This window comes from Mesorhizobium sp. WSM4814 (assembly GCF_055811595.1).
Map to the genome: position 1 here is coordinate 1 of NZ_JBVVQT010000018.1, position 56,785 is coordinate 56,785.

At 63.7% G+C, this 56,785-nt stretch carries 52 protein-coding genes and 1 riboswitch (1 of these 53 cut by a window edge); of the genes, 19 read left to right on the top strand and 33 right to left on the bottom strand.

From position 1 onward, the window contains the following. Window positions 1-288: 288 nt before the first annotated feature. On the bottom strand, window positions 289-1,284 hold the full coding sequence (locus AC0L2V_RS23235; RefSeq protein ID WP_473521324.1) for an aldo/keto reductase: 996 nt from the start codon (window positions 1,282-1,284) through the stop codon (window positions 289-291). 96 nt (window positions 1,285-1,380) lie between these two features. Here AC0L2V_RS23235 and AC0L2V_RS23240 point away from each other — a divergent pair, with 96 nt between their 5' ends. The 3 genes from AC0L2V_RS23240 (at window position 1,381) to AC0L2V_RS23250 (ending at window position 5,190) form a co-directional block, all read left to right on the top strand. Continuing rightward, on the top strand, window positions 1,381-2,301 hold the full coding sequence (locus AC0L2V_RS23240) for a LysR family transcriptional regulator (RefSeq protein WP_473521325.1): 921 nt from the start codon (window positions 1,381-1,383) through the stop codon (window positions 2,299-2,301). 207 nt (window positions 2,302-2,508) lie between these two features. Beyond that, window positions 2,509-3,495, top strand: coding sequence for a Gfo/Idh/MocA family protein (locus AC0L2V_RS23245; RefSeq protein WP_473507850.1), 987 nt, complete (start codon window positions 2,509-2,511; stop codon window positions 3,493-3,495). A gap of 36 nt (window positions 3,496-3,531) precedes the next feature. After that, complete coding sequence (locus AC0L2V_RS23250) at window positions 3,532-5,190, top strand: FAD-binding dehydrogenase (protein WP_473507849.1); 1,659 nt, start codon at window positions 3,532-3,534, stop codon at window positions 5,188-5,190. A 5-nt stretch (window positions 5,191-5,195) separates the two neighbouring features. Here the strand turns inward: AC0L2V_RS23250 and AC0L2V_RS23255 are convergent, their stop codons facing one another. The 7 genes from AC0L2V_RS23255 to bcoG all read right to left on the bottom strand — a co-directional run bounded on the left by AC0L2V_RS23255 (window position 5,196) and on the right by bcoG (window position 13,024). Then, window positions 5,196-6,137 (bottom strand): alpha/beta hydrolase, encoded by a 942-nt coding sequence (locus AC0L2V_RS23255; protein ID WP_473507848.1) that lies wholly within the window; start codon window positions 6,135-6,137, stop codon window positions 5,196-5,198. Window positions 6,138-6,359: 222 nt separating this feature from the next. Then, window positions 6,360-7,142 carry a carnitinyl-CoA dehydratase gene (locus tag AC0L2V_RS23260; RefSeq protein WP_473521326.1) on the bottom strand — a complete coding sequence of 261 codons (783 nt, stop codon included), beginning with the start codon at window positions 7,140-7,142 and terminating at the stop codon, window positions 6,360-6,362. Between the two features lies 1 nt (window position 7,143). Beyond that, window positions 7,144-9,213, bottom strand: a complete 2,070-nt coding sequence (locus AC0L2V_RS23265) for an acetate--CoA ligase family protein (RefSeq protein ID WP_473521327.1) — start codon at window positions 9,211-9,213, stop codon at window positions 7,144-7,146. Between the two features lie 3 nt (window positions 9,214-9,216). Then, on the bottom strand, window positions 9,217-10,380 hold the full coding sequence (locus tag AC0L2V_RS23270) for an acyl-CoA dehydrogenase family protein (RefSeq protein WP_473521328.1): 1,164 nt from the start codon (window positions 10,378-10,380) through the stop codon (window positions 9,217-9,219). 4 nt (window positions 10,381-10,384) lie between these two features. Continuing rightward, on the bottom strand, window positions 10,385-11,458 hold the full coding sequence (locus AC0L2V_RS23275; protein ID WP_473521329.1) for a 3-hydroxyacyl-CoA dehydrogenase NAD-binding domain-containing protein: 1,074 nt from the start codon (window positions 11,456-11,458) through the stop codon (window positions 10,385-10,387). Continuing rightward, window positions 11,455-12,084: an HD domain-containing protein gene (locus tag AC0L2V_RS23280; protein ID WP_287226659.1), complete on the bottom strand. Its 630-nt coding sequence runs from the start codon at window positions 12,082-12,084 to the stop codon at window positions 11,455-11,457. Before AC0L2V_RS23280 ends, AC0L2V_RS23275 begins: the two co-directional genes overlap by 4 nt. A 28-nt stretch (window positions 12,085-12,112) precedes the next feature. Continuing rightward, the gene (bcoG, locus tag AC0L2V_RS23285) at window positions 12,113-13,024 is read right to left on the bottom strand and encodes a 3-dehydrocarnitine:acetyl-CoA trimethylamine transferase BcoG (RefSeq protein ID WP_023796869.1); all 912 of its coding nucleotides are present in this window, start codon (window positions 13,022-13,024) and stop codon (window positions 12,113-12,115) included. Between the two features lie 111 nt (window positions 13,025-13,135). On the opposite strand from bcoG, the gene AC0L2V_RS23290 reads away from it, so the two are divergent. After that, window positions 13,136-14,116, top strand: a complete 981-nt coding sequence (locus AC0L2V_RS23290; protein ID WP_091592622.1) for a GlxA family transcriptional regulator — start codon at window positions 13,136-13,138, stop codon at window positions 14,114-14,116. 6 nt (window positions 14,117-14,122) lie between these two features. Here AC0L2V_RS23290 and AC0L2V_RS23295 read toward each other — a convergent pair whose 3' ends face one another. Continuing rightward, window positions 14,123-14,329, bottom strand: a complete 207-nt coding sequence (locus AC0L2V_RS23295) for a hypothetical protein (RefSeq protein ID WP_023796867.1) — start codon at window positions 14,327-14,329, stop codon at window positions 14,123-14,125. A gap of 185 nt (window positions 14,330-14,514) precedes the next feature. Next, a complete protein-coding gene (xylA, locus tag AC0L2V_RS23300; protein WP_473521330.1) occupies window positions 14,515-15,840 on the bottom strand; it encodes a xylose isomerase in 1,326 nt (441 codons plus the stop codon). A 113-nt stretch (window positions 15,841-15,953) separates the two neighbouring features. Here xylA and AC0L2V_RS23305 point away from each other — a divergent pair, with 113 nt between their 5' ends. Beyond that, window positions 15,954-16,316 (top strand): nuclear transport factor 2 family protein, encoded by a 363-nt coding sequence (locus AC0L2V_RS23305; protein ID WP_473521331.1) that lies wholly within the window; start codon window positions 15,954-15,956, stop codon window positions 16,314-16,316. 35 nt (window positions 16,317-16,351) lie between these two features. Here the strand turns inward: AC0L2V_RS23305 and xylB are convergent, their stop codons facing one another. The 3 genes from xylB to AC0L2V_RS23320 form a co-directional block, all read right to left on the bottom strand. After that, entirely contained in the window at window positions 16,352-17,806 is a 1,455-nt protein-coding gene (gene xylB / locus AC0L2V_RS23310) for a xylulokinase (protein WP_473521332.1), read from the bottom strand. Window positions 17,807-17,887: 81 nt separating this feature from the next. Beyond that, complete coding sequence (locus AC0L2V_RS23315) at window positions 17,888-19,210, bottom strand: tetratricopeptide repeat protein (protein WP_473521333.1); 1,323 nt, start codon at window positions 19,208-19,210, stop codon at window positions 17,888-17,890. Between the two features lie 9 nt (window positions 19,211-19,219). After that, window positions 19,220-19,843, bottom strand: coding sequence for a LysE family translocator (locus AC0L2V_RS23320; RefSeq protein ID WP_077375225.1), 624 nt, complete (start codon window positions 19,841-19,843; stop codon window positions 19,220-19,222). 184 nt (window positions 19,844-20,027) lie between these two features. Between AC0L2V_RS23320 and AC0L2V_RS23325 the strand changes: the two genes are divergently transcribed. From AC0L2V_RS23325 to AC0L2V_RS23345, 5 genes are all read left to right on the top strand, one after another. Beyond that, entirely contained in the window at window positions 20,028-20,795 is a 768-nt protein-coding gene (locus AC0L2V_RS23325) for a L,D-transpeptidase (RefSeq protein ID WP_473521334.1), read from the top strand. A 119-nt stretch (window positions 20,796-20,914) separates the two neighbouring features. Next, on the top strand, window positions 20,915-22,081 hold the full coding sequence (locus AC0L2V_RS23330; RefSeq protein ID WP_473521335.1) for a diphosphate--fructose-6-phosphate 1-phosphotransferase: 1,167 nt from the start codon (window positions 20,915-20,917) through the stop codon (window positions 22,079-22,081). 13 nt (window positions 22,082-22,094) lie between these two features. Further along, window positions 22,095-22,814, top strand: coding sequence for an MBL fold metallo-hydrolase (locus tag AC0L2V_RS23335; protein ID WP_473521336.1), 720 nt, complete (start codon window positions 22,095-22,097; stop codon window positions 22,812-22,814). 84 nt (window positions 22,815-22,898) lie between these two features. Continuing rightward, entirely contained in the window at window positions 22,899-23,510 is a 612-nt protein-coding gene (locus AC0L2V_RS23340) for a molybdopterin-dependent oxidoreductase (RefSeq protein WP_473507835.1), read from the top strand. After that, window positions 23,507-24,253, top strand: a complete 747-nt coding sequence (locus AC0L2V_RS23345) for an FAD-binding oxidoreductase (protein ID WP_473507834.1) — start codon at window positions 23,507-23,509, stop codon at window positions 24,251-24,253. The genes AC0L2V_RS23340 and AC0L2V_RS23345 overlap by 4 nt, the downstream gene beginning before the upstream one ends. A gap of 113 nt (window positions 24,254-24,366) precedes the next feature. Here AC0L2V_RS23345 and AC0L2V_RS23350 read toward each other — a convergent pair whose 3' ends face one another. Beyond that, a complete protein-coding gene (locus AC0L2V_RS23350; RefSeq protein WP_473508066.1) occupies window positions 24,367-25,482 on the bottom strand; it encodes an FAD-binding oxidoreductase in 1,116 nt (371 codons plus the stop codon). A gap of 23 nt (window positions 25,483-25,505) precedes the next feature. After that, entirely contained in the window at window positions 25,506-26,753 is a 1,248-nt protein-coding gene (locus AC0L2V_RS23355; RefSeq protein WP_473507833.1) for an aromatic ring-hydroxylating oxygenase subunit alpha, read from the bottom strand. Between the two features lie 113 nt (window positions 26,754-26,866). Beyond that, window positions 26,867-27,069, bottom strand: a riboswitch (cobalamin riboswitch). A gap of 508 nt (window positions 27,070-27,577) precedes the next feature. Between AC0L2V_RS23355 and AC0L2V_RS23360 the strand changes: the two genes are divergently transcribed. The 3 genes from AC0L2V_RS23360 to AC0L2V_RS23370 all read left to right on the top strand — a co-directional run bounded on the left by AC0L2V_RS23360 (window position 27,578) and on the right by AC0L2V_RS23370 (window position 28,387). Further along, window positions 27,578-27,784 (top strand): DUF680 domain-containing protein, encoded by a 207-nt coding sequence (locus tag AC0L2V_RS23360; RefSeq protein ID WP_473507832.1) that lies wholly within the window; start codon window positions 27,578-27,580, stop codon window positions 27,782-27,784. Window positions 27,785-27,851: 67 nt separating this feature from the next. After that, window positions 27,852-28,076: a DUF680 domain-containing protein gene (locus AC0L2V_RS23365; protein WP_473507831.1), complete on the top strand. Its 225-nt coding sequence runs from the start codon at window positions 27,852-27,854 to the stop codon at window positions 28,074-28,076. A 74-nt stretch (window positions 28,077-28,150) separates the two neighbouring features. Then, entirely contained in the window at window positions 28,151-28,387 is a 237-nt protein-coding gene (locus tag AC0L2V_RS23370) for a DUF680 domain-containing protein (protein WP_023796852.1), read from the top strand. Between the two features lie 190 nt (window positions 28,388-28,577). On the opposite strand, the gene AC0L2V_RS23375 is transcribed toward AC0L2V_RS23370, so the two are convergent. The 5 genes from AC0L2V_RS23375 to AC0L2V_RS23395 all read right to left on the bottom strand — a co-directional run bounded on the left by AC0L2V_RS23375 (window position 28,578) and on the right by AC0L2V_RS23395 (window position 35,140). Further along, complete coding sequence (locus AC0L2V_RS23375; RefSeq protein ID WP_023796851.1) at window positions 28,578-29,690, bottom strand: ABC transporter ATP-binding protein; 1,113 nt, start codon at window positions 29,688-29,690, stop codon at window positions 28,578-28,580. Between the two features lie 25 nt (window positions 29,691-29,715). Continuing rightward, window positions 29,716-31,380, bottom strand: a complete 1,665-nt coding sequence (gene bglA / locus AC0L2V_RS23380; protein WP_473521337.1) for a beta-galactosidase BglA — start codon at window positions 31,378-31,380, stop codon at window positions 29,716-29,718. Window positions 31,381-31,384: 4 nt separating this feature from the next. Then, window positions 31,385-32,539, bottom strand: a complete 1,155-nt coding sequence (locus AC0L2V_RS23385) for a carbohydrate ABC transporter permease (protein WP_473521338.1) — start codon at window positions 32,537-32,539, stop codon at window positions 31,385-31,387. A gap of 1 nt (window position 32,540) precedes the next feature. Beyond that, window positions 32,541-33,554 (bottom strand): carbohydrate ABC transporter permease, encoded by a 1,014-nt coding sequence (locus tag AC0L2V_RS23390; protein ID WP_023796848.1) that lies wholly within the window; start codon window positions 33,552-33,554, stop codon window positions 32,541-32,543. A 230-nt stretch (window positions 33,555-33,784) separates the two neighbouring features. Further along, window positions 33,785-35,140 (bottom strand): ABC transporter substrate-binding protein, encoded by a 1,356-nt coding sequence (locus AC0L2V_RS23395; protein WP_091592647.1) that lies wholly within the window; start codon window positions 35,138-35,140, stop codon window positions 33,785-33,787. Window positions 35,141-35,501: 361 nt separating this feature from the next. On the opposite strand from AC0L2V_RS23395, the gene AC0L2V_RS23400 reads away from it, so the two are divergent. From AC0L2V_RS23400 to AC0L2V_RS23410, 3 genes are all read left to right on the top strand, one after another. Further along, complete coding sequence (locus tag AC0L2V_RS23400; RefSeq protein ID WP_473507828.1) at window positions 35,502-36,524, top strand: substrate-binding domain-containing protein; 1,023 nt, start codon at window positions 35,502-35,504, stop codon at window positions 36,522-36,524. A 351-nt stretch (window positions 36,525-36,875) separates the two neighbouring features. Further along, a complete protein-coding gene (locus AC0L2V_RS23405; RefSeq protein ID WP_031254029.1) occupies window positions 36,876-37,298 on the top strand; it encodes a GFA family protein in 423 nt (140 codons plus the stop codon). Window positions 37,299-37,447: 149 nt separating this feature from the next. Further along, a complete protein-coding gene (locus AC0L2V_RS23410; protein ID WP_473521339.1) occupies window positions 37,448-38,074 on the top strand; it encodes an imm11 family protein in 627 nt (208 codons plus the stop codon). 161 nt (window positions 38,075-38,235) lie between these two features. Here the strand turns inward: AC0L2V_RS23410 and AC0L2V_RS23415 are convergent, their stop codons facing one another. The 13 genes from AC0L2V_RS23415 to puuE all read right to left on the bottom strand — a co-directional run bounded on the left by AC0L2V_RS23415 (window position 38,236) and on the right by puuE (window position 52,815). Then, the gene (locus AC0L2V_RS23415) at window positions 38,236-39,723 is read right to left on the bottom strand and encodes a S8 family serine peptidase (RefSeq protein WP_473507826.1); all 1,488 of its coding nucleotides are present in this window, start codon (window positions 39,721-39,723) and stop codon (window positions 38,236-38,238) included. Then, complete coding sequence (locus tag AC0L2V_RS23420) at window positions 39,713-40,378, bottom strand: hypothetical protein (protein WP_023796841.1); 666 nt, start codon at window positions 40,376-40,378, stop codon at window positions 39,713-39,715. The genes AC0L2V_RS23415 and AC0L2V_RS23420 overlap by 11 nt, the downstream gene beginning before the upstream one ends. Beyond that, window positions 40,375-40,941: a sigma-70 family RNA polymerase sigma factor gene (locus AC0L2V_RS23425; RefSeq protein ID WP_473507825.1), complete on the bottom strand. Its 567-nt coding sequence runs from the start codon at window positions 40,939-40,941 to the stop codon at window positions 40,375-40,377. Before AC0L2V_RS23425 ends, AC0L2V_RS23420 begins: the two co-directional genes overlap by 4 nt. A 326-nt stretch (window positions 40,942-41,267) precedes the next feature. Then, on the bottom strand, window positions 41,268-42,107 hold the full coding sequence (locus AC0L2V_RS23430) for an alkaline phosphatase family protein (protein WP_473507824.1): 840 nt from the start codon (window positions 42,105-42,107) through the stop codon (window positions 41,268-41,270). Window positions 42,108-42,115: 8 nt separating this feature from the next. Further along, window positions 42,116-43,768, bottom strand: a complete 1,653-nt coding sequence (locus AC0L2V_RS23435; RefSeq protein ID WP_473507823.1) for an ABC transporter ATP-binding protein — start codon at window positions 43,766-43,768, stop codon at window positions 42,116-42,118. After that, window positions 43,768-44,592 (bottom strand): ABC transporter permease, encoded by an 825-nt coding sequence (locus tag AC0L2V_RS23440; RefSeq protein ID WP_128244537.1) that lies wholly within the window; start codon window positions 44,590-44,592, stop codon window positions 43,768-43,770. The genes AC0L2V_RS23435 and AC0L2V_RS23440 overlap by 1 nt, the downstream gene beginning before the upstream one ends. Window positions 44,593-44,603: 11 nt before the next feature. After that, entirely contained in the window at window positions 44,604-45,563 is a 960-nt protein-coding gene (locus AC0L2V_RS23445; protein WP_023796836.1) for an ABC transporter permease, read from the bottom strand. Between the two features lie 16 nt (window positions 45,564-45,579). Next, window positions 45,580-47,169 (bottom strand): ABC transporter substrate-binding protein, encoded by a 1,590-nt coding sequence (locus AC0L2V_RS23450; RefSeq protein WP_473507822.1) that lies wholly within the window; start codon window positions 47,167-47,169, stop codon window positions 45,580-45,582. Between the two features lie 156 nt (window positions 47,170-47,325). After that, on the bottom strand, window positions 47,326-49,311 hold the full coding sequence (locus tag AC0L2V_RS23455; protein ID WP_473507821.1) for a CocE/NonD family hydrolase: 1,986 nt from the start codon (window positions 49,309-49,311) through the stop codon (window positions 47,326-47,328). Between the two features lie 84 nt (window positions 49,312-49,395). Beyond that, entirely contained in the window at window positions 49,396-49,989 is a 594-nt protein-coding gene (locus AC0L2V_RS23460; RefSeq protein WP_473507820.1) for a nucleoside deaminase, read from the bottom strand. Continuing rightward, the gene (locus AC0L2V_RS23465) at window positions 49,989-50,492 is read right to left on the bottom strand and encodes an ureidoglycolate lyase (protein WP_023796832.1); all 504 of its coding nucleotides are present in this window, start codon (window positions 50,490-50,492) and stop codon (window positions 49,989-49,991) included. Before AC0L2V_RS23465 ends, AC0L2V_RS23460 begins: the two co-directional genes overlap by 1 nt. Next, window positions 50,489-51,352 carry a bifunctional allantoicase/(S)-ureidoglycine aminohydrolase gene (locus AC0L2V_RS23470; RefSeq protein WP_473507819.1) on the bottom strand — a complete coding sequence of 288 codons (864 nt, stop codon included), beginning with the start codon at window positions 51,350-51,352 and terminating at the stop codon, window positions 50,489-50,491. Before AC0L2V_RS23470 ends, AC0L2V_RS23465 begins: the two co-directional genes overlap by 4 nt. A gap of 29 nt (window positions 51,353-51,381) precedes the next feature. Then, window positions 51,382-52,815, bottom strand: a complete 1,434-nt coding sequence (gene puuE / locus AC0L2V_RS23475; protein WP_473507818.1) for an allantoinase PuuE — start codon at window positions 52,813-52,815, stop codon at window positions 51,382-51,384. Window positions 52,816-53,008: 193 nt separating this feature from the next. Between puuE and uraH the strand changes: the two genes are divergently transcribed. The 3 genes in view from uraH to xdhB are tightly spaced (at most 3 nt apart) and all read left to right on the top strand, a layout consistent with a single transcriptional unit that may run on beyond the window. Beyond that, a complete protein-coding gene (gene uraH / locus AC0L2V_RS23480) occupies window positions 53,009-53,383 on the top strand; it encodes a hydroxyisourate hydrolase (RefSeq protein WP_091592675.1) in 375 nt (124 codons plus the stop codon). 3 nt (window positions 53,384-53,386) lie between these two features. Then, on the top strand, window positions 53,387-54,868 hold the full coding sequence (gene xdhA / locus AC0L2V_RS23485; RefSeq protein ID WP_473507817.1) for a xanthine dehydrogenase small subunit: 1,482 nt from the start codon (window positions 53,387-53,389) through the stop codon (window positions 54,866-54,868). After that, a protein-coding gene (gene xdhB / locus AC0L2V_RS23490) for a xanthine dehydrogenase molybdopterin binding subunit (protein ID WP_473507816.1) crosses the window boundary here: on the top strand, window positions 54,868-56,785 show its 5' portion. The gene runs 431 nt beyond the window's last position; only the first 1,918 of its 2,349 coding nucleotides appear in the window; its start codon is at window positions 54,868-54,870; the stop codon falls past the right edge of the window. The genes xdhA and xdhB overlap by 1 nt, the downstream gene beginning before the upstream one ends.

The window sequence follows — 56,785 nt, forward strand, 5'->3', positions numbered from 1 at the left end:
ACACGATCGACCATCCGAATCATCTCCCTCTCTTCCTTACCCCCGGAATCATCAATCCGATTCTGTGCAAAGGCCTCCTTGTGGGAGAAGGTGGATTGGCCCGTAGCGCCAAGACGGAAGAGGGGTGTTGGACGGAGCGCGGCTTTTGCCAGCTGGAACACCCCTCATCCGTCGCCTTCGGCGACACCTTCTCCCACAAGGGGAGAAGGCAGAGCCGCGCGAGACCTCACGCTGGCGCTCGCCCCCCGGAATGGGCAACTCAAGCCTGAAGGGATTTCATAGCCGCTGTTATCCATTGACCAGCGCCAGCATTTCTTCGGTGTAGCGCTTGCCGACGACCTTCTCCGGCGACAGGGCTTCGCCAATGGCCGCCACTTCCGCCTGGCTCAGCGCAATCTGTGCTGCTGCCGCATTCTGCTCGAGATGGCGGATTTTTCGCGCACCGGGAATCGGCACGATGAAATCGCCCTGATGCAGCACCCAGGCGAGCGCCAGCTGCGCCGGCGTCACGCCCTTGTCCGCCGCGATTGTCTCCAGCGTCGCGACAACGGCCGCATTGGCGGCCATGGCGTCGGCCTGGAAGCGCGGTAGTCCACGCCGCCAGTCATCGGCACCGAGCACCTCTGGCTTGGCGATTGCTCCGGTCAGCAGGCCGCGGCCGAGCGGGCTGTAGGGGACAAAGCCGATGCCGAGCTCGCGGCAGACAGCAAGCACCTCTTCCTCCGGATCGCGGCTCCACAGCGAATATTCGCTCTGCACGGCTGATATCGGATGCACCGCATGCGCCCGGCGGATGGTCGCGGCACTCGCCTCCGACAGGCCGAGCGCGCGCACCTTGCCCTCGCACACCAGCTCGGCCATAGCGCCGACCGTATCCTCGATCGGCACATTGGGATCGACGCGATGCTGGTAGTACAGGTCGATCACCTCGGTGCCCAGCCGCTTCAGCGACGCTTCGGCCACCGCCTTGACGTGTTCGGGGCGACTGTCGACACCCGCCATGCGCTCGACGCCGTTACCTTCTTCAAGAATCCTGAAGCCGAATTTCGTCGCGATCGTCACCTGGCCACGCACCGGCTTCAGCGCCTTGCCGAGCAGGATCTCATTCTCGTACGGGCCATAGACCTCAGCCGTGTCGAAGAAATTGACGCCGATATCGACGGCGCGGCGCAGTGTGGCGATCGCGTCCACCTCTGGCTGGCCGCCATAGCCGAAGCTCATCCCCATGCAGCCGAGGCCGACCGGATAGACGTCAAGTTCATTTCCAAGCTTGCGGGTTTGCATCACGCGTCTCCTTGTTGTGATGCGGCAGAGATAGCGTCTTGCACTGCGTTCGATAATCGGCGCTTACTCGCACGGGCTGTTCTAAAAGATAGATCAATGAATCGAACACATCTCTCGCAACTTGCGGTGCTGGCAACCGTCGCCCAGTGCGGCAGCTTTCGTGGTGCGGCCAAGGATCTCGGCATAGCGCCCTCCGCAGTCAGCCATGCGGTTTCCAGCCTGGAGGCGCGTCTTGGCGTGCGGCTCCTGGCGCGCAGCACGCGCAGCGTCGCCCCGACCGAGGAAGGCGCACAGCTGCTCGAGCGGCTGAGGCCGGCGCTGTCGGAAATCGATCTGGCGCTGGAATCGGCGGTCGAGGCGCGCGACCGGCCGGCTGGCAATCTCCGGCTGACCGTGCCACGCACCGCCGCCCACCTGGCGCTGACGCCGCGGCTCGGTGCCTTTGCATCGGCCTATCCCGACATCGTGCTGGAGATCGTCATCGAAGACCGCTTCACTGATGTGGTCGAAGGCGGCTTCGACGCCGGCGTCCGGCTCGGCGAGAGCCTGCAGCGCGACATGATCGCTGTGCGCATCGGTCCAAACCTTCGCGGCGCCGTCGTCGGCGCGCCATCCTATTTCGCAACCATGCCCAGGCCGCGCCATCCACACGATCTCGTCGGTCACCGTTGCATCCGCTTCCGTTTCTCCAGCGGCATTCTCTACCGCTGGGAATTCGAGAAGGACGGCGAGGAGATCGAGCTGGCGGTGCAAGGGCCGCTGATCCTCGACGAGGACCATCTGATCGCCAATGCGGCGGCCGACGGCGCTGGGCTTGCCTTCCTGTTCGAGGACTATGTCCGCGAGGCGTTGGCCACCGGCCGGCTCATTCGCGTGCTGGAAGACTGGTGCCCGCCCTTCGACGGTTTCTTCGCCTACTACCCGAGCCGCCGCCAGATGCGGCCGGCGCTGCGAGCCTTTGTCGATTTCTTCAAGATAGAAAGCCGGCTTGTGGGAGCGTCGTCGACTTCGACATGACACATACAGGTAGAAGGGGATAGCCTTTGCAGGACCTGGTTTCCTCGCCCCCCCTTTGCGGAGACGAGGAACCCAAGCTCTGCGGAGGGCAGCGCCGGCATCCGAACAAGCCGCAGACGATCGCCTTGCTCGCTGCCATGCTTCGCATTGGCTTTTTTGCCGATTTCAGGCAAACCTCCACGTCTGCAATTGTGAGGGAGAAGCCTGATGTTCCGATGGGGTGTTTTGTCGACGGCCAAAATCGGCCGCGAGCATCTTTTGCCTGCAATGGTCGAGGCGGAGAACGGCGTGCTGTCGGCGATCGCCAGCCGCGACCTGTCGAAAGCCCGTGCCCTGGCCGATCGGTTCGGCGCCCCCCATGCCTTCGGCTCCTATGACGAGCTGCTCGCATCCAGGGATGTCGACGGCGTCTACATCCCGCTGCCGACCGCCCAGCATGTCGAATGGACCGCCAAGGCGATCGAGGCCGGCAAGCATGTTCTGGTCGAAAAGCCGCTGGCGCTCGACGCCAGGGACATTCCGCCGCTGATCAAGCTGCGCGACGCCAAAAACGTGCTGGTCTGCGAAGCCTTCATGGTCGTCTACCACCCGCAATGGGTCAAGGTGCGCGAGCTGATCGCCAGCGGCGCCATCGGCCGGCTGCGCCATGTCCAGGGCGCGTTCTCCTACTACAATGTCGATCCCAAGAACATGCGCAACCAGCTCGACCTCGGTGGCGGCGCGCTGCCCGACATCGGCGTCTACCCGACGGTGTCGACGCGCTTTTCGACGGGTAAGGAGCCGCTGCGCGTCCAGGCGACGATCGAGCGCGACAAGACATTCAGCACCGACATCTACTCCTCGATCCGCGCCGATTTCGGCGACTTCGAATTGTCGTTCTATCTGTCGACGCAGATGGCGGCGCGGCAGGTGATGGTGTTCCACGGCGAGAAAGGCTTCATCGAGGTGCTTTCGCCGTTCAACGCCGGCATCTACGACCACCATCGCATCGAGCTGCACAACCAGAACCACAGCGAGGCGCAAGTGTTCCGCTTCCCCGGCATGCAGCAATACCGGCTGGAGGTCGAGGCCTTCGCGCGGGCGGCACAGGGCGGCACCGACCGCGTCTTCACGCTGGAAGAGTCCGTGCTCAACCAGAAGGTCATCGACGCCATCTTCCGCGCCGGCGAGAAGGAGGGCTGGGAGACGGTCTGACAATCGTCAGCCGGGGAGGAGAGCCGGAGGGAGAAAGTGGCTGACGATGCGGATGTGATCATTGTCGGCGCCGGCCTTGCCGGGCTCGTCGCGGCGGCCGAGCTGGCCGAAGCCGGCAAGAAGACCATCGTTGTCGACCAGGAGCCTGAACAGTCGCTCGGCGGCCAGGCGTTCTGGTCGCTTGGCGGCATCTTCCTCGTCGATTCGCCCGAGCAGCGGCGCATGCGCATCCGCGATTCGCATGATCTGGCGCTCGAGGACTGGCTTGGCACCGCCGCCTTTGACCGTGCGGAAGATTTCTGGCCGCGCCGCTGGGCCGAGGCCTATGTCGGCTTCGCCGCCGGCGAGAAGCGCTCCTGGCTGACGCAGCGCGGCATGAAGTTCTTCCCAATCGTCGGCTGGGCCGAGCGCGGCGGCGGCAACGCCGTCGGCCACGGCAATTCGGTGCCGCGCTTTCACGTCACCTGGGGCACCGGGCCGGGCGTGCTCGACCCGTTCGTACGGCGCGTGCGCGAGGCCGAGAATAGCGGGCTGATCCGCTTCAAATTCCGCCACCGGGTCAACGAACTGACGCGGACAGGCGCCGTCGTGAATGGCGTGCGCGGCGACATGCTTGAGCCGAGCGATGTCGAGCGCGGCCGCAGGAGTTCGCGCGACATCGCCGGCGACTTCGAGCTCAAGGCGCAAGCGGTCATCGTCGCCTCCGGCGGCATCGGCGGCAATCCCGAGCTTGTCCGCAAAAACTGGCCGCAGCGGCTCGGCAAGCCGCCCAGACGCATGATCTCTGGCGTTCCCGATCATGTCGACGGCCGCATGCTGGCGATCACCGAACAGGCCGGCGGCAGCATCATCAACCGCGACCGCATGTGGCACTATGTCGAAGGCATCAGGAACTGGGCGCCGCTCTGGACCGACCATGCAATCCGCATCCTGCCCGGCCCGTCGTCGCTGTGGCTCGACGCCCGCGGCAAGCGCCTGTCGGTGCCGCTCTATCCCGGCTTCGACACGCTGGGCACGCTCAGCCACATCATGAGCACCGGCTTCGATTATTCCTGGTTCATCCTGACCAAAAAGATCATCCAGAAGGAGTTCGCGCTGTCGGGCTCCGAGCAGAACCCCGACCTCACCGGAAAAAGCTGGCGCCAGGTGCTTGGCCGCGCCACATCGGGCGTTCCCGGTCCGGTAAAGGCGTTCATGGAGAAGGGCGAGGATTTCATCGTCGAGCCTGGTTTGCCGGCGCTGGTCGCCCGCATGAACGCGCTTGTCGGCGGCGAGCCGCTGCTCGAACTGGCGCAGGTCGAGCACGAAATCCGCGCCCGTGACCGGCAGCTCGACAATCCGTTCTCCAAGGATATGCAGATCACCGCCTTGCGCGGCGCCCGAGCCTATCTCGGCGACCGGCTGATCCGCACGGCCAAGCCGCACAAGATGCTCGACCCTGCCAATGGGCCGCTGATCGCGGTCAGGCTCAACATCCTGACCCGCAAGACGCTGGGCGGCTTGCAGACCGATCTCGACAGCCGTGTCCTGGGTACCGATGGCCAGCCGGTCGAGGGATTGTACGCGGTCGGCGAAGCCGCCGGTTTCGGCGGCGGCGGCATGCATGGCTATGCGGCGCTGGAAGGGACGTTTCTTGGCGGCTGCATTTTTTCAGGCCGCGGCGCCGGCCGGGCGGCGTCGCGGGCAGTGGGGTAGGACCCTCACCAGATCCATTCGCCGCGTCCCAGAGCCGATACCGCGTCAACGATCCGGGTAAAGCTCGAGCGCGCACGACCGACCGTGTGCCGGCCTCTGAGATAGCCATGCACCAGCCCCGGCTCTTCGAACCAGTAGGCGTGACCCTCCTCCGCGACGAGGCGGTCGCGATAGGCCTCGCCGTCTGACGACAGCGGGTCGCATTGGGCGGTGATCAGCACAGTCGGCGGCAGATTGGCAAAATCGGCATCGGCCAGCGGCGACAGCGTGAGATCGCCGGTGCGGTCTTCGCCGCCGGTCCTGGTATTCGTGTAGAAATCGAGGTCGCGGACCGTCAGCATCGGCGCCTCGGCATGGGTCACGTAAGAGCCTTGCGAGCGGTCGCCGCCAAGGCCGGGATAGATCAGAACCTGGCCGATCGGCCTTCGTGCATGGCCGCGCGTCGCATGGCTGACCGCGGCGGCAAGATTGCCGCCGGCGCTGTCGCCGCAAAGCAGGATCGGGCGCTTGTAGGTCGTCGCCGCCCATTCGAAGGCGCTGATGGCATCGTCGAAGCCGGCCGGATGCAGATGTTCCGGCGCCAGCCGGTAATCGACCGAAACCAGCTCATAGCCGGTGCGGCTGCAAAGCTCGGCGCAGAGGTCGTCATGGCTGTCGAGCCCGCCGAGGATATAACCGCCGCCATGGAAATAAAGCACCATCGCCGCCGCTTCCGGCGCGGGTGTGCGGTAGATGCGGATCGGGATGGGATGCGAAGGCGTGGCAATGGCGGTGGTCTCCGCCGTAACGTTGTCTGGGTGGCCGGCAGAGAATTCACGGCACATGCGGTCGTAGATGTCGCGCTGCTGATCGATGGTGTAGTCGATCGCATCAGGCGGAAAATAGGAATTGGTCCGCTCGATGAAGGCCCAGGTCTCGGCGTTGATGAGTTTTTTGTAGTCGGTCATGGACGCTGGATGGGCTGCCAAGGTTGAGCCTGGGCACCCCCCTCTGGCCTGCCGGCCATCTCCCCCGCAAGGGGGGAGATCGGATATCGTGTCGGCTTTCGCCAATCTTCAACGTCGCAGGATGGGATGTATGGCCGAAGCTGCCAATCTCCCCCCTTGCGGGGGAGATGCCCGGTAGGCCAGAGGGGGGTGGGCCGGATCGCCATCATCTCCGCGATACCTTCACTTCCCCTTCCACACCGGGTCGCGCTTTTCGGCAAAGGCGCGAAAACCCTCGAGATTGTCCTCCGAGCCGTACAGTGCGTCAACCGTCGCCAATTGGCGGCGCGTCACCCGGTTCATCGCGTCCTGGAAGGTGAGTGCTTCGGCGATCCGCGCCGTCTCCTTGATCGCGGCAAAGACCAGCGGCGGACCGCCGGCGAGCAGTCGTGCGATCTCCCAGACGCGATCCTCGAGCTTCTCCTTGGGCAGAACCTCGTTGACCAGACCCCAGCGATGCGCTTCGGCGACATCCATCCAGCGGCCGGTGAACAAAAGGTCCATGGCGACATGATAGGGAATGCGCTTCGGCAGCTTGATCGTCGCTGCATCGGCCAGCGTGCCGGCGCGAATTTCCGGCAGCGCAAAGGAGGAGTGATCCGACGCGTAGATGAGGTCGCAGGACAGCGCCAGCTCGAAGCCGCCGCCGACCGCCATGCCGTTGACGCAGGCGATGACCGGCTTGTTGAGATCGCGCAGCTCCTGCAGCCCGCCGAACCCGCCGACGCCATAGTCGCCGTCGACAGCATCGCCGCTGGCCGCGGCTTTCAGGTCCCAGCCGGCGCAGAAGAACTTGTCGCCGGCGGTCTTGACAATGGCGACCCGCAGATCCGGATCGTCACGGAACGCCTTGAAGGTCTCGCCCATCAGCCGCGAGGTGTTGAGGTCGATAGCGTTGGCCTTGGGCCGATCGAGCGTGACTTCGAGGATGGTGCCCTCGCGGCGGGTGGTGATGACGTCAGACATTCTAGTTTTCTCCAAGCACCAGCAGCGCGTCGGCGATCCAGGCGCCTTTGCCTTGCGCGCAGACGATCAGCGGGTTGATGTCGAGCTCCTCGATCTCGCCGGCATTTTTCTGCACGAAGGCGGCGATGCCTGATATCGCCTCGATGGCCGCCGCGAGATCGGCCTTGGGCCGGCCGCGATAGCCTTCGAGCAGCGGGAACAATTTGAGCCCGCGCAATGCCGCCTCGATGTCGTCGCGGGTCGCCGGCAGCATCAGCGTGACGCTGTCGCGCAGCAGCTCGACCAGCACGCCGCCGGTGCCCAGCGTCATCACCGCGCCGAACATCGGGTCACGGGTGAAGCCGACGAGCAGTTCGGCGACGCCGTCGCGCACCATGCGCTCGACATAGAGGCCGGTGCCGAGCGCATCGAGATCATGGGCGGCCGTGCTGACGGATTCGGCGTCCCTGAGGTTGAGCCGAACCGCGTCAAGCTCGGATTTGTGGGTGACGCCCAAAGCCTTCAGCGCAACCGGAAAACCGAGCGCCATCGAGGAGATGACCGCCTCGACCGCATTGCCGGCGCGTTCACCCCTCGGCACGGGGAGCCCGGCCTCGATCAGCCGCGCTTTCGCCTCGGCCTCATCAGGCGTGACATGGTCGCCGGCCGGCGCCCCGGAAGCGGAGGTGTCGATCGGCTGCGCCTGCGGCTCGCGCCAGGCCCAGCCGATGAAGGCGGCCGCCTGGGCGGCGTCCATGGCCTCGGAAATGCCGAACAACGGCACCATGCCGCGTGCCATCAGCCCGGCGGTGTATTCCTCAGGCAGGTTCTCCGGCAGCGAGGAGACGATCGCGCCCTGCGCCTTGTTGGTCTTCAGCGCCGATTCGAAGGCGCGCAGCGTCGTCCACCAGTCGGTGTCGGAGCAGCGGTCGGGGCGCGGGAAATCGAGCACCAGCATGTTGAGGTCGAAGCCGCCCGACACCATGGCGGTGAAGGTGGCGGTCATCGCCGGCTCGTTGTTCCAGATGAAGGTGTGGTAGTCGAGCGGGTTGGCCACCGCAACCAGCGGCCCGAGCGTCGATTTGACGTGGGCGCGGTGGGTGTCGGTCAGCGCCGGGAAATTGACCCAGCGGCCTTCGGCGCTGTCGGCCATGACAGACGCCTCGCCGCCCGAACAGCTCATCGACGACAGCCGGTAGCCGGGCAGGGGGCCGGTGACGTGCAGCAGCTTGAGCGCCTCGATGAAGGCAGGGATGGAATCGACGCGGGCGATGCCGAGCCGCTTCAGGAAGGCACCCGAGGCAGCGTCCGAGCCGGCCAGCGACGCGGTATGCGACACCGTTGCTTGCCGCGCCTGCTCGGAGCGGCCAACCTTCATGGCGATGATCGGTTTCTTCAGCTCTCGCGCCCGCGCGGCCAGCCTTTCGAAGCCGGCTACCGAATCGAACGCCTCGATATGCAGGCCGAGCGAAGTGACCCGATCGTCCTCGATCAGGCCGAGCGCCATTTCCGAAAGGCCGGTTTGTGCCTGGTTGCCGGCGGTCATCAGAAAGGCGATCGGCAGGCCGCGCTTCTGCATCGTCATGTTGATGGCGATGTTCGACGACTGGGTGATGATGGCGACCCCGCGGCCACCCTCGGCCAGCCTGATGCCGCCATGCTGGTCGGGCCATAAAAGCGCGCCATCGGCATAATTGATCAGGCCGTAGCAGTTCGGCCCGATGATCGGCATCTGGCCCGCCGCAGCGACCAGTTCCGCCTGCAATCGCTCGCCATGCTCGTCATAAGCCTCGGTCTCGAGAAAGCCGGCGGCAAAGCAGACGGCGCCGCCTGCGCCGCGTTCGGCCAGCGCCTTGACCACCTCGATGGTCAAATGCCGGTTGACGCCGACAAAGGCGGCGTCGGGCGCGCCGGGCAGGTCGGCCACCGAGCGGTAGGCCTTGCGGCCAGCGACTTCATCCTTGGTCGGGTGCACCGGCCAGATCTCGCCGGCAAAGCCCATCTTGATCGACTGCGCGACGACGGCGGCGGCCTGCGCGCCGCCGAACACGGCGATCGTTCGCGGGCGCAAGAGGCGCTCAAGTTTGTGCATTTATCAGCCCCCGAACGGGCGCAGCAGCGCCCGTGAAATGATGTGGCGCTGGATTTCCGACGTGCCTTCCCAGATGCGCTCGACGCGGGCGTCGCGCCAGATGCGTTCCAGCGGCAGATCATCCATCAGCCCCATGCCGCCATGGATCTGGATCGCCTCGTCGGCGACGAAGGCAAGCATTTCGGTGGCCTTCAGCTTGGCCATGGCCATGTCCTGATCGGTGACGGTGCCCTGATCGTACTTCCAGCCGGCTTCGAACACCATCAGGTCGGCCGCTTTCAGTTCGGTCGCCATATCGGCAAGCTTGAATGAAACGCCCTGGAACTTGCCGATCTGCTGGCCGAACTGCTGGCGCTGCGCGGCGTATTCGATGGCGTGGCCAAGCGCCCGCTCGGCCCGGCCGAGACAGGTCGCGCCGACCTGCAGGCGGGTTGCGCCAAGCCACGAATTGGCGACGTCGAAACCCTTGTCGACCTCGCCCAGAACCTGGGCTCCGGGTAGCCGGCAATCGTCGAATTCGAGGATGGCGTTGGTGTAGCCGCGGTGCGAGACGTTGCGGTAGCCGTCACGCACCGTAAAACCCTTGGTGCCCTTGTCGACGAAGAAGGCGGTGATCTTCTTGCGTTTTCCACGCGGCGTCTCCTCTTCGCCCGAAGCCATGAAGACGATGGCGAAATCGGCAAGATCGGCATGGCTGATGAAGTGCTTGGTGCCGTTCAGCACCCAGTCGTCGCCGTCCTGCACTGCGGTTGCCTTCATGCCGCGCAGATCGGAGCCGGCACCCGGCTCGGTCATCGCCAGGCAATCCCACTTCTCGCCGCGAATGCAGGGATAGAGATACTTTTCGCGCTGCTCCGGCGTGCCGGCCAAGAGGATGTTGGATGGCCGCGCCACGCAGGTCCAGTGCAGTGCGTAATTGGCGCGGCCGAGCTCCTTCTCGTAAAGCAGCCAGGTCACCGTATCGAGGCCGGCGCCACCGACCTCCGCAGGCATGTTGGCGGCATAGAGCCCGGCTTCGATCGCCTTGGCCTTGATCTCATCGATCAGCTCGCGGCGCAGCACGCCGGTGCGCTCCACCTCGCGCTCATGCGGGTAAAGCTCGTTCTCGACGAAGGCGCGCGTCGTCTCGACGATCAGTTTCTGTTCCTCGGAGAGGCCAAAATCCATGGTCTCAGCCTTTCTTCTTTTTCTTCGGCTTTTCGGCCTTGGCCTTCTCGGCCGCCCTGGAGGCGGTGGGCTTCTTCGCCGCAAGCTTGGCGAGCTGCTTGGTATAGTCCTTGTGCAAGGCGCCGGCGCCCCAGCCCCTGCCTTTGTTCTGCTTCGAGAGCGCATCCATGATGGCGACCAGATTGTCGTCGCGGATCTTTTCGAGCTCGCGGATCGACAGGCCATCCGCCTGATCGTCCGACTGCGTGGCGATCAGGTCGACCAGTTCGTCGTTGAACTCCGGCACATCCATCAGCTTGGTCCACGGCCATTTCAGGCACGGCCCGAACTGCGCCATGAAATGGCGCATGCCGGCCTCGCCGCCGGCGACGCGGTAGACCTGGAACATGCCCATCTGCGCCCAGCGCAGGCCGAAGCCATAGCGCATGATGTCGTCGAGTTCCTCGACCGTGCAGATGCCGTCCTTGATCAGCCACAGCGCCTCGCGCCATGCCGCCTCCAGCAGGCGGTCGCCGACGAACGCCTCGATCTCCTTGCGGATCACCACCGGTTTCATGCCGATCGAGGCGTACATCTCCTTGGCGACCTCGATCGCCTCGGGAAAGGTCTGCTCGCCGCCGACGATCTCGACCAGCGGAAGCAAATAGACCGGGTTGAATGGATGGCCGACGACCAGCCGTTCCGGATGCTTCTTCATCGCCACCTGCATGTCGGTCGGCTTGATGCCGGAGGTCGAGGAGCCGACGATGGCATTGGCCGGGGCATAGAGGTCGATCTCGGCCAGCACGCGGTGTTTCAGGTCGAGCCGTTCCGGCACGCTTTCCTGGATGAAATCGGCATCGGCGACGGCGTCGGCAATGGTCTTGGCAAAGGCCAATTTGCCTTCTTTTGGCAGGCCGTCGGGCAGCATCTGCTTGTAGGCGCGGCGCGCGCCTTTCATCACTTCGCCGACCTTGCGCGCGGCTTCGGGGTCGGGGTCGAAAATCGACACGTCGATGCCGTTCAAGAGCAGCCGCGCCACCCAGCCGGCGCCGATGACGCCGCCGCCGATTGCAGCTGCCTTGGTGATGATGCTCATGCGGAAGCTCCGGTTCTTGTCCTGGCTTTTTCCAGGTCGATGAGAGGCACGCGCTCGCCGGCGCGGATCACGGTGGGGTCATAGGCCCTGCGCGCAAACACCTCGAGCACGAAGGGCCGGAAGAAGTCGATCGGCAACGTCTCGTAGTCGGGGTCGAAGCTCGACTGGTCCCAGCGCTCACAGAACTGGTCGCAATCGTCGAAATAAAGGTGGCCGGCGAAACGGTCGCGCGCATGCGGATTGCCGCCGAGATGGTGGGCGTAATAGAGGCGCTGGAAGTCGCCGTGCTTTTCCACAACCCAGGTGCACTGCTCGCGCACGAAAGGTTTTAGGACCGAAGCTGCATATTCGTCGTGATTGTACGGTGCGTAGACGTCGCCGATGTCGTGCAGCAGGGCGCAGACGATCCAGTCGGTGTCGGCGCCGTCGCGCCATGCGCGCGTCGCCGCCTGCAGCGAATGGCCGAGCCGGGTGATCTTATAGCCGGACAGGCCTTCGTCGAGTTGGACAAGCGCGTCAAGCAGCCGTTCGCCGGTCTTCGCCGCATAGTCGATCTCGTGCTCGGTGAGGAACGCGTAATCGTCGCGGTCGCCATCCTTCATTGCGGTGAATTTCACGGTCTTCATCGGCGGCTCCTCCCTACCGATTGCTTGTTCAAAGCGGCGCGCGCTTTGTCAAATTGAGCTTCTTGCGCACTTCATCGGGGCCGATGACCCTTGCGCCCATGTTCGACACGATGCTGACCGCCCGCTCGACCAGCTGCGCATTGGTTGCCAGCACGCCCTTGTCGAGCCAGAGATTGTCCTCGAGCCCGACGCGGACATTGCCGCCGGCCAGCACCGCGGCGGCGGCATAGGCCATCTGGTTGCGGCCGATGGAGAACGCCGACCAGGTCCAACCTGACGGCACATTGTTGACCATCGCCATAAAAGTGTTGAGATCGTCCGGCGCGCCCCATGGCACGCCCATGCACAATTGCACGAGAGCATCCGGGTCCAGCACCTTTTCCTCGACCAGTTGCTTGGCAAACCACAGATGGCCGGTGTCGAAGGCCTCGATCTCCGGCTTGACGCCAAGCGCCGTCATCATGCCGCCCATGGCGCGCAGCATGCCTGGCGTGTTGGTCATGACATAGTCGGCCTCGGCGAAATTCATGGTGCCGCAGTCGAGCGTGCAGATCTCCGGCAGGCACTGGCGCACATGTTCCACGCGGTTGGTGGCGCCGCCCATATCGGTGGCTTTCTCGTTCAGCGGCAGCGGGTTTTCTGGCGAGCCGAACACCATGTCGCCGCCCATGCCGGCGGTCAGGTTCAGCACCACGTCGACGTCTGCCGCACGGATGCGCTCGGTCACTTCGCGATAAAGCTGCACGTCGCGGCGCGGCCTGCCGGTTTCGGGGTCGCGCACATGGCAGTGGACGATCGCGGCACCCGCCTTTGCCGCGTCGATGGCCGAATCGGCGATCTGCTTGGGCGAGCGCGGCACATGCGGGCTGCGGTCTTGCGAGCTGCCGGACCCGGTTATGGCACAGGTAATGAAGACCTCACGGTTCATCGCAAGCGGCATCGACTTTTCTCCCAATCAGCACAGATGGTCCCGATCAAACATGGACCCAATCGAACAGATGGCAACAATGCCTGACTTGCCGGAAACTGTTTTGCATTTTACGAAGTGCGTATGATGAAAAACGAAAAGTCGTCGATCTTTCGCGCCGAACGGTTGCCGCTCAAGGTGACGCTGCTGGTGTTTTCCGGGTCGTCGATCATGTGTGTGGCCTCGGCCGTCGATCCGCTGCGCGCCGCCAACCGTATTGCCGGCGAGACGCTGTTCGATTTCAGGCTGGTTTCGGTGACCGGCGAAGCGCCGGTCACCACATGCGGCCTGCCGGTTGCGGTCAGCGGCCGCTTCGATGCGGCGGATACGACGGATGTGCTTGTCGTCGTCGCCGGTTTCGGCACGCAGAACTATGCCACGTCGGCCCTGCTTGCCGGCCTGCGCCGAGCGGGGCGCGCCGCACGCGCCTGCGGCGGCGTCGAAGCCGGTACCTGGCTGGTCGCCCGCGCCGGTCTGCTGGAAGGGCGCAGCGCCACCACCCATTGGGAGGACATGGAGGACTTCTCCTCGGCCTTTCCCGAAGTCGACGTTCGCCCCGACCGCTATGTCATCGACGGGCCGGTCTTCACCTCCGGTGGCGCTTCGCCGACCTTCGACCTGATGCTGCATCTGATCCGCACGCGGCTCGGCATGGCGGTCGCGCTCGATGTGGCAAGCGTCTTCATCTACGACCAGGCACGCGCCGCGACCGACGCGCAGCCTTTGGTCTCGCTCGGCCGCCTCGACGGCTACGATCCGCGGCTTGCGCAAGCCATCCGGCTGATGGAAACCCACGTCGACCAGCCCTTGACCATCGCCGCGGTGGCAAAGCGTGCCGGGGTGACGGCACGTACGCTGGAAAGCATCTTTCGCAAGTCGATCGGCGAGACGCCGGGCGCCTATTATCTCAGGCTGCGGCTGGGTGCAGCGCGCCGGCTGGTGGTCGACACGCGCGTGGCCATGGCCGATATTGCCGGGCGAACGGGGTTCTCGTCCGCCGCGGCATTTTCCAGGGCGTTCTCAAGGGCTTTCGGCGAAGCGCCGGTCAGGCTGCGCAGGAGATAGTCGGGATCAGGCAGCGTCCTGGCGGTCGCTTTTGCCGTCGATCTGCGAGCGCATCTGTCTCGCAAGGTGGGTCTCGAAGCGGCTGGCGACCGCGCGGTCCCATTCGTTTGCACCGCGCGCGCCATCCTTCGGATGCGGCAGCGCCATCAGCCGGTCGATGATCGATCCCTCGCCAGATGAGAGCAGGGCGTCGATTTCGCGTTCGTGCTGCATATCGTTTCGCCTCCTTCTTTCTGTTCCCGCCACGAACCACATATACGAGATTCGTGACGGCTGTTTGAAGGCAAGAGCGAGGCGATTGAGGGGCGGTGCGAGGCAAAACCTTGTCGTCGGTTCCGCCCTCGCGCAAAGCTGTTCCGGGCCGGCGGGTCGGTCAACAGACCCGTCGGTGCGGCACCTCAGACGTACCGGTTGACGATATTCTCGAGCAGTTCCTGGCGGCCGGATCTCGGCTGCGGCTCGATCTTCTTCTTGACGACGCGCTCGGTGATCTCCTCCAGCGTCCGCTTGCCGGCAAGCATCGCCTTGGCCTCGGCCGAATTCCAGCCGGCATAGCGCTCGGCCAACGGTCCCGACAGCGCCTTGTCCTCCACCATTTTAGCAGCGGCCTTGAGGCCGCGTGCACAGCAATCCATGCCGCCGATATGGCCAATCAGCAGATCCTGCGGATCGAGCGACTGTCGCCGAAGCTTGGCGTCGAAATTGGTGCCGCCGGTCTTGAAGCCACCGGCCTGCAGGACCTGATAATAGGCCAATGCCATCTCCGGCACGTTGTTGGGGAACTGGTCGGTGTCCCAGCCCGACTGGTAGTCGTTGCGGTTCATGTCGATCGAGCCGAAGATGCCGAGCGCATTGGCCAGCGCCAGTTCATGCTCGAAGGAATGGCCGGCCAGGATCGCATGGCCCTGCTCGATGTTGAGCTTGACCTCCTTCTCCAGCCCGAAGCGCTTCAGGAAGCCGTAGACCGTGGCGACATCATAGTCGTACTGGTGCTTTGTCGGCTCCTGCGGCTTCGGCTCGATCAGGATGGTGCCCTTGAAGCCGATCCGGTGCTTATAGTCAACGACCAGGTTGAGGAAGCGGCCGGCCTGTTCCTGTTCGCGGGCAAGGTCGGTGTTGAGCAGCGTCTCATAGCCTTCCCTGCCACCCCACAGCACATAATTCTCGCCCTTCAGCCGCTTGGTGACGTCGATGCAGTGTTTGACCGTCGCTGCCGCATAGGCAAAGACGTCCGGGTCGGGATTGGTGGCGGCTCCCGCCATGAAGCGGCGATTGGAGAACAGGTTGGCCGTGCCCCAAAGCAGCTTGACCCCGGTCTTTTTCATCTTCGCCGCAAAATAGTCTGATATCTCGTCGAGCCGCGCGACACTTTCAGAAAAGTCTTTTCCCTCCGGCCGCATATCGGCATCGTGGAAGCAGAAATAGGGAACACCCAGCAGCGAAAACATGTCGAAGGCGACATCGGCCTTGAGCTTGGCCAGTTCCATCGTGTCGGTGCCACCGGCCTCGGCGAACCACGGCCGCTCGAAGGTCTGGCCGCCGAACGGATCGCCGCCCGGCCAGGCGAAGGAATGCCAGTAGGCGACGGCAAAGCGCAAATGGTCTTCCAGCCGCTTGCCGGCGACAATTTCATCGGGATTGTAGAACCGGTAGGCCAGCGGATTGGTCGAATCCGGCCCCTCGTATTTGATCTTCTGGATGTCGCCGAAAAAGCCGCTGGTCATGTCTGTCAGTCCTCTCGCAGGGTTCGGTCCTGATTACCTCAGGCGTAATTGGTTTCGCGCTGGCGCTGGATGAAAAAGGTCATGTCAAAGCCAATCAACAACGGAGACAGACCATGACCGACCTCAACACGATCGCCGAAAACTACATCGCCACATGGAACGAGAGCGATGCCGCGCGCCGGCAAGCCTTGCTCAAGGCGGCCTTCACCGATGACATCAGCTACCGCGATCCGATCGTGCAGGGAGACGGCCACAATGGCCTCGCCGCACTGATCGATGGTGTCCAAAAACGTTTTGCCGGGTTCCGGTTTTCGCTGAAGGGCAAGCCGGATGGGTTTGACGACACGATCCGCTTCTCGTGGAATCTCGGGCCGGAAGGCACCGATTCCGTCATCGAAGGCACCGACATCGGCGTCATCGAGAATGGCCGCCTGAAAAGCGTCACCGGCTTTCTCGACAAGGTCCCGGCACAGTGAGGTGATCTCGGGCCGCGGCGGGGGTGGGAAACCACTCACGCCGTGGCCGCCTTGATAGCCGGGTAAAGCAAGCGGTAGCGCTGATAGGCATCCGCATAGGCGTTGCTTAGCGCGGCGACCGGCTCGATTGTGGCATCGGTGGCCGGCGCCGTGCACACTCTGAGCGGATCGGCGCCCGTCGCCGCGATCAGGCCAAGCCTCGCTGCACCGAAGGCGGCGCCGAAATCGCCGTCGGCGGGAATGTCGACGGGCAGGCCGAGCGCGGTAGCGATTGCCTTTAGCCAGTAGTGCGAGCGCGAGCCGCCGCCGATCGCCGTCACCCGCGTCAGCGTCGTGCCGGCTTTGGCCAGGGCTTCGAGACTGTCGCGGAAGGCGAAAGCCACGCCCTCCAGCACGGCCTGGGTCAACACGGCGCGGCTCGATTCATGCGCAAGCCCGGTAAACGAGCCGCGAATGGCCGCATCATTGTGCGGGGTGCGCTCGCCCGAGAGATAGGGCAGGAAGGACACGCCGGTCGGCGCCTTCAGCGTATCGCCGAGCTCGGCGGTCAGCTCGCCGGCGCCTTTGCCTGAAATCTCGGACAGCCAGTTGAGCGAATCGGTTGCCGACAGGATGACGCCCATCTGGTGCCAGGTGTCGGGCAGCGCGTGGCAGAATGTGTGCACCGCGCTTTCCGGGTTGGGCAGATAGGACGCATTGGCGGCAAACAGCACGCCTGACGTACCAAGCGAGACAAAGGCCTGGCCGGCGGCGACCGTGCCCATGCCGCAAGCCGACGCCGCATTGTCGCCGGCGCCACCAGCGATCGGGATGCCCGCCTGCATCCCCCATTTCGAGGCCAGTTCGCTGCGCAACGCGCCGGCCTTCTCAGTGCCTTCGACCAGTGACGGCATCTGCTTCTCATCGAGCGACGTGGCGGAAAGCAAGTCGGATGACCAGCCTCGCTTGCCGACATCGAGCCAGGACGTGCCGGCCGAGTCCGACATCTCCGAAACATGCTCGCCGGTGAGCCAGAGCCGCAGGAAGTCCTTCGGCAGCAAGACCTTTGTCAGCTTGGCGAAAATATCCGGCTCGTTGTTTTTCACCCAGACCAGCTTTGGCGCGGTGAAACCGGGAAAGACGATGTTGCCGGTCAGCTTGCGAAAGCGCGGGTCGGCGTCGAGCTTGGCCGCCTCGGCATGGCTGCGCGTGTCGTTCCACAGGATGCAGGGGCGCAGCACCTGGTCGCCGGCATCGAGCAATGTAGCGCCATGCATCTGGCCGGAGAGGCCGATGCCCTTCACGGCGGCGAGCTGTTCTGGATGAGAAACCTTGAGCTCGGCGATCGCTTCCTCGCAGGCGCGGATCCACTCGGCGGGGTTCTGCTCCGACCAGCCGGGGTGCGGCCGCGACACGTCGAGTGACGCGTGGCCGGAGCCGATGATGCTCTGCCCGGCATCGATCAACAGCGCCTTGACGCCCGACGTGCCCAGATCGAGGCCGAGATACATGGTGTCCTCCCATTGCCATTAATTTTTTCGGATCTCGAAAAAATCTGACTTGGCAGTTTTTAAGACAAGATCCGCCTGCGGTCAATTCTCCGACCAATCGGCAGCGCGCCGCGAAAGCAGCGCCGAGAGCGGGTTGGCGGGCCGCGCCAGCGCGCGTTCCGCGGCAAGTGCCCTAGCCAACGCACGGTCGCCCGACCGCAGCGCCGCCTCGATCAGCGTCAGGTCGATGACGTCGCGCTGCGCATGACTGCCGCCGAAGCGGTGGGCGATCGCCCGGATGGGTCGGATCAGGCGGACCGTCTCGGCAAAATTGCCGTCGCCGAACGCCTTGATGGCGAGCGCCAGGGGGTAGCCGACATCCCGGGTAAAGGCGGCGTTGTCGTCGTTGGCGTGCATGGCCTCGCGCTGTGTTTCGAGCAAGGTGCGAGCCGGCGCTTCCTGGCCGGCGCCGACGAGGGCCATCATTGCGTGGGCATCGTTGAAGGCATAGTTGCCGGCGCTGGCCTTGGCCCAGTTGGCGGCGAGGGCCGCCCAGCGGCCGCCGACATCGACGCCGCCGAGATGCAGCCGCCACAGGATCGCCGAGGCGTCGACCATGTTGAGCGCCAGCGTCGAGTGTTCGCCGTAGATTGGGCCGTCATAGAGCGCCAACGCCTCGTCGGTCTCGCCGAGATCATAGTGGAACAGCGCCAGATGCCACCAATTATGCACTTTCAGGAAGCTTTCACGCGTCCACGCGTCGGGGTTGGCGCGCATCCAAGCGATGCCGTCCCTTTGCCGGGTCTGCATTTCCATGACATGGGCGACGGCGTGCTGCGCCCAGCCGTCGCGCGGCTCGATGTCGACTGCCATGCGGCCAAGCTTTTCGGCGCGCGCATAGTCGCCCATTTCCTCCAGTCCGAACGCCTGCATGCCGAGTACGGCGTGGTAGCCCGGCATCCCGCTTTGCCACGATGGCAGCGCGCGGCCGATGCGGTCGCGCAGCATGCGGGCATTGCCGGTGAAGAAATCGATCTGGTGCCCGGTCTGCAGCGCCAGCGCATCGAGTGGAAACTCGATGGCGATATCCTCGAGCAGACGGGCGGCTTCATGCCAGCGTCCTGCGGCAAGATGGCCAAGTGCTGCGACATGCGCCTGCTCGCGCGGCGTGGCGGCAAGCGGCAGTGCCGCCTCATGGCATGTCTTGGCCACGGCTGTCGCCTCGCGCTCGGTGGCGAGGCCGAAGAGATAGCCCTTGAACACATGCGCCATGACGAAGCCGGGATCCTCGGCGATGGCGCGATCGACCGAGCCGACCGGGTCGCCGATGAAGCATTGCAGTTCGCGCACGGCCTGGCTGTAGGACGAGAACCCGGCCTCCGTCGCGCCCGAAAACGTCAGCCCGAATGCGTCCCTGACTGCCACGTCATGTCCTCAATTGCCCGAGCGCATCGCCACTGTGGCGATGCCGGCGCCGACCAGCAGCGTGCCGCCAGTGCGGTTGAAGATGCGGATCGCCTTCGGGTTGCGAACGACGTTGCGTGCCCTTGCGGCGATCAGCGCGTAACCGAAGGCATTGGCGAAGGCGAGCGCCAGGAAAGTCGTCTCGAAGATCAGCATCTGCGTCCAGAAATCGGCATGCCGGTCGAGGAACTGCGGCAGGAAGGCGACGAAGAAGGTGATGCTTTTCGGATTGAGCGCGGTGACCAGCCAGGCATGCGCCATCATCTTGGCCGAGGACACCGCGTCCAGGCGCGGCTCGGCCTTGAGCGTGCCGCCGGCGCGAAACAGCTTTATGCCGAGATAGATCAGATAGCCGGCGCCGACCACCTTCAGCACCGTGAACACGGTGGCCGACGCCGCCAGCAGCGCGCCGATGCCAAGCATCGACAGCGTCATCGCGGTAAAATCGCCAAACGCCACGCCGACCGCCATCGGCAGCGCGGTGCGCCAGCCCTGGCCGAGCGCATAGGATACGACCAGAAGGATGGTCGGGCCGGGAATGACAAGAAGGATCGTCGAGGCGGCGGCAAAGGCGGCCCAGTTTTCGAAGGACATGTTCGTCTCCTTGAGCTCCAAGAAGAGGATAAATCCTTGGGCTCACAAAGATGTAAAGGGGCAAAAATCGAAAATGCCCCTAACATCAGGCGACGGTTCTTCACGCTTTTTCAACCATGATTGGTGAAAATGCACTCTATCCGGCCGGACCGTGTTTCCCGCCGACAGCGTAGGGTTTGGGTAGATGCGTGAGTTGCCGCAAGGTCTGACGCCGCCGCACGATGGCGACGAAATCGAAATTTCCGAAATCCAGCTTTCCCGCCGCGCAGTGTTGTCCGGCGCCGGTGCGCTGGCGCTGCTCGGCGTCGCCGGCTGCAGCCAGACGCTCGACCTGTCGGCGCTGCAACTCGACGGCGTCACCACCGGCGCGATCACCCCTGTCCGCCCGAGCATCAGCGTCGACAAGAACATCACCAGCCCTGGTGTGATGTATGCCTCCGTCACCGACGGCGGCTTCACGCTGCCGGAAGTACCCTACCTCAAGGTCAAGCCGGAGTTCCGCCGCCAGATCGTCGTCGACCCGACTGGCGAGCAGCCCGGCACCATCGTCGTCCATTCGCAGGAGCGGCTGCTCTACCTGGTGCAGCCCGGCGGTGACGCTATCCGTTACGGCGTCGGCATCGGCAAGGATGGCTTCCGCTGGTCCGGCCGCGCCAACATCCAGTACGGCAAGGAATGGCCGACCTGGAGGCCGCCGGCCGAGATGATCGCCCGCAAGCCGGAACTGGTGAAATGGCAGGCCGGGCAGCCCGGCGGCCTCGACAACCCGCTCGGCGCGCGTGCGCTGTACATCTACCAGAACGGCCAGGACACCGGCTACCGCATCCACGGTTCGCCCGAATGGTGGAGCATCGGCCAAGCGATGTCGTCGGGCTGCGTTCGCCTGATCAACCAGGACATCATCGACCTCTACAGCCGCGTCTCCAGGAAGAACCCGGTCGTCGTCGTCTGACCCTCCCGGTCATCGTCTGAACTCGAGGCGGCTGACGCGGCCGCTCGACTCTCCCGTTGCGCGATCTCGCAAGACAGGCGAATGTGCCCTGCAAAGTCACTGCTCGGGAGACGTGAAGCATGTCCGGAACTTTTGTCATCGCGCAAGGCGGCGGCCCGACCGCCGTCATCAACCAGACGGTGGTGGGCGCCACACTCGAGATCCGCAGGCGGCATCCCGGCGCCAAGGTCCTGGGCTCCATCCATGGCGTGCGCGGCATCCGCGACGGCAACTATGTCGATCTTTCGGCTATCCCTGAGGACCGGTTGCGGCTGATTGCGGCGACGCCGAGCGCCGCGCTTGGCTCGACGCGCGACAAGCCTGACGAGGCCTATTGCGAGATCATCCTCAACGGCCTGAAGAAGGCTGGCGCCGATGCCTTCATCTATATCGGCGGCAACGACACGTCCGGCACGCAGCAGATCCTGACCGACGCCGCCGGCGGCAAGATGGCTTTCGTCCATGCGCCGAAAACCATCGACAACGATCTCGAGGAGAACGACCACACGCCCGGCTTCATTTCGGCAGCCGAGTTCGTCGCCGGCGCCTTTCTCTCGGTCGACCTCGATTTCCGTGCTCTGCCCGGCATCTATGTCGGCATCGTCATGGGGCGGCATGCCGGTTTCCTCACCGCCGCCGCCGCCGCATGGCAGCTTGATCCCGACAGCGGCCCGCATCTCGTCTATGTGCCGGAGCGTCCGTTCTCGGCTGCGGCCTTCATCGACGATGTTCGCGCCACGCTTGATCGCCACAAGCGCTGCATCGTCGCAGTCTCCGAAGGCGTCAGCACCGCCGACGGCAAGGCGCTGGTCGAAAGTCTTGTCCCGCCGGACAAACTGGAGCGCGATGCGCATGGCAACGTCAAGCTGTCGGGCAGCGACCTGCCGGCCGCCCTCGAGCGCGCGCTGGCCGAAGGATTGCCGGGCAAGCGGGCCCGCGTCGATGCGCTCGGCTACATGCCGCGCGGCTATGTCGGCGCCATCAACGCCGTCGATGCGCAGGAAGCCTTCGATGCCGGCGTCTTTGCGGTCGCTGTCGCCGAACAGGGCGGCGGCTCGGTGGCACTGCAATATGACGGCGAGAAAACCGTGCTGAACAAGGTGCCGCTGAAAAACGTCGCCGGCAAGACCCGTCACATGCCCGACGATTTCATGCTGCCTGAGGTCAATCAGCTCTCCGATGCAGGAATGGCCTATCTGAAGCGACTGGTTCCCGAAAAATACAAGGTTGGAGAACCGTTCGTCTGATGCCGGCCCTCTGATGGATGATTGGTTCAGCAAGACGAAGGTCGACGCCGTTACAACCATGCTGACCGAGCCGTTCGTGCATGATTTCGTGCGCGCCAACATCTGGCATCTGCGCGGCCGCGACGTCGACCTGCTTGTCGACACCGGCATGGGGATTTGCCCGCTGGCGCCGGAGATCGACACGCCTGATGGCAAGCCGCTGCTCGTCGTCGCCACCCATATCCACCTCGACCATGTCGGCTCGCTGCACGAATTCCCGCTGCGAGCCGGGCCGAGGATGAGTGCTGCGCAATTCGACAGCATGGATGACGCCGTCACCTACGCCCACATGTTTCATCATCTCGACGGCGCCGTCTCGAAGCTGCCGGCACCGGCCTGGAGAGCGGCCGAATACAGAATCCAGCCGGCGCCGCTGACGCGGACGCTTGACGAGGGCGATCTGGTCGACCTTGGCGACCGGCAATTCCGGGTGCTGCATCTGCCCGGCCATTCGCCGGATTCGATCGCGCTGTTCGATGAGGCCGACGGCCTGTTCTTCGCCGGCGACGCCATCTACGACGCCTTGCTGATCGACGACCTGCCGGATTCCGACCGATCAGCCTATCGCCGAACCATGCAGCGGCTGCTCGATCTGCCTGTCAGCATCGGCCATGGCGGCCATGGACCAAGCTTCGACGCCAAACGGATGCGCGAGATCGCCACCGGTTATCTCAGGCGAACAGACGGCGCATAAGCCAAGAATCTGGTTGCCCGCCAGAGTATCTTTGACAACATTGGTGAAGGCCGACAGGCGGCCTGATGCAAACGGATTGTCTCGATGGTCACCCGCGGCTTCTCTTCAGGACGAAAGCCCCCGACGGATGCGGATGCGCGTATCCCGCCGGGGCAGTATCTCGAGCAAGGGTTTCCGGTGCTGTCGGCCGGGCCGACGCCGCCTGTGCGCACCGAGGACTGGTCGTTCACGCTCAAGCACGGACCGCGGCCGATCAAGACGTGGAACTGGACAGAGTTCAACGCGCTGCCTTTGACCAAGATGACGCGCGACATCCATTGTGTCACCGCGTGGACCAAGTTCGACACGGCGTGGCAGGGTGTGATGGTCGACGATATTCTGGCGGATGCCGGCATCGAGCCACCGACCGCCTTCACGCTGGCGCTGTCCTTCGACGGCTATACAACCAACGTGCCGACGCAGGATCTCACTGCCGGCAAGGCAATGGTGGCGCTGCTTTACGAAGGCAAGCCGATCACGCCGGACCATGGCGGCCCGGCGCGGCTGCTGGTTCCGCATCTCTATTTCTGGAAGTCGGCCAAATGGCTGAACGGCCTGCAGTTCACCGAGCGCGACGAGCCCGGCTTCTGGGAGCTGCGCGGCTATCACATCTATGGCGACCCGTGGCGCGAGCAGCGCTATACGGGCGATCCATGAGCGACGCGCCGGCGGCGCAGTCGCCCTGGCAGACGGTGACCATCGCCCGCATCGAAAAGCGCACGCCGCGCGTCACCAGCTTTTTCCTCCAGCCGTCGCGGCCCTTCGCCTATCGTGCCGGGCAGCATGTCGATGTCAGGCTGACGGCGCCGGACGGCTATCAGGCGCGCCGCTCCTACTCAATCGCCTCGGCGCCGGAAGCCGGCGAGACGATCGAACTGGCGATCGAAAGGCTCGATGATGGCGAGGTCTCACCCTTCTTCCACGATATCGCGGCGGTCGGCGACGAGGTCGAGTTGCGCGGCCCGCTCGGCGGCCACTTCGTCTGGTCCGACAGCGACGGCGGCCCGCTTCTGCTGGTCGGCGGCGGGTCCGGCGTGGTACCGCTGATGGCGATGATCCGCCATCGCGGCGCGCGCAGATCGGCGGTGCCCGTGGCATTGGTATTTTCCGCACGGGTCTGGGACGAGGTGATCTTTCGCGACGAGCTGATCGACGTCCACGATCGCCGGGACGGCTTCGATCTGGTGTTGGCGCTGACCCGCGAGGCCGCCCCGCGCCCGTCAGACTATTCGCGGCGGGTCGATGCCGCGATGATGGAGCAATCGATGCTGCGGCTGCCCGCGCCGCCAAGGTTCGCCTTTGTCTGCGGCTCGAATGCGTTCGTGTCGGCCGCCGCCCAGGCGCTGATCGATGCCGGCGTTCCGGCAAGCCTCATCCGCACCGAGCGCTACGGGGTTTAATGCATGTCACGCAAAAGTGTGCAGCGGTTTTGCGATGACGACATGCATAAAAACAATAACTTAAAGCGCGTCGCATGAATCCATTCAGCCGCGACGCGCTTTAAGCTCCCCGGTCAGGCGTCGATCTCGAGCGCCGTCAGCGGCTTCGAACAGCAGGCAAGGATGAAGCCGTCGTCGATCTCGTGATCGAGGATGCCGCCATTGTGGCTCATCTCGACTGTGCCCGAGACCTTTTTCACCTTGCAGGTTCCGCACAGGCCGAACTCGCAGGCTGCGGGAATTCGTACGCCCGAAGCGCGCGCCGTCTGCAGCACGGTCTGGCCGGCAACGCATTCGGCATCGATATCCGAAAGCGAAAAGCGGATCGGTGTTGCGGCCTCGGCAGGTACCTCGACCCCACTCTCTGCCGGTCCACCTTCCGCCGGCGAACCGAACGGGGCCGGTATTTCCTCCACCGCCGGGGCCGCAAAGCTCTCCTGATGGTAGTTGGCCATGTCGAAGCCGGCCGCCTCCAGCATCTGCCGCACGGCGCGCATGAACGGGTCGGGGCCGCAGCAGAAAATTTCGCGCTCGCGAAAATCGGGGGCCAGCAGCGGCAGCCGTATCGCGTCGATCCGGCCCATATGGCCGAACCAGCCCTCACGGCTGGACCGCTCCTCGATCATGAAGCCGAGCGTCAGGCCCGGCATGCGGCTGCCGAGCAGCTCGAGCTCCTTGCGGAAGATGATCTCCTCGGGCTTTCGCGCGCAGTTGACGAAGCCGACATCTGTCCATGGCGCGCAGTCGTTCAGCCAGCGCAGCATCGACATCATCGGCGTCACGCCTGAGCCGGCCGAAATGAACAGATACTTGGCCGCTGGATGGCTGTGCAGCGAAAAGTCGCCCGCCGGCCCATAGGCCTTCACGTGAACGCCGGGCTTCAGATTGTCGAACATCCAGCGGGTGCCGAGGCTGCCGGCCTGCGCTTTCACCGTCACCGCGATCGAGAACGGCCTCGACGGCGAGGACGACAGCGTATAGGTCCGCATCATCGGGCCCTCGGTGGTCGGCAGTTCCAGCGTCACGAACTGCCCCGGTCTGTAGCGGAACCAGGTCTGGTTGTCAGAGCGGAAGGTGAAGGTCTTCACGTCAGGCGCCTCGTCGCTGACGCCGATGACTTCCAGCACCTGGAGCCGGTCGTTCCAGGGCGCCATCTCGTCGAGATGGCGGTAGAGGCCAAGGTCCGTCATCGCATTCATCCCCTTGACCTCGTTCAGGCGACGCTGCGCAGCGCCGGCCGCCCGGCCTCGGCAAGGCGCGGCCCGATGAAGGAGGCGTACCATTCGACGAACTGGATGACGCCGCCCTCATGCAGTTCCGAATAGGGGCCGGGCTCATAGGCCGGCGACAGGATGCCGAAGGCGTTTTCCTCGACAATGCGACGGTCCTGGTCGTTGGTCTCGGTCCAGACATGGGTGAGTTCGGCGAGGTCGTAATCGACGCCTTCGACCGCGTCCTTGTGGACAAGCCATTTGGTGGTGACGGCCGTTTCCGTGGCACTGATCGGCAGCACGCGGAAGGTGACGGCATGATCGCCGAGGATATGGTTCCAACTCGTCGGATAGTGATAGAGCAGCAGCGAGCCGATACGGTCGGTCGAAACGCTGTCGGAAAGGTTCTTCTTCACCGCGCGTCTTCCCGTCATCGTGTAGCTGACGGCGTCGTGCAGCAGCGGCGCGCGGGTGGCGCGATACTGCCCGGCCGGATCGATGCGGAACTTGCTCGGCAAGCCCGCCGCCTCGCATTTCGCCCAGTGCGCGAGCATCTCTGGATCGCTGTCGGCGCCCTGCACGCCGGTCACGGTCGGCGCTTCCGGGAATGTCTTGCAGAGTTCCGGATGGTTGCCGGCGCAATGGTAGCACTCGCGGTTGTTCTCCCAGACGAGCTTCCAGTTGCCCTTCTCGACGATGGTCGATTCGAAGGCGATTTTTGCCTCGCGCAGCCGGTGCGGCAGGAGGTAAGGCTCGATCATGGCGCGCATCGGCGCGAAATCGGCCGGCTCGTTGGCCAGGCAGATAAAGATGTAGCCGCCAACGCTTTCGCAAGCCACCGGCTTCAGGCTGAACTGGCTCTTGTCGAAGCCGTCTGCCATCTGGCGAGCAAACAACAGCCGGCCGTCCAGCTCGTAGGTCCACTGGTGATAGGGGCAGACCAGCTTCGCCGCAGTGCCCTTGTCGGCATTGCAGACACGGCTGCCGCGATGCCGGCAGGAATTGTGGAAGGCATTGATCTTGCCTTGCTGGTCGCGGACCAGCACGACCGGATAGTCGCCGATCTGGGCGGTGATATAGCTGCCAGCTTTCGGCAACTCGCAATCGTGGCCGATGAACAGCCAGTCGCGATACCAGATCAGCTCCATGTCGAGCTTGAAGAAATCTGGATCGGTGTAGAAGGGCTGCTCGAGCGAATAGCCTTGCCTGCGGCCGTGCAAGAGCCTCAGCATGTCGTTGCGCGCGTCCATGTCCTGTCCTCGTGTAAGGACTGAACTGGTGGTGATGGAGGGAGGACCGTTTGCACGCCGGCGACAGGGCCGGACGTGCATCATCCACCTCTTGACCGCCCACCGCGATCAGTCGAGTCTGAAAATCTCGGGCTGGTTTCCGGGCTCTGGAGTGTCCTTGCGGACTCGTCGCGACACCTTCCCAGGCTTGTGGCCCAGTGGTCTCCCGTTGCGACTTGAACTCCACCACCGTTGCGGGGGCAGCGCCGGGTTCTGACTGGCTTCCCAATTCTCCGCTTCGTCGTCACCAAGCGGCACCTGAGATGGCGTGATCTAATCATGCCGGCCGGCTGACTGCCGGCATGAAAGCGACATCGTATCCATGCGGCGCGACACCGCCGGCGAAACCTGCAGGTTTATATCTGCAGGGCTGAAGCCCCACTTTGTCGGCGGCCACTGTCGGCTGCCGTGACATAGAATCCGACCCGCGGCGGAGATCAGGAAGGTTAACAGTTTACAAAAGTGACTATTAGCCGCTTCTAAAATCGAACCGAACGGTTCGTTTCTGTTGACAATGCGTGCAACACGCTGTGAACGCAAATTCGCCAATCCGTCAAATCATGAATTGCTAATTTTGAATAAGATATTGAAAACAAACCATAAAAACCATAGTGCTAGATGCCTCTGGTACAATTTCAAGGTGTAGATTCTTGGTCCACACGGAACAACTTCGTGATTGGAATCCGCCGAATGGCCTTCCCACATCGGGGCTGTCCGAACGACGCGCGCATCCTCCCAAGACACGCCGCTAGACGGACTGAAGACCAAGATACTGGAGTACTAAAATGAAAAAGATCGCTCTTGCTGCCGTCGCCGCTCTGGCCATCACCGGCAGCGCCTTTGCCGGCAGCGACCATTATGGGTCCAACGCCGCCAACCAGCCGGCCGTCGCGGTCGACAGCTCGTATACGGCCTCTGTCCAGACGCCGGCTCACGCTGAAAAGCAGGCCGTTGGCCAGGGCGCCGACCGCAACCTTTTCGGCAACAATTAACAGCTGGTCCCAAACAGCAAAGTGGCGGTCCGCCGCTCGGGATCTGAGGAACTCAGGAGTATTTGAAATGAAGAAGCTCATTCTTGCCACCGCCGCCATTATGGCCATCTCCGGCAGTGCTTTTGCCGGCAGCGACAACTTTGGATCGAACGGCGCCAACCAGCCGGCCGCTGCGGTCGACAGCAACTCGTACACGGCTTCGATTCGGAATTCGGCGTCGGCGCAGAATCCGGTTCCGGCTGACGAGAAACCCGTCAACGGCAGCGACCGTAAGCTGTTCGGCAACAACTAACAGTTCGTTCCAACAGCGGCGGCGGCATTTGCCCGCCGGGCTGGCGGAACCAAGAAAATCCAGGAGTTTTGAAAATGAAGAAGATCGTTCTTACCGCCGCCGCGCTTTTGATTGCTGCGGGCGGCGCTTTTGCCGGTAGCGACAACTTTGGCAGAACCGACATCAACAAGCAGGCGACCATCAACGTCGACAACACGCAGACTTCTTCGGTACGCAATACCGGTTCGCCGGTCTACAAGCTGCTCAACTCGTCGGGCGACGTACAGAAGTCCGCCCCGCAGGGCAGCGACCGGAACCTGTTCGGCCGCTAGCGCATCGGCCCGAAAATCGGTTCCGATTTTCGGAAAGCACGATGCGCAGGGTTAAAGTGTCGGAGCGTACCTTTGTGCGTCCACTTGGACGCACGTCGCTCTAACAGCGACCGGAACGGACAAGAGTGGCGGCTTTGCCCGCCGCTCTCGTTTTTGGGTCACCAAACATCCATCAGTTCGGCTGCTGCTCTCAGGCTGCCTTTGCTTCCGCTTTGTGGAGCGTGAATGAATGTCCGTCGGCATCGAAAATATGCAGGTCGCCGGCATCGGCATTCAAGCGCAGCGCAGCGCCGCGCTTGACCCCGACATTGCCTGGCAGCTTGGTGACCAGCGGCAGGTCGGCGCGGCCGATGTCGACATAGACGAGTTGGACCTCGCCGAGTTGCTCGACATAATCCACCGTTCCCTCGAAAAGATAATCCGCACCGGTGGCGATCGTCAGATCTTCCGGCCGCACGCCGAAGCTCACCGAAGCGCCCTTCACCGACGCCGGCGTGGCGATCGGCACCGTCGCCTTGCGCCCGCCGACATGACTGACGATGGTCGGGTCGCCTGATTTGTCGATCGTCGCCGGCAGGATGTTCATGGCCGGCGAGCCGATGAACTGGGCGACGAACAGATTGCCGGGTCTCTTGTAGAGCTCCATCGGCGTGCCGACCTGCTCGATATGGCCCTCCTTGAGCACCACGATGCGGTCGGCCAGCGTCATCGCCTCGACCTGGTCGTGGGTGACGTAGATCATCGTTGTAGCAGGCATCGATTCCTTGAGCTTGGCGATCTCGATGCGGGTGGCGACGCGCAGCGCCGCGTCGAGGTTCGACAGCGGCTCGTCGAACAGGAAGACCTTGGGGTTGCGCACGATGGCGCGGCCGATGGCGACGCGCTGGCGCTGGCCGCCCGACATCGCCTTGGGCAGGCGGTCGAGATATTTGGTCAGCTGCAGGATTTCCGCCGCCTGGCGCACCCGCTTGTCGATCTCGGCCTTGCTCTCCTTGCCGATCTTCATCGAGAACGCCATGTTGTCGTAGACAGTCATGTGCGGATAGAGCGCATAGGACTGGAACACCATGGCGATGCCGCGCTTCGACGGCGGCACGTCGTTCACCACCTCGCCGTCGATCTTGAGCTCGCCGGAGGTGATTTCCTCAAGCCCGGCGATCGACCGCAGCAAGGTCGACTTGCCACAGCCCGAAGGGCCGACGAAGACGATGAACTCGCCCGACTTTATGTCGAGGTCGATGCCATGGAGAATGTTGAGATTGCCGTATGATTTCTTCACTTGCCTTAGCGTGACATCGGCCATGGGTTCCCTCCAGTGAATTGCAAATTCAGTCGACACGCCCGAACCAGGCGCCGTAGCCGTCGAGGCGGATAAAGCCGGCGTCAGTCTGTCCCGAAAACCCGTGCCCCGGCAAGGGCTGCAGCGAGCGTCCGCCGAGATTGACTTCGGCCGGTCGGCTGCCGAGATTGAAGGCGCAGACGATCTGCTCATTGCCCTCGCGGCGCGTGAAGGCGACCGTATTGCCCTGGCTTTCGATGAACTCGATCTCGCCCTTGGCCAGCGCCGGATACAGGCGGCGGAAAGCGAGAAAGCGCCGGTAGTGTTCGAGCAGCGAGTTGTCGTCGCCCTGCTGCACATCGACCGCCTGCGAAAGGTGCTTGGCAGGCACGGGCAGCCAGGGCTTTGCCGTGGAGAAGCCGCCATTGCCGTCGGCGCCATTCCAGACCATCGGCGTGCGGCAGCCGTCGCGGCCCTTGAATTCCGGCCAGAACCGGATGCCGTAGGGGTCCTGCAGATCCTCGAATTGCAATTCCGCTTCGCCAAGACCGAGTTCCTCGCCCTGGTAGATGCAGACCGAGCCGCGCAGCGACATCAGCAGCGCCGAGATCACCTTGAGATAAGCGGTCTGGTCGGCCTCGCCGGCCGCCCAGCGCGAGGCAGTGCGCATCACGTCGTGGTTGGAGAAGGCCCAACACGACCAGCCGTCGCTGGCGACCTCGCCAAAGGCTTCCAGCACCGAACGCACTTTTGCCGCGCTGATCTTTTCGGGCGCCAGGAAGTCGAATGAATAGCACATGTGCACGCGCTTGCTGCCGGCGGTATAGGCCGCCACCACCTCCAGTCCGCGCTGCGAATCGCCGACTTCGCCAACCGCCGCCGTCGCCGGATATTCGTCGAGCAGGGCGCGGAAGCGTTCGAGGAAGCCAAGGTTTTCGGGGCGGCTCTTGTCGTAGAGATGGTCCTGGTAGTTGTAGGGGTTGACGGAAGGAGCGGTCTGGTCGTTGCGCTGTTCGGGCGGCAGCGGCGGATTGTCCTCGAGGCCCTGGCTGTGGAAGTAGAAATTGATGGTGTCGAGGCGGAAACCGTCGACGCCGCGCTCCAGCCAGAAGCGGGTGACATCGAGCAGCGCGTCCTGGACTGCGCGGCTGTGGAAGTTGAGATCGGGCTGCTCGGCCAGGAAATTATGCAGGTAATATTGCTGGCGGCTGGTGTCCCACTGCCAGGCCGAACCGCCGAAGATCGACAGCCAGTTGTTGGGTGGCGTGCCGTCGGGCCTGGCGTCGGCCCAGACATACCAGTCGGCCTTCGGGTTGGTGCGGCTCGAGCGGCTTTCCTTGAACCATGGATGGATGTCGGCGGTATGCGACAGCACCTCGTCGATCATCACCTTGAGCCCGAGCCTGTGCGCCTCGGCGGTCAGGGCGTCGAAATCGGCCAACGTGCCGAACATCGGATCGACGTCGCAATAGTCGGACACGTCGTAGCCGAAATCCTTCATCGGCGACTTGAAGAACGGCGAGATCCAGATGGCATCGACGCCGAGCGCCGCGATATAGGGCAGCCTGCCGATGATGCCCCTGAGGTCGCCGATGCCGTCGCCGTTCGAGTCCTGAAAACTGCGCGGATAGATCTGGTAGATCACCGCACCTCGCCACCAGTCGCGGTCGACGGCGAGGTCGGGGCTCAACGTCGCTTTCACAGCGGATTGCATGATCTCAACCTCCCTTCACCGAGCCGGCGAGCAGCCCGCGGACGAAATAGCGCTGCAGCGAGAAGAACACGATCAGCGGCACGACAATGGTGATGAAGGCCGATGTCGTCAGGATCTCCCAGTCGCCGCCGCGCGAGCCAAGCAGCGCGTTGAGCTTGGCGGTCAGCACGATCTGGTCGCCCTCGGTGCCGAGGAAAACCATCGCGACCAGCAGATCGTTCCACACCCACAGGAACTGAAAGATGGCGAAGGAGGCCAGCACCGGGAACGACAGCGGCAGCACGATCTTGACGAAGATCTCGAAATCGCTGGCGCCGTCGATGCGCGCCGATTCCATGATTTCGCGCGGCAGGCCGGCAATGTAGCTTCTCAAGAGATAGATGGCGAAGGGCAGGCCGAAGCCGGTATGCGCCAGCCAGATGCCGAGATAGGTTTTCGACGGCACGCCGAAGAAGCTGCCGACGCCGTTGTAAAGTTTCAGCAGCGGGATCAGCGACATCTGCAGCGGCACGACCAGGAGCCCGATGATCACCGCGATGAGCAACGCCCGGCCGGGAAAGCGCATCCAGGCCAGCGCATAGGCCGCGAACGCCGCGATCAGGATCGGGATGACCGTCGCCGGAATGGTGACGGTCAGCGAATTCATGAAGGAGCGGCCGATGCCCTCCGAAAACAGCACCGTATTGTAATTGTCGGTGGTGAATTTCGGTGGCGCCGACGAGGCGTAGTAGACGCGCTGGCCACGCTCGCCCTCGAACGGCTTGGTCGAGGTCATGACGAAACTGCCGTCGGGGTTGAGCTGCAAGGTCTCGCCGTCGCCGAGATCGGCTGTCGTGCCGGCGGGATATTGCGTCGGCGCCGACGACTTGACGCCAAAGGCGCTGATGTCGCGGGCCGGATCATAGCCGAAGATGTTGCCCTCGAGGACGAACTTGCCGTCCTTCTCGACTTGCGCCGAGGCGGGTGGCAGCCGCCCCGCTTCCGTCTGCGTGGAACTGGCGAACGAGTTCCACCAGCCCGAGGCGATGATCTGGTCCTTGTCGCGCAGCGACGAGACAAGAATGCCGAGCGTCGGGATCGTCCAGATCGCGACGAAGAGGAAGACCGCGATATGGACGCCGAAACGGCTGGCAAAGGGCTTTCCGGTCGAGACGGCCATCTCAATGTCCTCCCGTCTCTTTGTTGGCCTGGCGGATGTTCCAGATCATGATCGGAATGACCGCGATCATGATGATGATGGCGATGGTGGCGCCACGGCCGAAATCGCCGCCGCCGCGGAACATCCAGTCGAACATCAGATTGGCCAGCACCTGGCTGTTCCATTGGCCGTTGGTCATCGTCAGCACGATGTCGAAAACCTTCAGCACCAGGATGGTGATGGTGGTCCAGACGACGGCGATCGTTCCCCAGATCTGCGGCACCATGATCTTCCAGAAGATCTGGAACGGATTGGCGCCGTCGATGACGGCCGCCTCCAGCGTCTCCTCGGGAATGCCCCGCAAGGCAGAGGACAGGATGACCATGGCAAAGCCGGTCTGGATCCAGATCAGGATGATCATCAGGAAGAAATTGTTCCAGAACGGCAGCGATATCCAGACCTGCGGCTGGCCGCCGAAATATTGGATGATGGCGTTGAGCAGGCCGATCTGCGTCTGGCCAGCACCACGATACTCGTAGATGAACTTCCAGATGACGCTGGCGCCGACGAACGAGATGGCCAGCGGCAGGAAGATGAGGCTCTTGGCGATGGTGCCCCACCAGATCTTGTCGGTGAGGACGGCGATGATCAGCCCGAGGAAGGTGCAGGCGGCAGGCACGACCGCCAGCCAGATGATGTTGTTGAGGATGGAGGTGCGGAATTCGCGGTCGCCGAACGCCCATTCATAATTGGCGAAGCCGACGAAATTGGCGCCACCGCGATCGAGGAACGACAGCCTCAGCGTCTCCACGACCGGGTAGATCAGGTAGATGGTGAGGATGATCATGGCCGGGCCGACGAACAGCCACGGCCGGATCATCCCCTGCCGGCGCAGATTGTCGATGGCCGCCGCACCTGCAACGCCGCGTGACGGGAAGATGATGTCCACCAGTTTGTTGGCGCCCCAGAAATAGGCGACGCAGCCGCCGACGCCGACGACGATGACGAATATGGCCGAGAAAATCTGAGCCGCCACGGGTCCCTCCCTCTGCGCATGATCCGCCAGTCGGGAATGACTTTGGCGATGCGATCACAGGCCGATTCAGTTATTTGGAACGCGACCGGATGCAAGGCAGGGTTTTGCACTTGCTGGTCGCGCGTCATGCCGGAATGTGCTCATAAAAATTGCTGCTGTGCGGGCCGCCGTTCGGAACCGGGCCATCGAGGCCCGGATCCATGCAGGATCGGACGTCCAGCCGGGACCGCCTACTTGATCGCGTCCCAGCTCTTCTGGATATCGGTGGCGACATCCTGGGCGGACTTGCCGCCGACGAGATCGATCATGCCGGTCCAGAAGGCGCCGGCGCCGATCTTGCCCGGCATCAGGTCGGACCCGTCGAAGCGGAAGGTCGAGGCTTCGGCGAGGATTTCGCCCTGCTTCTTCAGCGCGTCGCTGGCATAGGCGTCCTTGTTGACCGACTTGAACGGCGTCACAAAGCCGCCCTGGGCCATCCAGATCTCATGGGCGAGCGGCATCTTCAGGAATTCGATGAACGCGCGGGCACTCTTGCTATCCTTGGTGATCATGGCCAGCGTGCCGGCGCCGAGCACCGGGGTACCGAGGTCGGGCTTGGCAGCGTAAGCTGGAAAGTAGAAGAAGTCGGCGTCCTGGCCGATCTCGGTGCCTTCCGGGAAGAAGGTCGGGATGAACGACGCCTGGTGGTGCAGATAGCATTTCGGCGGCACCGAGAACAGGCCTTTCGGGCTATCGCGAAAATCGGTCGCCGCCACCGCCTTGGCGCCGCCGTCGACCATCTTGTCGTCGGTCGCGATCTTGCCGAAAATGTCGATGGCGTTGACCACCGCGGGGTCGTTGAACGGAATCTCGTTCTTCACCCACTTGTCGTAGGTCTCGGGCGTCTGGGTGCGCAGCATGATGTCCTCGACCCAGTCGGTCGCCGGCCAGCCGGTGGCGCCGCCAGAACCGAGCCCGATGCACCATGGCGTGCCGCCGTCGGCGATGATCTGCTTTTCGAGCTCGGCGAGCTCTTCCTGCGTCTTCGGCACCTCGTAGTCGGCTTCCTCGAAATTGTCCGGCGAGTACCAGACCAGCGATTTCACGTCGGCTTTGTAGGGAAAGGCGAAAAAGCCCGGCTTGCCATCTTTGTCCTTGAAGGTGCCGAGATCGACCCATGACTGGCCGGCGCCGTAATTGTCCTTGATCCAGTTGGCGGTGTCGTCGCCGAGCGGCGTCAGCAGGCCCTTGGACGCCAGGTCCTGGATCAGGCCCGGCTGGGGCAGCACGGCGATGTTGGGCGGGCTGCCGGCCTGCGTGTCGATGACGATCTGCTGTTCGTAATTTTCCGACGAGGAGTATTTGACCTCGGCGCCGGTGGCTTCCGAGAAATAGTCGAGAACGGTGCGGATGAGGCCCTCGTCCTCGCCGCGCCATGGCCCGAAGATCGACAGCGTCTCGCCCTTGAGGTCGACTTTCTTGAGCTCTTCGTAATTCGCCCAGTTGAAGCGGGGGTCTTCGCCCGGCTTGAACTTCAGTTCGGCTTGCGCCGGTGCGCCCAGGGCGAGCGCGACAAAGGCGGCGCTCAGCAGAAGCATTTTCCTCATTGGTATTCCCTCCCAGTGGTGACAGACACCGGACGGAACCTCCATTCCGTCCGCCGACGCAGCAGGACTGTGACTCACTCGGAAGGGAACCGCAACCTTTCGAAGAGTCTTCCAAAGCGCTTTGGTCTTTGCAATCACGCCACTGAATTAATCAGAAGTCAAGAGGTTGGTAAACTAATCGATTTAATTTCACGGCCGCAAGAGCAAACAAAGTGCGTTGCAGCACCATTTTGGGCGCTGCAACAGCAAATTTTGCTTCAAACCGGTTAGAAAGGGTGCTTATGATCTTCGCATCGGAAGCGCTTGCCGCCGTGGCGCGAGCGACCCATAGTTAAAGCGCTTTGAGGTTTGGAGGCCTCCGGTGAACCTCAAACAGCTTTCCCACATGCTGGCGCTTTCGCAGACCACGGTAAGCCGCGCGCTGAACGGCTACCCGGAAGTCAACGAGGAAACGCGCCGGCGGGTGATCGACGCCGCCAAGCGCCACGGCTATCGCCCCAACCCGAGCGCGCGTCGGCTGGCTACCGGCAAGACCGGGATGATCGGTTATGTCTTGCCGACCGGGGCGGCCGTCGACATCGACCCGCATTTCGTCGAATTCCTCTCCGGTCTCGGCGACTACGCCCGTTCGCACGAACTCGACCTGGTGCTGTCCCCCGCCGATGCCGACGATCAGGAGACGACCTATCGGCGCATCGTCGCCAACCGGCAGGTCGACGCCGTCTACATCTCCTCGCCGAGGCCGGCCGACCGGCGGGTGGCGCTGGTCAGCACGCTCGGCATCCCCTTTATCGTCCATGGCCGCAGTGAAGGGCTCGATTTCGATTACCCTTTCACCGACATCGACAATGAGGGCGCCTTCCACGAGGCGGCACGGTTGCTCGTCCAGCTCGGTCACCGGCGGCTGGCGCTGATCAACGGCGACGGCCGCGAGACCTTCGCCATTCACCGCGAGCGTGGTGCGCGCCGAGCGCTGGCGGCAAGCGGTCTGGCGCTTGGCGAAGGCGATGTCTGTTCCCTCGCCATGACCGAGGAGAACGGCTACCGCGCCGCCAGACGGTTGCTCGAGCGCAGCGATGCGCCGACCGCGATCGCCTGCTCCAGCCTGATCATGGCGCTCGGCGTCGTGCGCGCGGTGCGCGATCTCGGCCTGACCATTCCGGGCGACCTGTCGCTGATCGCCCACGACGACGTCTTCCCCTGGCTGAAGCCGGAGAATTTTTCGGTGCCGTTGTCGACGACGCGTTCGTCGATCCGCCTGGCCGGCGCTCGTATCGCCGAGCGGCTGGCGGCGCGGATTTCCGGATCGGAGGAGGGCGCCCGCGGCGAAGTCTGGCCGGTCGACCTGGTCATCAGGGGATCGGTCGCCGGCGCACCTGGCTAAGGATCACTCGATCGACTGAGTTCGACCCTTTGGGACCTGCGCGGTCTTGCGGGAGTATGACAAGGTCGCTCGCGAATGCGCGCGACGGCGTCGATCTTCCCGCTATCTGCCTCGCCTGGTCGAACTGGAACTGATCGACCGCGATCGCCGTGTAGTCGAGAGACGCATCAGAAAGGCCCGGGAAATGCGCTGCGGTTGACAGCTTCCGTGAGCCGCATCATTGTTGGCGTTGCGCATCCCGATCCTCGATAGGGTCACGTCCTACGCGTTGCCTGTCTGCAACAGCGGTTCGAACTGCGCCTCACCCCTACACCGCAAAGTTGTTTCACCGAGAAAGACGGAGGATTCTTCGTGGCCGATGCCCAATGCGTATGCGGCGCACTCAGACTTATGATGCGAGAGCCAACAAAATTGGTTGCCGCGTGTCATTGTTTAGCTTGCCAACGGCGAACCGGTACATCATTCAGCGTCAACGCGTTCTATGCGACTGATACCGTCGCGATTTCGGGAGCTGCAAGGGAGTTCATTCGCGTTGCCGATAGCGGCCGCAATGTACGCATGTATTTTTGCCCGACCTGTGGTTCGACAGTCTATTGGAAGCCTGATGCTCTGCCTACGATGATCGGCGTAGCCGTTGGCGCATTGGCCGATCCAAACTTCCCGGCCCCAACCGTGTCGATCTTCGAGCGATATCAACATCATTGGGTAACTCTTGCGGAAGAGGTCGAGCGCTTCCAGGCAAGTCTGATACAAGAGTACTCGCCTGATATCTGACGCCCGCGGCGAAGCCTGGCCGGTCGATCTGGTGGTCAGGGGATCGGTCGCCGGCGCACCGGCCTAGTGGTCAAACTCAATCACTCTGAGCGACCGAGTTCGACCCGGTTGCGGACCTTCCGACGATTACCAGCAGTTGCTAACCTTGCTTGCCAGCAATTACTAACTATTCCGAAATCGCCGGCGCCGACCAGGGCGCGGACTTCGGACGTCGCGGCGATCCAGTCGATGGCGATCGCCGGAAGGTGTTCCCGGCCGGGTTAGAATTCCATCCGGTCACGAATTCGGCGAGGCTGGAAGATGAAACGTGGGTGGACAAATCGGCCACCTACCAGGGCGTCCCGATCGATCCCACCCACCTGCCCACGAAGATAAAGGTGGGAGGGGGGAAGATCATGCCGGCGGACTTGATGATGCACAACTCCTTCTTCGTCAGTGGCAAATTCCGTGAGGTGGTCGAGAAACTGGAGCCCGTCCTGCATCAATTCGTTCCAGTCGAGCTGCTGTGGAAGGACGGCAGCCATGCCGCCCCCTATTTCTGGTTTTACCCATGCAACCGCATCGACGGCATGGATAGAGAGCAACCGACGCATGAGTTCCGCGAAAAGTCGGGACTCTGGATGAACAGACCCGGTGGTTCCTATGTCGTCAATCTGCAGCGGGTCGGCGGGCGCAACGTCTGGATCGACCCGCGCATGAGCGGGTTTGATCTTCCTTTCGTGTCAGAAACCTTCAAGCTGGCAATGTCAGAGGCCGGTGTCAGAGGCATCGGCTAACACGCGATGGAGACGACATAGCGCAAGGCCGCACTCCACCCATCTCGGTCATTTGCGGCAACCGGCTGATTGAGTTTTGACCCCAATATCTGTTGCCGAAAATCATGCAGCGGCTTCCGGAGAACGGCATACACAAAAGCAGAAGCGTTTAAGCTTTGGACCTATTCTTTCGCCGCCTCGGCCGCCTCTGCGGCCTCGATATCCAGCAGACCATAGCCGAAATCATTGTCTCGTCCCTTGGGGCCGAGATCCCTTGCCGTGGCGGCCAGCGCTTTCTCGACCCAGTCGGCGGAACGGTCGGGTGCGGTATGCAGCAGATTGGCGATCGCGCCGGTGACGATCGCTGCGGCAAACGAGGTGCCGGTGACGACATCCGAACCGGCACCGCTCGGCGCCACCATCTCGACGCCGGGAGCGGAGAGGAAGACGTAGGCGCCGCGATTGGCCTGCTGCATCAGCCCGTCCTTGGCATCGGTGGCGGTCACCGCGATGACGCCGTCGAAGGCGGCCGGATAGCCGTAGGGCGCCTTCGGTCCGTTGTTGCCGGCGGCGGCGACCAGCACGATGCCCAAGGCGCGAGCATTGCGGCAGGCGACGCCGAGCAGGTCGTTCTTCGGGCCGACGAAGCTCATATTGATGATGCGGACGTCCTGCTCCGCCGCCCAGTCGAGCGCCGCAAGGATGACGTCCATCGTCGATTTGCCGCCCTCGAAGGCGCGGGCGTGGTAGATCCTGGCGCCCGGCGCCATGCCTTTGAGCGCGCCGACGCCGGCGATCAGGCCGTCGATCGAGGTGCCGTGATCGCGCGCCTCGATCGGCACGTCGGGCATGGCGTCGAACTGATCGGCGATGACGCCGCTTAGAGCCGGGTTGGTGTCGTCGATGGCGGTGTCGACGACGGCAATCCGCACGTTCTCGCCGCTCGCCCCTTTCGCATCGAGCGCAATGCGCTCGAAGGCATAGTTGACGATGGTGGCTGCCTGCTGCAGCGAGTAGATATGGTTGGGCTCGCGCCGCAAAGTACGGCCGTCGGCGGCAAGCTGCGCCAGCACGACGCCGAGCGGGCGGCCATCGGGAATGCCGAAGCGCACCAGCGTGGAGCCGAGCAACTGAGACTGGCGCTGCGAGCGCACCTCGAGGCGAAAGGAGGCGGCGATCTGCTGGACGGCATCGCCCTCCACCGTCACCAGCACCTCGTCCGGCACGAAATCACCGACGACGGCGCGCGGCGGCTCGGCCGCGACGAGATCGCTGGGCGAAACGATCGGGCCGCCCGCCGCAGCGGCTTGTATCGCTGTCGCACCGGCAGGCGGGACCGGCGGCGGCAACGCACCGCTGGCCGGATCGCGGCGCGGATCGGGCGTCGGCAGCGGCGCTTGGCCGCCGCCGATCGGATTGGGGAACAGGTCGACGATCAGCGCGGGAAGAAGCACCGCATTTGTCGCGGCAGGACCTGCGCCGGGCCTTTCGCCGCTGCCATCCTTTGTGTCGCGCTTGATGCAGTCGGCCGCCGTCGCCCCTCGGTTGAGGCAGTCGATTTCAGTCTGCGTAAGGTTCGGATCATTGGTCTGCGCCAAGGCCGGCACAGCGCCGATTATCATCGCCGCCACGAGCAGCGCCGCAAATCGGATGACCGCCCTAGCCGCCATCGACCGGTTTCCTTCCCTCGACCACAGCCTCCGCGAAAGGCTGGGCGGCAATCAGGCCGAGCACTTTTTCATAGTCGGCTGCGGTCGCGGCCGGGATGCCAAGACGGAAGACACCTTCGGCGGTTGGGCCGGCGGCAATCTTCAGCTGGTGCTCGCCAAGAAAAGCGACAATGTCGGCCATCTTCGCATCCGGCTTGAACGTGACCAGCGCGAACGGCATTTTCGCAAGATCGCCTTGCTGGCCGGCAATTTCGAAATCGCTGTCGATGCCGCCAGGCTGCTCAAACGACTGCACCACAACAAGCGCCAGCAGAGCCGCGGCCGCAGCCCAGGCGACGCCGGCGGGAACTGCCGTGAAGCGGCCCCACGCTTGCGCCAGCCAGGACGCCGCCGGCGCGCGGGCTGGACCGGCCTCGGCGTCGAGCGCCCGGGCGAAGCGGCTGAGCGCATCGGCCGGCGGACGGATCGCTTCATTGGATGCAGCGGTGCCGGAGAATTCGGCTTCGGCCTCGCCGAGTGCGGCAAGCGCTGCCGGGTCGGTCGCCAGCCATTCCTCGACGGCTTCGAGCTCCGCACCTTCAAGCGAGCCGTTCAGATAGAACGGCAGCAGCGTTTCCATTTCATCGCGACGCGACATCTTTTCAGCGGCGCTCATGGCCACCCCCTGTCGTAACCGGCGGCCTTGAGGGCCTCGCCGAGTTTCTTGCGGGCGTAGAACATCCTGGTCTTGACGGTGGCGACCGGGATGCCGAGCACCTCGCCGATCTCGGTCACCGACTGTCCGTGGTAATAGGCAAGGTCGATCACCGTTCGGTGTTCTTCCGGCAAGGCATCGATGAAGCGCCGCAACGCGGCGCCCTTGTCTTCCTTCATGGTGACGACTTCCGGCGTATCGGCGCCGTCGGCGATCTGGGCGGCGTCATCGTCGTCGATCCAGTCTTCCTTTTTCTTGCGCAACGACGACAGCGCCTTGAAGCGGGCGATGCCGAGCAGCCATGTCGAGACTTCCGAGCGCCCCTCGAAGCCGGGCGCCTGGCGCCAGAGTTCGAGAAACACCTCGTTGGCGATATCGTCGGCCATCATTTCCGATCCCGTCTGGCGCACCACGAAACGGTAGACCCGCGCGTGGTGGCGCATGAACAGGAGCCGCACGGCGGCGCGGTCGCCCTTCGCGACCCGGCCGACAAGCGCACGATCGGTTTCCGTCGCTGCCGTCATGGCCGATCGAGCCGCCTGGCTCCTGTCTGCTCTGTCGCTGATCGGCCCAAAAAGGTTCACCGCTTTCCGCCCAGAATTCCCTGAAAGCTAGCCGAAGAGCGGCAGTGTTGCCAGAGGGAGGTTCTTCCCTTCTCCCCCTGTGGGAGAAGGTGGCCGAGCGAAGCTCGGTCGGATGAGGGGTGCTGGACGGATCGCTACACCGAAGAAATAAGCGCTTCAAATCCCTCAATATTTTCACGCCGAGTTTCTTCCAACACCCCTCATCCGTCTTGCCGCTTCGCGACAATCCACCTTCTCCCACAAGGGGGAGAAGGGAAGACGCGCGCTCAGTCGAGGAACGGCCTGGCCTTCATTGTCGCGGGCACCGGGACGCCAAGGCGCGCAAGCACCGTCGGCGCAAGCTGCAGCTGGTCTAGCAGCGTGTCGGCCTCCGGCCCGTTGCCCTGTCCGAAATAATACAGAGCAAAATCCTGCATCTCGTCGTCATGGCCGCCATGATGGCCGCGATCGGTCTGGCCGTGATCGGCGGTCACGATGACCTCGTAGCCGGCTTTCCGCCAGCGCGGCAGGAAGGCGGCGAGCATGCCGTCCATCGCATAGACGGCATGGTCCATCTCATGGCAGTCATGGCCGAAGCGGTGGCCCATCGAGTCCAGCGTGCAGGTGTGCAGGATGCCGTAGTCGATGCCGTGGCGTCTGGTCAGCATGGTCAGCGTCGCGAACAGGTCGACGTCGCTCGGCGTCATCTGGTTGCGGGCATTGTAGCCGGTCATGGTGTGGAACCGGCCATGGGTGATCGGCCCGCCCGGCTCGTCGAACTCCATGTCCTCGACCAGATCGAACGGATAGGCCCGGAAGAATTCGGACCAGTAGGAATGGGTGACCGCACCTGTCTTGCCGCCGGCCCTGCTGACCTCGGAGAAGATATCCGGCTGCTCGACGCGGAAGCGGTTCTCGTTGGTCAAGATGCCATGCACCTGCGGCGCTACGCCGGTGTGGATCGAGGCATAGCAGCAGGCAGAGGTCGACGGCAGCACGGAACGCATCTTCCAGACGCGCGCTTCGCCCGATTGCACCCAGCCTTCGAGGTTGCCCATCAGCCGGCGCCAGTTGCGGTAAGGCACGCCGTCGAGGATGATCAGCAGAAGTTTTGTCTTCAGCGCCACCGGTGTGTCTAATTGCCCGCGCTGGCCATGCGCCGTCCCTTGATCGCCTTTTCCAGCCAGCCGATCTCCATTTCGGGGACTGAGGACAAGAGAAGGTCGGTATAGGCATCGAACGGCGGCGCCAGCACCTGGCTCTTGGCGCCATAGCGCACCACCTCGCCGCGATACATCACCGCGATCGAATCGGCGATCGACTTCACCGTCGCGAGGTCGTGGGTGATGAACAAATAGGCGACGTTTTCCTCCTTCTGCAGCTCGAGCAGCAGCTTCAGGATGCCGTTGGCGACCAGCGGGTCGAGCGCCGAGGTCACCTCGTCGCAGATGATCAGCTTCGGCTTGGCGGCAAGCGAACGGGCGATGCAGACACGCTGCTTCTGGCCGCCGGAAAGCTCGGCCGGGTAGCGGTCGATGAAACCCTTGCCCATCTCGATCTTGTCGAGCAGCTCGGCGACGCGCTTGTCGCGCTCGCGGCCGCGCAAACCAAAATAGAATTCGAGCGGCCGGCCGATGATGGTGCCGACGGTCTGGCGCGGGTTCATCGCCACGTCGGCCATCTGGTAGATCATCTGCAACTGGCGCAGATCCTCCTTGGGCCGATCGGCAAGCCGGTTGGCGAGCGGCCGCCCGTCGAAGGTGACGGTGCCTTGTTCGGGCGGCAGAAGGCCGGTGATGGCGCGCGCCAGCGTCGACTTGCCCGAGCCGGACTCGCCGACCACCGCCAGCGTCTGGCCAGGATAGATGTGAACCGAGACGTTCTTCAGCACCTTGATATGGCTGCGGCCATAGGCGGCGGTGATGTTCTTGACCGACAGGAACGGCGTCGTGCCGGGCCTTTGCTCCTGGTGCTCGATCTCGTGCACTGACACCAGCGCATTGGTGTATTCCTGGCGCGGCTCCTTGATGATCTGGCGGGTGCCGCCCCATTCGACCAGCCGGCCATGGCGCAGCACCATGATCTCGTCCGAGACCTGGGCGACCACGGCAAGGTCATGAGTGATGTACAGCGCCGCGACATGCGTGTCGCGGATGGCGTCCTTGATCGCCGCCAGCACGTCGATCTGCGTCGTCACGTCGAGCGCCGTGGTCGGCTCGTCGAAGACGATCAGGTCGGGCTCGGAGCACAGCGCCATCGCAGTCATCACGCGCTGCAGCTGGCCGCCTGACACCTGGTGCGGAAACCGTTCGCCGATGCTTTCGGGGTTCGGCAGGCTGAGCTTCTTGAACAGCGCGATGGCGCGCTTTTCGGCCGCGGCCCGTGTCGCCGTGCCATGCAGCAGCGTCGCCTCGACGACCTGGTCCATCAGCCTGTGCGCCGGGTTGAAGGCGGCGGCAGCCGATTGCGCGACATAGCAGACCTCGCGGCCGCGCAGCTTGCGAAAGCCCTCCTTGCCGCCTTTGAGGATGTCGCGGCCATTGAGGATGACTTCGCCGCCGGTGATCCGCACGCCGCCGCGGCCATAGCCCATCGACGCCAGGCCGATGGTCGACTTGCCGGCGCCGGACTCGCCGATCAGGCCGAGCACCTTGCCCTTCTCGAGCGTCAGCGAGACGTCGTGGACCAGCACGATGTTCTTCGGTGCCTCGCCCGGCGGGAACACGGTGGCCTCGATGCGCAGATTGCGGACATCGAGCAGCACGGACTTTGCTCGCTGGTCAGCCATTACCCGCGTCCTCCCTTCAGGCTCGTCGTGCGGTTGAGCACCCAGTCGGCGACAAGGTTGACGGAAATCGCCAGCATGGCGATCGCCGCCGCAGGGATGAGCGCCGCCGCGATGCCAAAGACGATGCCGTCCTTGTTTTCCTTGACCATGCCGCCCCAGTCGGCGCTAGGCGGCTGCACGCCGAGGCCGAGGAAGGACAGCGTCGACAGGAACAGCACGGCATAGATGAAGCGCAGGCCGAGTTCCGAAACCAGCGGCGACAACGCATTGGGCAGGATCTCGCGGAAGATGATCCACACGCTGCCTTCGCCGCGCAGCTTGGCCGCCTCGACGAAATCCATGACGTTGATGTCGACGGCGACCGCCCGCGACAGGCGGTAGACGCGGGTCGAGTCGAGGATGCCCATGACAAGGATCAGCGTCACCAGATTGGTTGGCAGCACGGAGAGCACGACGAGGCCCATGATCAGCGTCGGGATAGACATCAGGAGATCGACAAGGCGCGACATAAGCGTGTCGAACCAGCCGCCGAAAACCGCCGCCGAGAAGCCAAGGATGGCGCCGAGCGAGAAGGACAGCGCGGTGGCCAGCACCGCGATGAACAGCGTGACGCGGGCGCCGTAGATCATGCGCGAAAGAAGGTCGCGGCCGAGATTGTCGGTGCCCAGCAAATGTGTCGCCGACATCGGTGCCCAGACGTCGCCGACGATCTCGCCATTGCCGTAAGGCGCGATCCAGGGCGCGAAGATCGCCGCCAGCACGAACAATGCCGTCAGCACCAGGCCGATCAGCGCAGGGATGGGGATGCGTTTTATGTCGAGCACAGCGCCGCCCCTCACTTCGGATGTCTGAGACGCGGATTGGCGACGATCGCCGCTATGTCCGCAATGATGTTCAGGCTGATATAAACCGCGGCGAAGATCAGGCCGACCGCCTGCACCACCGGTACGTCACGCTTGGTGACGTGGTCGACGAGATACTGCCCCATGCCCGGATAGACGAAGATCACTTCGACAACGACGACGCCGACGATCAGGTAGGCGAGGTTGAGCATGACGACGTTGATGATCGGCGCAATCGCATTGGGGAAGGCATGCCTGCGAATGACGGCGAATGCCGAAAGCCCCTTGAGCTCCGCCGTCTCGACATAAGCCGATTGCATGACATTGAGGATCGCGGCGCGCGTCATGCGCATCATGTGGGCGAGCACCACCAGCGTCAGTGCCGCCGCCGGCAGCATGATCGCCTGCATGCGCTCGCCGAACGGCATCCCGTCATAGACCGTCGAGATGCCGGGGAAGATCTGGTATTTCACGGCAAAGAAATAGACGAGCACATAGCCGATGAAGAATTCGGGAAACGAGGTCGAGGCAAGCGCCAGTCCGGAGATCAGCTTGTCGACCCAGCCATTGCGGTAACGCACCGCAATCAGGCCGAGGATGATCGCCAGCGGCACGGCAACGACCGCCGCCCAGAAGGCGAGGAACAGCGTGTTCCACAACCGCCCCTTGATCGACGTCGCAATATCCTGGCCGCTGGACATGGCGGTGCCGAGATCACCGGTCACGACGCCGCCGAGCCAGCGGAAATAGCGGATAAAGGCCGGATCGTTGAGGCCGAGCTGCTCGCGCAGATTGGCAAGCGACTCCGGTGTCGCCGACTGTCCGAGGATGGCTTGCGCGACGTCGCCGGGCAGGATCTGGGTGCCGGCGAAGATCAGGACCGATACGGCCAAGAGCAGGAGGATGCCCAGCGCAATGCGCTGGGCCACCAGTTTCACGATGGGTGAGGACATATCCGCAAGGCCGGGCTCAGGCTTCGAGCCAGCACTTTGCCAGAGCGTACCCGTTCATCAGCTCCTGATGCGGATCGTCGACCCAGCCGGCGACCTTGGCGCCCGTCGCGTCGATGAACTGATTGAACATCGGCAGGATCAGGCCACCTTCGTCGCGGACGAGCATCGCCATGTCGCGATACATCGCCTTGCGCTTGGCTTCGTCGAGCTCGGCACGCGCCGCCAGCACCATCTTGTCGAACTCGGGACGCTTGAAACGCGTGTCGTTCCAGTCGGCCGTCGACAGGTACGCAGTCGAGTACATCTGGTCCTGCGTCGAGCGTCCGCCCCAGTAGGAGGCGCAGAAGGGCTGCTTGTTCCATACTTCCGACCAGTAGCCGTCGCCCGGCTCGCGCTTGATCTCCAGCGTGATGCCGGCCTTGGCCGCGCTTTGCTGGAACAGCTGCGCGGCATCGACGGCGCCGGGGAAGGCGACGTCCGATGTCCTGAGCAGGACGGCGCCGTCATGGCCCGACTTCTTGAAATGAAACTTCGCCTTGTCGGGATCGTATTTGCGCTGCTCGATGTCCTCGGAAAACAGCGGATAGGCCGAGTTGATCGGGAAGTCGTTGCCGAGCGAGCCATAGCCTCTGAGGATCTTGTCGAGCATCTCCTCGCGGTCGATCGCCAGCTTCAGCGCCATGCGCAAATCGTTGTTGTCGAACGGCGCCGTGTTGCAATGCATGATGAAGACGTAGTGGCCAGGACCCGCATGGTTGCGGATGGTGACGCCGGGCAGCCGCTTGATCAGGTCGACGATCTTCGGCTCGACGCGGTTGATCATGTTGACCTGGCCGCCCTGCAAGGCCGAAGTGCGCGCCGTGGCGTCGTTGATGACGATGATCTCGATCTGGTCGGCATGGCCCATCTTGTCGGCCTGCCAGTAATTGGCGAACCGCTCGCCGCCATGGCGCACGCCGGGCTCGTTGGTGGTGATCTTGTAGGGTCCGGCCGAGATGCCGGCGTCGGCCTTGTCCTTGCCGCCATTGGGCTGGATGATCAAATGGTAATCGCTAAGCAGATAGGGCAGGTCGGCATTGGCTTCCTCCAGCGTCAGCACGACTTCCTTGCCGCTGGCCTTGATGCTCTCGATGCCTTTCATGTAGCCGAGCGCGCCCGACTTCGACTTCTCGTCCGAATGGCGTTCGAGTGTGGCGGCGACGTCCTCGGCGGTTACCGTCTTGCCGTTATGGAATTCGACGCCGTCGCGAATCTTCAGCGTCCAGACCTTGGCGTCGTCAGACGAGCCGATCTCCTCGGCGATGCGGTTCTCGAGCGTGCCTTCCGGGGAAAGCTCGACGATCAGTTCGCCCCACATCTTGCCGAAGGCGAACGGCACCTGCGTCATGAACAGGGCCGGATCGAGGCTGTTGGTGGACTCGCCGCCGACCAAGCCGGCCTTCAGCGTGCCCCCCTTGACCGGACCCGCGGCGCGCGCCGCACTCGAAAGCAGCGAGTTGGCGAAGGTCGCGGTGACGCCGAGCGCTGCCGCCCGGCCGAGAAAATCACGACGGCTCAGTTTGCCGGACGCGACGCGCCGGCTGAGAAATTCCAGTTCGTTTGACATGTTGAGTTCCTCACTCTGTTGGTTCGACCTTGTGGTCGTTCTTTATCATTTCTTGTGAGGAGAATAATGACCGCAAGGGAACGCCGTAAGCAAGACCGAATGCGACATGCCGTGGCGTAAATCGTACGTCGCAATTGGACCAACCCGCGTAAGCGCTCAAAGCAGCGCGCGCGGGATTTTCTCTTCGAAATTGCGCTCGAAAACCAGTTCCTCGCCTTCATAGGCTTCGATTCTGGCGCTAACCATGAAGCTTTGCGCGTCGGACCGCATTTCGGCTGACGTTTCGGTGCGCACCGACCATCCATTTCGCGACAGCGTCTGCGTCCAGTGCGTCTTGCCCGACGCTGACAGCGGATTGTCAGGATGGATCGCCCATGTCTCGCGGGCGACGCTGCCATTGGCGAGGCCATGCTCCAGGTCGCGCACCTCGCCGAAATCGTCGACAATGGAAAGCGTGACGATTCCGGTCTTCTCGTCGCGATCAACATGACGCTCGGAATTGGCGGCACGGACCGTTTCGGTTGCCCAGGGCACGGCTGCCTCGGACGTAGGGAACGTGACTTCGTCGCCTTGCGCCGGCGGACGCAGCGGCAGCTTCAGCGTAGCCGCCGACAGGTCGAGCCGAACCGGTTCCGGCGATGGCCAGATCATCGGCCAGTAGGCGTTCGAAACGGCAATACGCAGGCGATGGCCTGATGGCACGCGATAGGCGCATTGGTCGAGCACCACCCGCGCCAAAACGGTCTCTTCCGGCACCAGCGCCTCGGGGAATTCATGCGAGTTGCGGTGCGTCAGGTTGAGCACGCCGTAGGAGATCAATTCGGATGCGCCGTCAGGATGCACGTCGCACAGCCGCACCGCGATGTTCGCCTGCGGTCGATCCGAGGCGACCTGGATCAAAACCTCCGGCGCGCCGACAATGTCGATCGCCTCGCCGAGCGGGGGCTGGTCGAAACACACCGACAGCGCATCGTCGGGGCGCTGGTCGCCGGGCAGTTCCGGCCCGAAGGTGAAGGGGAAATATTCGCCGCCGGCGAGGCCGCAGCTTTGTGGCGAAGCCACGATTGCAGGCCTGGCGCCTTCCGGGATCAGTTCGATCGCCTCAGCCTTGATGTTGGGCGATGGCCAGTCTGCTTCGGCAACCCAGCGGCCGGGCCGCTCGGGATGCCAACGCGCGGGGCGCACGCTGTCCATCACATAGGCGCGGTAGGCCGGGTCGGCCTCGACGCCGGTGTCGATGCCTTTCAACCAGCGGTCCCACCAGCGCAAGGCCTCCTGCAGGAAGCCGATCGCTGGTTTCGGTGCGGCGTAATGCGGGTACTTGTGGATCCACGGGCCGACGATGCCCTTGACCGGCGCCTCGATATTGGCCGCGAGGTAGGAAATCGTATTGCGATAGCCGTCATGCCAGCCGCCGATCGACAGCACGGCGGCTTGGATGGCGGAATAGTCCTCGCAGATCGAACCGCGCTTCCAATAGGCGTCGCGGTGCTGGTGTCTCAGCCACAGCGGCGCCAGGAAGGGCTGGTTCTCCAGCCGGGTCAGCCATAGGTCGCGCCATCTGTTGTCGCCGGCCAGCAGCGGGTCCGGTGGCCGCGACGAATAGGACAGCATGGTCGAGGCCCAGCCGAAATTCTCGATCAGCAGGCAGCCGCCCTTGTAGTGGATGTCGTCGGCATAGCGGTCGACGGTCGAGCACAGGCTGATGACTGCCTTCAACGCCGGCGGCTGCTTGGCTGCAACCTGCAGGCAGTTGAAGCCGCCCCAGGAGATGCCCATCATGCCGACATTGCCGTTGCACCAGGGCTGGGCGGCCGCCCAGGCGATCACATCGCAGGCGTCCTGCAATTCCTGCTCGGAATATTCGCCGTCCATCAGCCCTTCGGAATCGCCATTGCCGCGCATGTCGACGCGGATCGATGCATAGCCATAGCCGGCGAAATAGGGATGCGTCAGCTGATCGCGAAAGATCGTGCCGTCGCGCTTGCGGTAGGGCAGGTGCTCGAGGATCGCCGGCACCGGATCGTCGGCGGCATCGGCCGGCATCCACACCCGCGCCGACAGCCGGCAGCCATCCGGCATGACGATGCCCATGTCCGGAAACTCGACGACCTTGCGGGGAAATTCAGTGACGGTTTTCATGCGGGCGACTCCAGGACGGCCAAATGATGGAGCCCGTGGGACGTCGTCGTGGGCCAGCCAACGAATTCGGCTGGTCAATCCGCGTCAACTCAACGGAATGTCGTTTTCGTCCTTGCTCGCCTGGTAAGCGCTGGACAATTCGTCATAGCGTGCGGAGATTTTGCCGATCCGCGGTTCCAGTCGCAGCCGCTCGGTCTCGGGCAGCGAACACACCAGTTTTCGGATCGAAAAACTCTTCCAGTAGGCGTTCTCGGCATTGTAGCCGCCGGGGTCGAGGGTGAAGACCTCCTTCAGGATCTTCAGGTCGTGCGGGATGGCGAAGCTGTCGCGCGAATCCTCATGCGAAAACAAATAGTAGAAATTGTCGAAGCCGGTCCAGGTGATCGCCGACAGGCAGAGCGAGCAGGGTTCATGCGTGGCGAGAAAAATCGCGTCCCTGGTGTCGACGCGCTCAGCCTTGGGCATTTCGTAGAACCGCTTCAGGCAGTGAACTTCGCCATGCCAGAGCGGGTTCTCAGTCTCGTTGTTGGTCTCGGCGAGCACCAGCGAGTGGTCGTCCTTGCGCAAGATCGCCGCGCCGAAAAGCTTGTTGCCATGGGCGACACCTTCGGCCGTCTTCGGCACGATGTCATGCTCGATGACGTCGAGCAGGCGGTCGATCAGCGAGACGTCGGCCATCACTGGCTCCCATCGGGAAGATGGATCTCGTAAGCGTGCGAGAAATGGCACTCGTCGAGGTTGGCGCCGTCGCCACCGCGGTCGACGACGAGGAAATCCTGGGCCTCGCCGATCGGCGTCAGCACGCCGTGCCAGCGATTGCGCGGATAATTGACGCCCTGCCCGGGCGCGGTGAGGAAGGCATGCGGCTCGCCCGGGCCGTCGTCGCCATCATGGCAGACGACGACCAGGAACGGCCGTGGCGACAGCGGGATGAAAGCCTGGCTGCCGAACGGGTGACGCTCGACCATGGTGAGCTTCAGCGGAAAATCGTAAGGCGTGCCGCGCACCATGGAGATCAGCACGTGCCCATTCGGTCCCTGCGCTTCGGCGGTGGCGAGATCGTGATAGCGCTCGGCCTTGCCGCCATTGATCGGGTAGTGATTGCCGCCGCCCATATCGATGACGTCGCCGAACTCGGCAAAATTTTCACGGGTCAGCGGCCGCGCCACGATGCGGGTCATGGCGCGCGCCTCCCCACGCCGGCGCCACCAAGCTTGGCGTGCCGGTTGACATCCTTGTAGAGCAAATAGCGGAATTTTCCGGGGCCGCCAGCATAGCAGGCCTGCGGACAGAAGGCGCGCAGCCACATATAGTCGCCGGCCTCGACCTCGACCCAGTCCTGGTTGAGGCGGTAGACGGCCTTGCCCTCCAGCACGTAGAGACCGTGCTCCATGACATGCGTCTCGGCGAAGGGGATGACCGCACCCGGTTCGAGCGTGACGATGGTGACATGCATGTCGTGGCGCATGTCTTCAGGGTCGACGAAGCGCGTCGTCGCCCAACGGCCCTCGGTGCCGGGCATCGGCGTCGGCGCAATGTCCTGTTCGTTGGCAAAGAAGGCTTGCGGGACATCAATGCCTTCGACGGCGTCGTAAGCCTTGCGGATCCAGTGGAAGCGGACAGCAGCGCTGCTCTCGTTGCGAACGCTCCATCCGCTGGTCGGCGGCAGGAAAGCAAAGCCGCCCGGCTGCAGGACATGCTTCTCGCCAGCCAGCAAAACGCTCAGCTCGCCCTCGACCACAAACAGGGCGCCCTCGGCGCCGGCATCCGGTTCCGGCCGGTCGCTGCCGCCGCCGGGCGCGACCTCGACGATGTATTGCGAAAACGTCTCGGCAAACCCGGACAGCGGACGCGACAGCACCCAGACGCGGGTCTTGTCCCAGAACGGCAGGGCGCTGGTGACGATGTCCTGCATCACCCCCCTTGGAATAACGGCGTAGGCCTCGGTGAAGACAGCGCGGCCGGTCAGCAGCTCGCTCTGGCCGGGGTGGCCGCCCTGCGGCGCATAATAGGTTCGGTCGGCCATTTTCATCGTGTCCATCAGTTCAGAGCCTATTGCGGAAGCAAGGCCTATTGCGGAAGCATGTCCTTGAGGCGGAGCAGTGCGATGCGCTCGACCTGTTTGCAGGCGGTTTCGAATTCAACGCCGCGGCTGTTGCCGATGCGCGCCTCGAACTCCGCCAGGATTTCTTCCTTGGTCTTGCCTTTCACCGCGATGATGAAGGGGAAGTCGAAATTGGCGACGTAGGCGGCATTGAGCTTTGAGAACAGCTCGCGCTCCTTGTCGGTCAACCCCTCGAGCCCTGCGGAAGCCTGTTCCCTGGCCGATTCCGCAGTCAGCCGCTTGGTTTGCGCCAGTTTGCCGGCAAGGTCGGGATGGGCGTTGAGCACGGAGAGCCGCTCGGCCCCGCTGGCGCCGCGAAAGACACGGCACAGCGCATTGTGCAGACCGCCGGCACTGTCATGCGCCGGACCGAGCTCCAGCTCATAGGCGCGCTCGGCGATCCACGGCGAATGCTCGAATACGCCGCCGAATGCCTGGACGAAAGCCTCGAATTCCATCTTCGACGGGCGCAGCGTCGGCGGCCGGAACGGATGGTTCTCTTGCCAGTGCCTTGCAATGTCGATGCGTCGCGCCAGCCAGACCCTGTCGTGTGATTTGACGTAGTCGACGAAGCGCTTCAGCGCCGCGACCCGGCCCGGCCGGCCGACGAGGCGGCAGTGCAGGCCGATATTCATCATGCGCGGCCGTCCTGCCTTGCCCTCGGCATAGAGCGTATCGAAACTATCCCTGAGATAGGCGAAGAACTGGTCGCCCGAGTTGAAGCCCTGCGGCGTGGCGAAACGCATATCGTTGGCGTCGAGCGTATAGGGGATGATGAGCTGCGGCTTTGCCGACCCGTCCGGCCCACCATGCTCGAACCAGTACGGCAGTTCATCGTCATAGGTGTCCGACACATAGTCGAAGCCGCCCTCTTCCGCCGCCAGCCGCACGGTGTTGATCGATGTGCGGCCGGTGTACCAGCCGGTCGGCCGTGCGCCTGTCACCTCGTAATGCAGCCGGATTGCCTCGTCCATGTCGCGGCGTTCGTCTTCCGGCGCATGGTCGCGATAGTCGATCCATCTCAGCCCGTGCGAGGCAACCTCCCAGCCGGCCTCCTGCATCGCCACGACCTGGTCGGGCGAACGCGCCAGTGCTGTAGCGACGCCGTAGCAGGTGATCGGCACCTCAGCCTCGGTGAACAGGCGCAGCAATCGCCAGAAGCCGGCGCGGGCGCCATATTCGTAGATCGATTCCATGTTCCGGTGGCGCTGCCCGGGCCAAGGTGCAGCGCCGACGATCTCGGACAGGAAGGCTTCCGAAGCCTTGTCGCCGTGCAGGACGCAATTTTCGCCGCCTTCCTCGTAATTGACGACGAACTGCACCGCGACATGCGCCCTGCCGGGCCATTTTGGATCCGGCGGATTGGCGCCGTAGCCGCGCATGTCTCGTTCGTAACGCATTGTCGCTCCTGCCGGATAGTGTGATCAGGATAGTCGAAAGGATTGCTTGCGCATTCCCCCGAAAATTTTTGAAAGTGTTTTTGCAGCACTTCACTCGACCGGGACTTATGCATCGCCTTTAATGGGCGCACAATTCGCCAAACATGTTCGACTGTACCGGACATGTTCGAGTGTACCGGAATGGGAGCAGCCAGTGGCGGAAACGTCGAAAGCCGAAGGCGGACGTCTGACGACCCATGTCCTCGACACCGCGGCCGGCAGGCCGGCGGCAGGCCTGTCGATCGAGCTTTACCGCATCAACGACGACATGCGGACGCATCTGAAGACAGCGGTCACCAACGCCGACGGCCGGTGTGACGCGCCGCTGCTTGCCGACGCGGAATTCCGCACCGGCGAATACGAGCTGGTCTTCGCCGCCGGCGACTATCTGCGCCGGCAGGGGTTGAGACTGCCGGAACCGGCCTTCCTCGACAGCGTGCCGATCCGCTTCGGCATGGCCGAGCCGATGCACTATCACGTGCCGCTGCTCATATCGCCCTACGGCTATTCGACCTATCGGGGGAGCTGAGACATGACGAGGCTCAAGATACGCAATGAGATACGCTTCATCCTCAATGGCGAGGATGTTGCGCTGACTACGGTCGCGCCCGACGAGACCTTGCTCGACTGGCTGCGGCTCGAGCGCTCGCTGCGCGGCACCAAGGAAGGCTGCGCCGAGGGCGACTGCGGCGCTTGCACCGTGCTGGTCGGAAGGCTGTCAGGCGGCCGGCTCGTCTATGAAAGCGTCAATGCCTGCATCCGCTTCCTTGGCTCGCTCGATCGCACGCATGTCGTAACCGTCGAGCATCTGCGCGGCGACGGCGAAAAACTGCATCCGGTGCAGCAGGCGATGGTCGATTTCCACGGCTCGCAATGCGGCTTCTGCACGCCGGGCTTCGTCATGTCGCTTTATGCCCTGTGGATGCGGTCACCGGAGCCGTCGGATGCAGCCATCGAAAAGGCGCTTCAGGGCAATCTCTGCCGCTGCACCGGCTACGAGGCGATCATGCGGGCGGCGCGTGCCATCTCCAGCTACGGCAAGGCGGCAAAGGATCCGCTGGCAGCGGAGCGCAAGGCGATCACGAGCAAGCTCGAAGCGATGAAAGACGGTTCGCGCATCGAGATCGGCGCCGGCAAGCAGCGCCTGGTCGTCCCGGCCGATGCCGACGACCTCGCCGCCGTGCTCGACAAGGAGCCGGGCGCCACCATCGTTGCCGGTTCGACCGATGTCGGCCTGTGGGTGACCAAGCACATGCGCGAGATTGCGCCGGCGATCTTCATCGGCAATCTCGACGGGCTGTGCCGGATTTCCGAAGACAAGGGCATCATCTCGATCGGCGCTGGTGTCACCTACACCGAGGCTTTCTCAATGCTGGCGAAACGCATCCCGGCGCTAGGCCCGCTGTTCGATCGCATCGGTGGCGACCAAGTGCGCAACATGGGCACGATCGGCGGCAACATCGCCAATGGCTCGCCGATCGGCGACACGCCGCCGCCGCTGATCGCACTCGGCGCGCGGCTGACGCTGCGCCGCGGCAACAAGCGACGGACGATCTCGCTTGACGACTTCTTCATCGCCTATGGCAAGCAGGACCGACAGCCGGGCGAATTCGTCGAGGCCGTGCATGTCCCAGTGCCGGGCAGGGATACCAAATTCGCCGTCTACAAGATCACCAAGCGCCGTGACGAGGACATCACCGCCGCACTTGGCGCATTCCTGCTGGCCCTGGCCAAGGACGGCACGGTGGCGGAGGTGCGCATCGCCTATGGCGGCATGGCGGCAACGCCGAAGCGGGCTTTCGGCGTGGAAAAGGCGCTGCTCGGCAGGCCCTGGACGGAACCGACGGTCGAGACCGCCATGGCCGAGTACGCCAAAGACTTTACCCCGCTGACCGACATGCGGGCGAGCGCCGAATACCGGGCGCTGGCGGCGCGCAACCTGCTGTTGCGGTTCTTCGCCGAGACCAGCGGCAGCAAAGCACCGATCCAGATATCGCGCCACGAGGCGGCGTGATGACCAAGCACGCTCCAAACCTCAAGGCGCAGAAAATCGCTGGTGGCGTTGCCACCGACCAGCGTCATGATTCCGCGCACAAGCATGTCCGCGGCACGGCCGTCTATATCGATGACATGCCGGAATCATCCGGCATGCTGCATGGCTGCCTCGGGCTTTCGACGGCCACGCATGCCACCATCAGCAGCATGGACCTGGCGGCGGTGCGCGCAGCACCCGGCGTCGTCGACGTGCTGACGGCGAGCGACGTGCCGGGCGAAAACGACATTTCGCCGACCGGCCGCCACGACGAACCGGTGCTGGCCGACGGCAAGGTGCAGTTCTTCGGCCAACCGATCTTTTGCGTCATCGCCGAAACCCGCGAGCAGGCGCGCCGCGCCACAAGGCTGGCCAAGGTCGAATACAAGGAATTGCCTTTCGTCACCGACATCGGCGTCCTCGATCCCAGGAAGGACAAGCTGGTCACGCCGCCGCTGACCCTGAGGCGCGGCGATGCCGCGGCTGCGATCAGGGCGGCGCCGCGCCGGCTGAAAGGAAAAATGCGCATCGGCGGCCAGGACCATTTTTATCTCGAAGGCCAGATCGCCATGGCCATTCCCGGCGAGGATCAGGACGTCACCATTTATTCGTCGACCCAGCATCCGAGCGAAATCCAGCACATGGTCAGCCATGCGCTCGGCGTGCCGAGCCATGCCGTCACGGTCGAGATCCGCCGCATGGGCGGCGGCTTTGGCGGCAAGGAAACGCAAGGCAACCAGTTTGCCGCGCTCGCGGCGATTGCTGCGAAAAAACACCATCGCGCGGTGAAAATCCGGCCCGACCGTGACGACGACATGATCGCCACCGGCAAGCGCCATGACTTCCTCGTCGATTACGAGGTCGGCTTCGACGACGAGGGCAATATCCTCGGCGTCGATTTTATGTTTGCGGCGCGCTGCGGCTTCTCGGCGGACCTGTCGGGCCCGGTCACCGATCGCGCGCTGTTCCACTGCGACAACACCTATTTCTGGCCGGCGGTTCATGCGCAATCGGCGCCGCTCTACACCAACACCGTGTCGAACACCGCCTTCCGCGGCTTCGGCGGGCCGCAAGGCATGGTCGGCGCCGAGCGTGTCATCGAAGAGGTCGCCTTTGCCGTCGGCAAGGACCCGCTCGAGATTCGCAAGAAGAATTTTTATGGCACCAGCGACCGCAACGTCACGCCCTATCACCAGACGGTCGAGGACAACATCATCCACCGCATCGTCGCCGAGCTGGAGGCGAGTTGCGACTATGCGAGGCGTCGCCGCACCATTGAAGCTTTCAACGCCAACAGCCGCTTCATCAAGCGTGGATTGGCGCTGACGCCGGTCAAGTTCGGCATCTCGTTTACCGCGACGCACTACAATCAGGCCGGCGCGCTGGTGCATGTGTACACCGACGGTTCGGTGCATCTGAACCATGGCGGCACCGAGATGGGGCAGGGTCTCTACGTCAAGGTGGCGCAGGTGGTGGCGGAAGAATTCCAGATCGACCTCGACCAGGTAAAGATCACCGCGACCACGACCGGCAAGGTCCCGAACACCTCGGCGACCGCCGCATCGTCCGGTTCCGACCTCAACGGTATGGCGGCGCAGAACGCGGCCCGGCAGATCAAGGAGCGGTTGACCAACTTCGCAGCCGAAAAATACCAGGTGCCGCGCGACCAGGTGCTGTTCCTGCCCAACCGGGTGCGCATCGGCAACCAGGAGATCGCCTTCGCCGATCTCATCAGGCAGGCCTATATGGCGCGCATCCAGCTTTCGGCGGCGGGCTTCTACAAGACGCCGAGAATCCATTGGGATCGCGACAAGGGCGAGGGTCGTCCCTTCTATTATTTCGCCTATGGCGCCGCGTGCTCGGAAGTCTCGGTCGACACGCTGACCGGCGAATATGTCG

What these genes read in the sequence shown, in the direction of transcription:
- AC0L2V_RS23235 (WP_473521324.1), bottom strand. Translation starts at nt 1,284, where the DNA reads ATGCAAACCCGCAAGCTTGGAAATGAACTTGACGTCTATCCGGTCGGC.
- AC0L2V_RS23240 (WP_473521325.1), top strand. Translation starts at nt 1,381, where the DNA reads ATGAATCGAACACATCTCTCGCAACTTGCGGTGCTGGCAACCGTCGCC.
- AC0L2V_RS23245 (WP_473507850.1), top strand. Translation starts at nt 2,509, where the DNA reads ATGTTCCGATGGGGTGTTTTGTCGACGGCCAAAATCGGCCGCGAGCAT.
- AC0L2V_RS23255 (WP_473507848.1), bottom strand. Translation starts at nt 6,137, where the DNA reads ATGACCGACTACAAAAAACTCATCAACGCCGAGACCTGGGCCTTCATC.
- AC0L2V_RS23260 (WP_473521326.1), bottom strand. Translation starts at nt 7,142, where the DNA reads ATGTCTGACGTCATCACCACCCGCCGCGAGGGCACCATCCTCGAAGTC.
- AC0L2V_RS23265 (WP_473521327.1), bottom strand. Translation starts at nt 9,213, where the DNA reads ATGCACAAACTTGAGCGCCTCTTGCGCCCGCGAACGATCGCCGTGTTC.
- AC0L2V_RS23270 (WP_473521328.1), bottom strand. Translation starts at nt 10,380, where the DNA reads ATGGATTTTGGCCTCTCCGAGGAACAGAAACTGATCGTCGAGACGACG.
- AC0L2V_RS23275 (WP_473521329.1), bottom strand. Translation starts at nt 11,458, where the DNA reads ATGAGCATCATCACCAAGGCAGCTGCAATCGGCGGCGGCGTCATCGGC.
- AC0L2V_RS23280 (WP_287226659.1), bottom strand. Translation starts at nt 12,084, where the DNA reads ATGAAGACCGTGAAATTCACCGCAATGAAGGATGGCGACCGCGACGAT.
- bcoG (WP_023796869.1), bottom strand. Translation starts at nt 13,024, where the DNA reads ATGCCGCTTGCGATGAACCGTGAGGTCTTCATTACCTGTGCCATAACC.
- AC0L2V_RS23290 (WP_091592622.1), top strand. Translation starts at nt 13,136, where the DNA reads ATGATGAAAAACGAAAAGTCGTCGATCTTTCGCGCCGAACGGTTGCCG.
- AC0L2V_RS23295 (WP_023796867.1), bottom strand. Translation starts at nt 14,329, where the DNA reads ATGCAGCACGAACGCGAAATCGACGCCCTGCTCTCATCTGGCGAGGGA.
- xylA (WP_473521330.1), bottom strand. Translation starts at nt 15,840, where the DNA reads ATGACCAGCGGCTTTTTCGGCGACATCCAGAAGATCAAATACGAGGGG.
- AC0L2V_RS23305 (WP_473521331.1), top strand. Translation starts at nt 15,954, where the DNA reads ATGACCGACCTCAACACGATCGCCGAAAACTACATCGCCACATGGAAC.
- xylB (WP_473521332.1), bottom strand. Translation starts at nt 17,806, where the DNA reads ATGTATCTCGGCCTCGATCTGGGCACGTCGGGCGTCAAGGCGCTGTTG.
- AC0L2V_RS23320 (WP_077375225.1), bottom strand. Translation starts at nt 19,843, where the DNA reads ATGTCCTTCGAAAACTGGGCCGCCTTTGCCGCCGCCTCGACGATCCTT.
- AC0L2V_RS23325 (WP_473521334.1), top strand. Translation starts at nt 20,028, where the DNA reads ATGCGTGAGTTGCCGCAAGGTCTGACGCCGCCGCACGATGGCGACGAA.
- AC0L2V_RS23330 (WP_473521335.1), top strand. Translation starts at nt 20,915, where the DNA reads ATGTCCGGAACTTTTGTCATCGCGCAAGGCGGCGGCCCGACCGCCGTC.
- AC0L2V_RS23335 (WP_473521336.1), top strand. Translation starts at nt 22,095, where the DNA reads ATGGATGATTGGTTCAGCAAGACGAAGGTCGACGCCGTTACAACCATG.
- AC0L2V_RS23340 (WP_473507835.1), top strand. Translation starts at nt 22,899, where the DNA reads ATGGTCACCCGCGGCTTCTCTTCAGGACGAAAGCCCCCGACGGATGCG.
- AC0L2V_RS23345 (WP_473507834.1), top strand. Translation starts at nt 23,507, where the DNA reads ATGAGCGACGCGCCGGCGGCGCAGTCGCCCTGGCAGACGGTGACCATC.
- AC0L2V_RS23350 (WP_473508066.1), bottom strand. Translation starts at nt 25,482, where the DNA reads ATGACGGACCTTGGCCTCTACCGCCATCTCGACGAGATGGCGCCCTGG.
- AC0L2V_RS23355 (WP_473507833.1), bottom strand. Translation starts at nt 26,753, where the DNA reads ATGGACGCGCGCAACGACATGCTGAGGCTCTTGCACGGCCGCAGGCAA.
- AC0L2V_RS23360 (WP_473507832.1), top strand. Translation starts at nt 27,578, where the DNA reads ATGAAAAAGATCGCTCTTGCTGCCGTCGCCGCTCTGGCCATCACCGGC.
- AC0L2V_RS23365 (WP_473507831.1), top strand. Translation starts at nt 27,852, where the DNA reads ATGAAGAAGCTCATTCTTGCCACCGCCGCCATTATGGCCATCTCCGGC.
- AC0L2V_RS23370 (WP_023796852.1), top strand. Translation starts at nt 28,151, where the DNA reads ATGAAGAAGATCGTTCTTACCGCCGCCGCGCTTTTGATTGCTGCGGGC.
- AC0L2V_RS23375 (WP_023796851.1), bottom strand. Translation starts at nt 29,690, where the DNA reads ATGGCCGATGTCACGCTAAGGCAAGTGAAGAAATCATACGGCAATCTC.
- bglA (WP_473521337.1), bottom strand. Translation starts at nt 31,380, where the DNA reads ATGCAATCCGCTGTGAAAGCGACGTTGAGCCCCGACCTCGCCGTCGAC.
- AC0L2V_RS23385 (WP_473521338.1), bottom strand. Translation starts at nt 32,539, where the DNA reads ATGGCCGTCTCGACCGGAAAGCCCTTTGCCAGCCGTTTCGGCGTCCAT.
- AC0L2V_RS23395 (WP_091592647.1), bottom strand. Translation starts at nt 35,140, where the DNA reads ATGAGGAAAATGCTTCTGCTGAGCGCCGCCTTTGTCGCGCTCGCCCTG.
- AC0L2V_RS23415 (WP_473507826.1), bottom strand. Translation starts at nt 39,723, where the DNA reads ATGGCGGCTAGGGCGGTCATCCGATTTGCGGCGCTGCTCGTGGCGGCG.
- AC0L2V_RS23420 (WP_023796841.1), bottom strand. Translation starts at nt 40,378, where the DNA reads ATGAGCGCCGCTGAAAAGATGTCGCGTCGCGATGAAATGGAAACGCTG.
- AC0L2V_RS23425 (WP_473507825.1), bottom strand. Translation starts at nt 40,941, where the DNA reads ATGACGGCAGCGACGGAAACCGATCGTGCGCTTGTCGGCCGGGTCGCG.
- AC0L2V_RS23435 (WP_473507823.1), bottom strand. Translation starts at nt 43,768, where the DNA reads ATGGCTGACCAGCGAGCAAAGTCCGTGCTGCTCGATGTCCGCAATCTG.
- AC0L2V_RS23445 (WP_023796836.1), bottom strand. Translation starts at nt 45,563, where the DNA reads ATGTCCTCACCCATCGTGAAACTGGTGGCCCAGCGCATTGCGCTGGGC.
- AC0L2V_RS23450 (WP_473507822.1), bottom strand. Translation starts at nt 47,169, where the DNA reads ATGTCAAACGAACTGGAATTTCTCAGCCGGCGCGTCGCGTCCGGCAAA.
- AC0L2V_RS23455 (WP_473507821.1), bottom strand. Translation starts at nt 49,311, where the DNA reads ATGAAAACCGTCACTGAATTTCCCCGCAAGGTCGTCGAGTTTCCGGAC.
- AC0L2V_RS23460 (WP_473507820.1), bottom strand. Translation starts at nt 49,989, where the DNA reads ATGGCCGACGTCTCGCTGATCGACCGCCTGCTCGACGTCATCGAGCAT.
- AC0L2V_RS23465 (WP_023796832.1), bottom strand. Translation starts at nt 50,492, where the DNA reads ATGACCCGCATCGTGGCGCGGCCGCTGACCCGTGAAAATTTTGCCGAG.
- AC0L2V_RS23470 (WP_473507819.1), bottom strand. Translation starts at nt 51,352, where the DNA reads ATGGACACGATGAAAATGGCCGACCGAACCTATTATGCGCCGCAGGGC.
- puuE (WP_473507818.1), bottom strand. Translation starts at nt 52,815, where the DNA reads ATGCGTTACGAACGAGACATGCGCGGCTACGGCGCCAATCCGCCGGAT.
- xdhA (WP_473507817.1), top strand. Translation starts at nt 53,387, where the DNA reads ATGACGAGGCTCAAGATACGCAATGAGATACGCTTCATCCTCAATGGC.